We start from the raw sequence: 57,671 nt of genomic DNA, 5'->3' as shown, positions 1-57,671 counted from the left end.
ACGCCTTCCCGCGAGAAGGCTGTTTTGGAGGCTGTTGAGAAATCGGACATTCTCGTACCCACACCGATAATGAGATCGGCCTGTGCCGCCAGCCGGTTCGCCCCGAGCGTTCCCGTTACGCCTACACCACCAAAGCTGAGCGGATGCTGCCAAGAGATGGCGCTCTTCCCTGCCTGCGTTTCGGTTACCGGTATGTTGAACGATTCCGCAAACATTCTCAGCTCGTCGACGGCCAGAGAGTAATGTACACCGCCTCCCACTACGAGCAGCGGGCGCTTCTTGCTGCGGATCAGCTCTACTGCCCGGGCAACGGCACTCGGTGCCGCAGGCTTTCTATCGATGTGGTGAACCCGCTTCGCGAGGAATTGTTCAGGATAGTCATACGCCTCACACTGCACATCCTGCGGCAGGCACAGCGTAACGGCTCCCGTCTCTGCAGGATCGGTGAGAACCCTCATAGCGTTAATGGCTGCCGTCATCAGCTGCTCAGGACGGTTGATACGATCCCAATATTTGCTTACCGGCTTAAACGCGTCATTCGCTGTCATCGTATAATCCAGCGGGTATTCAATCTGCTGAAGCACTGGATCGGGCTGCCTGCTGGCAAATATATCGCCCGGCAAAAGCAGAAGCGGAATCCGGTTGACTGTAGCCACCCCGGCTGCTGTCACCATATTCAGTGCGCCTGGACCGATAGACGAGGTGCAAGCGAACATTTCCAGCCGGTTCTTCTGCTTCGCGTAAGCGATTGCAGCATGAGCCATCCCTTGCTCGTTTTTCCCTTGGATAAACAGCATTTCATCCTTGTACTGCTCCAGCGCCTGGCCGAGTCCCGTCACATTGCCGTGACCGAAGATTCCCATGACGCCCTTAAAGCATTTGTGCTCCACACCGTCGATTTCGATATACTGGTTGTTCAAAAAACGAAGCAACGCCTGGGCCATCGTTAATGTTACCGTTTTCATAAATCCTCCTCCACCTATTTGATTTAAGCGCTTCACCTAGAACAATATATTGCAAAAGTCAGTTAATAATACATTCATAGCGTCAAACCAACTCTAATATTGGTTAAGCGCTTTCCCTTACTTCAAATTTAACCCATACCTTCGTTGTTGTCAATGAGTAAAAAAGACACTTTCTCGCGAAAGTGTCTTCTATACAATTATTGTTTATTCCGAATCTCATCTGAAATTTGCTCAACAAACTGAGCAATGCTCATTACACCCTGATCTCCGTCTCCGCGGCGACGGACGGCTGCTTGACCGGCGTTCTTTTCACTTTCGCCCAGTACCAGCATATAAGGTACCTTCTCCAGCTGCGCTTCCCGGATTTTGTAACCGAGCTTCTCGCTGCGAATGTCTACTTCCACCCTAATGCCTGCATCCTCCAGTTGTTTCTTCACTTGAAGCGCATAGTCGATGTAGTTGTCGGACACAGGAAGCAGCTTCGCTTGTACCGGCGCGAGCCATACAGGGAAAGCACCACTGAAGTGCTCCGTCAAAATACCGATAAAGCGGTCGATCGAGCCGTAAATCGCACGGTGAATGACAACCGGTCTATGCTTCTGATTGTCTTCACCGATGTAACTCAGATCGAATTTTTCCGGCATTTGAAAGTCCAGCTGAATCGTTCCGCATTGCCAGCTCCGTCCAAGGGCATCGAGAATATGGAAGTCGATTTTCGGTCCGTAGAACGCTCCGTCCCCTTCGTTCAAGCGGTATTGGATGCCCCGGTGCTCAAGTACGTTCTGCAAGGACATTTCAGCCTGCTGCCATAGCTCCTCCGACCCCATCGAATCTTCCGGCCGAGTGGACAGCTCGATCTTGTATTCGAAGCCGAACACTTGGTACATTTGATCGATCAGCGCAATGACGCGGCCGATCTCTTCTTCGATCTGGTCTGGACGCACGAAGATGTGCGCATCATCCTGGCAAAATGTCCGTACCCGCATCATCCCGTTCAATGCGCCTGAAAACTCATGGCGATGCACTTGCCCGAATTCAGCAATCCGGATCGGAAGCTCTCGATAGGAGTGCAGGCTGTTTTTGAAAATCAGCATATGTCCGGGACAATTCATCGGCTTGAGCGCAAATTTCGTATCATCCACTTCCGTAAAGTACATATTCTCGTGGTAATGATCCCAGTGACCGGACTGTTCCCACATTCTCTGGTTCATCATGAAAGGTGTGCGGACTTCGTCATAGTCCTGCTTAAGCTGAAGCTCACGGGAATAGTTCTCCAGCTGCGTACGAATAGCCATGCCCTTAGGCAGGTAAAACGGCATTCCCGGCGCTTCCTCAGAAAACATGAACAGTTCAAGCTCTTTACCAAGCTTACGGTGATCCCGCTTCTTGGCTTCTTCCAGCAGATGAAGATGCTTCTCCAGATCGGCTTTATTAGGAAAAGCCGTTCCATAAATACGCTGCAGCATCTTGTTTTTGGAATCACCGCGCCAGTAGGCTCCCGCTACATTTTGAAGCTTGAACGCTTTGATCCGCCCTGTTGAAGGCAGATGTGGTCCGCGGCACAAATCGAAAAATTCTCCTTGGTCGTAGATCGAGATGACCGCATCCTCCGGCAAATCGCGAATAAGCTCCAGCTTCAGCGAGTCATCCAGCTTCTCGAACGTTTGAATCGCTTCCTGACGGCTCACTTCTCTGCGAACAATCGGCAAATTCTCCTGTACGATCTTCTCCATTTCATGCTCAATCGCGGCGAGATCGTCCGTAGACAATGGCTTCTCGATATCGATATCGTAGTAAAAACCATCCGCAATAACCGGCCCGATACCAAGCTTCACTGCCTGCTGTCCATAGATGCGTTTGATAGCCTGCGCCATCAAATGCGCCGTGCTATGCCGGTACACCTCCAAGCCTTCCTGACTGTCGAGCGTCACGATTTCAACCAGACCATCCTTTAGGAGCGGTCGGTTCAAATCCACAAGCTTGCCGTTCAGCTTGCCCGCTACGGCATTTTTCCTCAAGCTCGGGCTAATGGACTCAGCCACTTGCTCGATCGTGGTGCCCCGCTCAACCTCCTTGACTGCTCCATTCGGCAAAGTGACTTTAATCTCATTACTACCCATGGTGACGCCTCCATTCGTTTTGGTTTCGATTTATATGAACGCAAAAAAACGCTACTCTCCCAAGGGACGAGTGCGTTCAGCTCGTGGTTCCACCCTGATTCGAACCTACACCAATAAGCCAAGCAGCGGGCAAGCTGCCTTAACATACAATGCAAGTTCCTCAAGTATCCGGTAACGAGGATAAGACGGTGCTATCTACTATCGCAGCTTTAACAGCTGCAGGTTCGACATCACGGCTGCAAAGGGGTAATTTACGCTTCCGGTCTCTGAAGGAGCTCTCACCTAACCTCCTCTCTCTGACAGTCCTTGAAGGAAATCATGTCTTTGGTCATTGCCTGAATATGTTATTGGTTCATCATTATAATCATCGTTTTGCCAAAGGTCAAGTGGCCTTTAGAAAAATAGATCAGCGCGGAATCATAGTAACGCGGAGGTTAATTGGCTCTGAGAGAGCCTATACGCTTGAATCCAACACTGTCTCGCAGCTGATCACACAAGCTTATTTAGTTCTCTGGCAGCTGTGCTGTCGAGCCGCGAACAACAAGCTCCGGCATTAGCACAACCCGCTGCTTCATGGACTTCTGCCCTTTAATTTCCTGTACGAGCAGATCCATCGCTTGACGCCCGATTTCCTGAATCGGCTGCGCAACCGTCGTAAGAGGAGGATCAATAATTGTCGCCAAGATCGTGTTGTCGAAGCCAACGACAGATAACTGCTGAGGCAGCTGCAGACCTCGCTCGCGTGCACCTTGAATGGCCCCAATGGCAAGCAAATCATTGCAAGCGAACACAGCGGTTGGCGGTTCCTCCATATCGAGCAGTCGGCACATCGCTTCTTTCCCTCCGCTAACGGTAAAATCTCCCGAGGTCACCAGCCGCTCGTCCACCTCAATCCCCGCCGCAGTCATCGCCTGCTTGCAGCCTCGAATCCGCTCCCGGTTACTCATCGTGTTTACATCTTCCGCCAGAATGGCGATTCTACGATGCCCCTGCTCGACCAAATGACTGCCTGCCTGATAGCCTCCCAGAAAATCGTCCACCATAACCGTATCCACAGCCAATGTCGGCATTTCCCCGGTAATAAGCGCTATCGGAACATTTTGCTGGATAAGCTTTTTTAGAAACATATCTTTTTCCGTCCGGGTGGCTACAATAACCCCGTCTACTCTTTTTTGCGTAAGCAGCGAAAAATATTTAATTTCCCGATCAGGATCATTATCCGTGCTGCAAATAAAGACGTTAAAGCCGTATTCCTGTCCGCGATCCTCCACCGCACGTGCAATTTCAGCGAAGAATGGGTTCGCCAAATCCGGCAAAGTCAGCCCGACAGTAAAAGTACTTTTACCTGTCAAAGCAGATGCGACCATGCTCGGCTGGTATTTCAGCGCGTCCATAATACTCGTTACATGCTTTCTTGTTTTATCACTAATGCGGCCTGTACCGTTAATCACTTTCGAAACGGTCGCGATCGAAACCCCCGCAGCCTCGGCCACATCATAAATAGTCGGTTTCATCCCCTGCTCCTCTCAAGCTCTATCTGCGTTTTATTGTTTATCATACGATATCGACCTGCACCGTGTAAACTCGGAGGATTAGCGCTTAACCTGAAGTTGAGGATGTAAAGAGTGTAAGGCACCAGCTTTTAGCTTCTGATATAACTTAATGGAAAAATATGGTTTGATTATGAGATTTGGGAAGGAGCGCTTTATGAGAAAATTCATACTGGGTTTATTGTTTGGTTTATGTTTATCGCTTGGTTCCGTAGTATACGCATCAGACTCCATCCAGAGCATGCTGGTCAGCATGGCATCCTCGGTTAATTATGATGATTCAAGTAACAGGATTAGCATCAAACAAAGCAGTGCGAAATTCGATAAAGATTTGGCGAATCCAATTCCTTTTGTGTACTATGAAAGAAATTATGAAGGCGGCACAGTATGGATACAGGAAATCCTTCTTGTTCAAGGCAGCAGTTGTTGGTATGGCTGCGCCGATGCAGTTAAACCATACTCCGCTTTATTAAAAAAATTTGAATACCCTCCAGTGGAAGTGGTTCCGGGGTCGTCCATTTTGGTTCAATATCCCAAAGGGATGGAGCCCAAATCCATAAAGATAACAAGAGTCATTGCCGAAGGATCGCAAAATGATATAATGTACGATCGCGACGAGGATATGCTTTTTGAAAATGAAAAGATTCTATTACCTAAGGAAGCCGGTATTTATAACCTATGGATCAAATCTTGGTGGGATTCAGGGGATACTTCGTACTTTTTTGCTGTAGAGATTAAATAATAAAATACTTCTCTTGTTGCAGATAGGTTAGTAGCTTTCCTGAAGACTTGATAATTGGAGATTTAATAGTAAATATAAGGAACAATCAACTTATCCAAGTTCCATCTGCTTTTGTAACTTTCCATTTTTCGTTTTTGTATTCAACAACGACTTTTGTTCCTATTGCTCCGTTGCCAGCTCTGTACTTAGAGCCTTCAATCACAACTCGATCTTTTGAAATTTCAGTCTTCTCGACACGTAACAACACGCCATTAAGCACCATTGTCTTGGGGTCATATAGCCCCTTTTCTTTTAGTTGCTCGTATGTCGCTTCCATTACCACGACGTTGTATTTATCAAAATATTTTAGAATGTGTTTCTTGTCTGTTCCATCAATATTCTTAAAATTGCTCATGTCAATTGCAATATACTTCATACTACCATTTAGACCTTCATCAATTGGCATGTATGCATCTAATGCCAAACTATACAGTTCTCCCATAGCTTGTTTGGAATTGCTGTTCGAGCATGCGGTTGTTAATATTACGCAGATTAACGCCAACCCTAAAAACAGTTTGTTTAACCTCATTTTAATCCCCCCTTGCTTCTTCAAACGAAATATAATTTGTTATTGTTTCAAGGACTAATTTATTTAAATGATTCTTTACAGGTCTATTAATTGGATACGAGTGGTATAATTATTTTTACACTGTTCATCTCAAGCTAGAAAGAAAAGCGGCCCCCACGAAGCACAGCATACTTTTCAGTAAATTAGCCTTGTGATTAACATCAAAACAGAAACTCGGAGGATTGTAATGTTAAACAAAATTGTCCCGTATAGAGAAAAGGATCATGATAAATTGGTAGATATTTGGTATAGGGCTGTACGTTTAACCCATACTTTTTTGACAGAAGAGGACATTGAATTTTTCCACCATTTGGTGCAAACTGAAGCATTAACAGGTGTTGAGATATGGATGGAGATTAATGAAAATGAAGTTCCTACAGGGTTTATCGGACTTGATGAATCTAAAATAGAAATGTTATTTGTCGACCCTAATTACCACGGACAAGGTATAGGTACTCGACTTATAAAACATGCTGAAAATCTAAAAGGAAGCCATCTTAAAGTGGATGTCAACGAACAGAACGAGGGAGCACACGCTTTCTATCAACGTTACGGCTTTGTGCAAACAGGACGCTCAGAGCTAGATGGAACAGGACGCCCCTTTCCTATACTTCATCTAGAGCTTGAATAGATCAATAATATCAGAACGAGGCTGCCAACATGGTTGGCAGCCCCGTCCTGGTTAAAAATAAGATTATGTTGCAATACCTATTCATTCAAATGCACTATTTATTAGCTGTTTTAGATGATATGCTTCTTCAACCCTAGCTCTGTTCAAAATAAACCGGATTGGTAAGAGCCGCTACCAGCATCTGATCGACTTCAGCAAAGTGCCGCCAAATCTCCACACGGACAAACCTGAGCCCAATCCATTCAGGGCCTTGGATTTTCAAAGCGACCGTTTCCGTTACTTCAGTAGGATGAACCACTTCCCTAACAAGTCCCCTCTCTGAAATCCACCTTATCTGATCTCCCGGCAGCAATCCGCTGCTCATCAACGTTATGGCGATAATCTGCTCTTGCTCCTCTTTTGGAATCGAATCTCCTGTACGGTAAGTCCCAGCATGCAGCTCTACGAACGGCCCCTCGGGCGCATACGATATGCAGACATGCCCTTTGCCAACGCCGTCCAAAATCCCTTTCACCGTCTTGGTCTCAGCATAAACCCATGTGCAAGGCATTGCATGCTTGACGTAGGGGTCAGGCCGATGCACATCACTCCCACCAACGGCAACCAGCTGACGGCCGCTCACCAGCTGTTCCTGCCACCACTGCAGCGCCCGCGCATTGCGATCAGTCCAAGGGCCGTTCCATACCTCGATCCAATCGAATTCTACATTAAAATCCCATTCCCACGGACATAAGTCACAGTGAGGATGGTTCAGCACGATCCGCGCTCCCCGTTCGTGTGCCGTATGAATCCGCTCCTTCACATCCGTTTGATTCTCTACACGAAAATCGTTCAACGGCTCGGCTACGCCCAGGAAATTACTGTGTCCGTAATTGGTCGTGAACTCCATTCCTGGAATCATCACCATCGCTGTATTACGGGGATAAGCCTGATTTTGGCTGATTGCGTTATGATCCGTCATCGCAATGAAGTCACACCCCAACTGCTCCATGATGGCTGCGTTTTCCTCCAGTGAATAGAAGCCGTCGCTATGAACGCTGTGCGTATGCAAATCACCCTTTAACCAGCGGTAAGTTTTGAGAAAAACTTCCACGGTAACGGTGACCTGACCTCCTTCCTTCGGCACCCGATAAGCATTATGAAGTACCGCCCAAGAACCCGGAGTCATCTTGCCGGGAATATAGCCAGGTGTCGCGTTCTCAAGTCCGATCCTAAACTCCCTCCGTGCTCCTCCGCTCCAGCCACGCACCCTCTCAGTATCTCTCACCCCAAGATCAATGATCGCCCTTGCTTCGCCGAACGATTCCACCGAGTACGAAATCGTCAATTCCTCCGTATGCTCGGGTACATCAAAAGGAATCTCGATATATCTACCTTGCTCGCTGTGAGCAACGGTGCGTTGGAAGACTCTTCTTACGGATCGTCTTTCCGTTTTCTCCATATCTCCGTTCCCCCATCCGGTATATTCAGCTTATCTCCAAAAGAGCTACAATAGGGTAATGGTCCGAAGGATACGCTCCTCGAATCAGCCTGCGATCGACCTTCGTCTCCAGTATACTCACCCCGGGAGACACAAAAATATAATCGATCGGTTCCCCGTCTGTTCCGCCACAAAAACTGTGTGCCGTCCGCCCCACAGTCCCCTCATAAGCTGTATAAGCATCCTTGAGCCAGCCATTCGGTCCTTCTTCTCCCGTCTGCCCTTGCAAAAAGAGAATCGGTTGATCTGCGGGGGCGCTGTTCAAATCTCCCATCACGATCAGGGGAATATCATGGCTTCTATGACGGACAGCGTAGTTCCATATCACTTTAACCCCGTTGTCCCGTGCCTCTTGACTGTAGTGGTCCAAGTGAGTGTTGAATACGGTAAACGCCTTGTCACTATCTTGATCCCGAAATGCTGCCCAAGTGCACATTCTCGGGAAATAACTTCCCCAGCTTTTAGAGGCTGCTTCATCAGGCGTCTCTGAAAGCCAGAAATGCCCATGATCAACAACCTCCAGAACATTCTTTTTATAAAAAATGGCGTTGTGCTCATCCTCGTACCCGCCGAATCGGCCCATCCCGATCCAAGCGTACTCCTCAAGCTGCTCCTGCAGCTCGGTCAGCATGGAAAAATACCCTTCTTGCGTTCCGACAAGAATGGGATCATGCTCTTTAATCATATCAGCAGCTCGCTCTATGCGATTTGGCCATGCGTTATCCCCGTCGCTTGCAGTGTTGCACCGCAAATTAAACGTCATCATCGTATAGTTCATTTTTTTACCCTCCTCAGAGTTTTGCCGTAGGCAAAACTTTCTTCGTAAGCATCTGCTTAGAGCTATTAGCTGTCGAGAAATCTCTCATCTTCGTGAAATATTGCTATAAAGGAAGGTGGGGTTTGCCTTGGAAGAGTTTACGTCCGCCTTTGAAATTCGTGAAAATACCGCTAAATTCTAATCAGATTCACGGATTTCAACAGCGGCTGGAAAGGCAACCCCACCGATCTATACTAGCAATATTTCAAGCCTTCTAGGTTTCTCGACAGCCTCTACTCTCCCCCAAGCATACGCTATCACGTTTTGCCTTTAGAAAAACTCACTCCTTCACCGATCCGAGCATAATCCCATGAATAAAATATTTTTGCAAAAACGGATATACGATAAGAATCGGTACCATAGAGACAACGATTTTGGCGGCGTTCAACGTTTTATCCGATACCTTCATCAATAGCTCGGCTTGTGACGAGTCCAGCTCCACAATGTTCAGGTTCACGACAAGCTGCTGAATATAGGTTTGCAGCGGATAATTTTCCGCACTGCGCATGAAGATCATCCCGTCAAAGAAGGAGTTCCAGTGTCCTACAATGCTGAACAGCGTCACGGTAGCGAGAGAAGGCAGTGAGAGCGGAACAAACACCTTGAGCATCATGTACCAGGGTCCCGCTCCATCCATGTAGCCTGCCTCACTCAGCTCTTTGGGCATATTGCGGAAAAAATTCATAAGCAGAATGACATTGAAAACCGGTACTGCCCCCGGCAGCACTAGCGCCCATATCGTGTTGAACATCCCCAACGCCTTGACCGTCAAATAGAGCGGAATGATACCACCGCTAAACAGCATCGTGAACAGCATGAACCACATATAAAGGTTCCGGTGAGGAAACTCCTTAGTGCTTCTCGATAGCGGATAAGCCATCAGAACCGTCAACAAGAAGTTAATGGCACCTCCGAGGAGCACCCTTTTCACGGAGACGAAGAACGAATTGAGAAAGTGGGGCTCTTCCATAATCCGGCGATACGACTCTATATTGAAGCCCACCGGCCAGAACTTGACGAAGCCCCCAGACGCAGCCGCATTGTCACTGAACGATACAGAGAACGTATGCAGAACCGGCGCGAGCGAAATGATGGAGATCATGAGCATAATGAGCAGTAATGCAGCTTCAGCCAACCGGGCCGAGACGGTTTTATTCCGTACCAAACGTTTTCACCTGCTTTATTTAGAAAATTCGATAGTTTGCATATTTATAAGCAATCCGATAAGAAATGATGATTAGGACAAAGCCGATAACGGATTTCAACAGACTAACAGCAGTAGCGAACCCGTACTGCGATTGAACAAGCCCTACCCGGTACACATAAGTATCGATAATATCTCCGGATTCATAGACAAGAGGGTTATACAAATTGAATATTTGATCAAAGCCCGCATTCAGCACATTGCCGATACTAAGCGTTGCAAGCAGTACTACCGTAGGTACCAGACTCGGCAGCGTAATATAGAACAACTGCTGCAGACGGCTGGCCCCATCCATTTCCGCCGCTTCATACAATGAAGGATTAATGCCAGCGAGAGCAGCCAAATAAATAATGGCGGCAAAGCCGAACTCTTTCCAAATATCACTGCTAATCACAATGGTCGGGAACCATTTGTTGCTGGCCAGAAACAAGATCGGGTCGTGCCCCATCGCTTTGACGATTTGATTAAAAATCCCGTCCAACGACAGCATATCGATCACGACCCCAGCCAAGATAACCCAGGACAAAAAGTGGGGTAAATAGACAATCGTCTGCACCCATCGTTTGAACACCATAAAGCGGACTTCGTTAAGCAGTATTGCAAAAATAAGCGGAATCACCAGATGCGCGATGATTTTACAGACCGCTATGAAAACGGTGTTATAAAAGATCAACCCGCTGTCTCTGATTTGGAACATGTACGTGAAATTTTCCAAACCAATCCATGGTGAATCCCAGATGCCCAGTCCGATCTTGAAGTTTTGAAATGCGATGATGATGCCGAACATCGGCACAATATGAAAGATGATCAAAAACAAAATGCCTGGCAGCAGCATCAGGTGATAATGCTTATAATACGATTTAATGTTCATGTCTCACCTCGGGTGATCAGATGAAGAAAGCACCGCCTTTCACGGGAGGTGCTCTCACTCTATCTTTTCTGTATTATTTTTTGGCCTTGTTAATCTCATCTACAACTTCTTTGCTGATCTCGTCGCCGCCTTGCGATTTCCAATCGGTTACGAACTGGTCAAAGGAATCCAAAGGCTGCTCGCCCATGACAATTTTGAAGAAGGCCTCTTTCTCGAGCTTTTGCAGGTTGGCCCACTTGCGTTCCATCGTCTTCGTAACGGCTGTATACTCGCTGTATATTTTGTTCATATTCATTTTGAGCAAATCGGCAGGCACGGTGTAACCGTAGTAGCCCGACCAATCCTTCAGATCGGCTTTCGGATTCTTCTGATCCCTCATCGCCTTGTCATAGAGCTCTTTCATCTCCGGGCTGAGCTCTTCCGGCTTGGTTTGACCGTTCAGCGCTTTTTTTAGAACATCTGCCTTACGTTCCACGGCATCACTATAGTCGTAAGTGGCATTTCCGACCGGCCAATATTCGGCGCTTACGGAGAAATCCAGCTTCAGCGAATCCGGATCTGCTTTACGCTGTGCCGCAATAAAGGTATTGGCATAAACCATTGCCGCTTCCGGGTGCTTCATCCCTTTCTTGACGACAAGGAACGTATTGCTGACAGGAATCATCAGGTTGTTGACCACTCCTTTGGCATCAGGAATCAGGTAAGGAACAAAATCGACCTTCGGATCATTTTTTATTGCATCCGATATCAAGCCTCCCGACCACCATGGGCCAAAGAAAATGCCTGCTTTACCGCCGACAACGACCTGGTTCGGATCTTTGCGCAGAGCAAACTCCTTATCGATCAAGCCCGCCGAATACATCTCACGCAGCTTGCCGAGAGCCTGCTTCGTTTCGGGGAGGATGGAGGCGTAGACAATATTGCCCTTGCTGTCCTTGATCCAATTGCCTGGATACGCGCCGAAGGCCTGGAAGAAGCCTTTAAAATCGATCCGCTGCGCCTTACCCGGAACGCTAAGTGATCCTTCAGAGCCCGCCAGACCGATGGTGTCCGCCTTGCCGTTGCCATCAGGGTCTTTTTCAACAAAAGCTTTGGCAATGGAGATAACGTCATCGATCGTTTTGGGCGGCTGCAGCCCCAATTTGTCCATCCAGTCTTTGCGCAGCCACACCATACTGGCCGCATCCGCCTGAACGCTAATGTTCGGTATGCCCATCAGCTTGCCTTTATATGTCGCTTTCTCCAACGCTTTATTGCTTGTGGACGCATACAGCTCCTTTGTTAACGGGGACGCGTATTGCTCGTAAACCTTGCTCAGATCCTCGATCTGACCTGCATCTGCTAGTGCCAGGAACATCTGTTCATTAACTAGCATCATATCCGGCAGATCGTTGCTCGCGATGGCCAGCTTCATTTTCTGGTCGTAGTCCTGACCGGAGGCATACCATAGTATTTTAAAATTGATGTTGGCTTTTTCTGAGATGTATTTCATGTACTGATTGCTTTCTACCGTATCGCCTGCTGGCAGCTTGGCGCCTGGGCTCACGCTTTTGAAGGTCGTTACCTCGATAGGACTGGGCATCTTGAACGGATCGATCTTGGCGTTAGGCTGTCCTGAAGGTTTAGGAGTGTCTGCTGTCTTGCTTGCTTCGGGAGTATTGCTCGAACATGCCGTCATGAAGACAATGAATGCGGTTAACATCAGCCATGCTTTTTTCTTTTTCATACTTCCCCTCCTCAAAGTTTTCGTTAGAAAACTGTCTTCGTAAGCATTCTCTCAGAGTTTTCGTTAGAAAACTAACTTCGTAAGCATCATCTTAGAGTTTTCGTTAGAAAACTTACTTCACTTACATTGTAGGGAAAAAGAAAGACGACCAGGTCAGTTTGTGTCCTGAATTGCGGCACAAATCATCTCACGATCGTCCTATCTCACAGCTTTGTAGACGATATTGCACTTTATGGAAGACGATTTGCGACTTCGTGTTCCATTTTGCGAAACTCGCTAGGCAATACACCGGCAATTTCACGAAAAACTTTGCCAAAATATTTTTCATTCGGATATCCCGACTGAGTAGCCACCCAGCCGATGGTCCTCTCCGTACGGCTAAGCAGCTCCTTGGCATGATTGACCCGCACCTCCCGAATGTAGTCATTGAATGTCTTGCCCACGATATCCCGGAAGCAGCGGCTGAAATAACTGCGGCTCATATTCACTCTTCTGGCGACATCCGGCAGATGAAGCTCCTCCTGCAGCTCTTGATGAATAATATGTACCGCCTTGGCAACGCTGGCCTTCACTTCAGGGGAATAAGCTCCTTCTTCTTCCTCCTGCAAACCATCGGTTAGCTCCGTTCGCCAATTCACGTCAGGAGCCTGCTCCTTCATCTTGTCCACGATTCGCTTCAGCACTTCACCCATATGCTCATGTTCAAGCTCGACCTTCGTAATATAATCAAGCGCACCCAGACGCAGTGCTTCCTGAATGAATTCAAAATCCTGATGAAAGGTAAGCACAACCATCGCTACATTGCGATGCCGCTCCTTGACGGAGCGCATCAGATCAATTCCAGACATGACTGGCATAGCCAAATCCGTTATCAGCAGGTTGACCTGATGGTGCTCGAGAAACTCCAAAGCTTTACGGCCGTTTGAGGCTTCCCCCACGACTTCCAGGTTATAGTCTTCCCACGGCATCATGGAGATGAAGCCCTTGCGTACTAAATGATCATCATCTACCACCAGTACTTTCATCATCGTTGGCACCTCCCAATGAGTCCTCTGTCCTGTAAAATAATCCTTCCTTGCTATGGATGCTCTCTCGTAAGTCAGCTCATGAGCTCAGACTCCGCAACAGGAAGACGGAGCCGAATCGTTGTACCTGAACCTATCGTACTCTCGATATGAAAGCTTGCTTCCGAGCCAAACTGGAATTTGACCATACGATACACATACTGCAGCCCAATGCCAAGACCTACCCTTTTTCTTTCCGGATTATCTTCAAGGACAAGGCGATCAATCTCTTCCTGTGTCATTCCTTCTCCGTTGTCCCTCACTTCGATAATGACATGCGACTTCCCATCCTCCATGACAACTACCTCTATGGCGCCTTGATCCTCCATTCCGTGATAAAGCGCATTTTCAACCAAAGGCTGCAGGATAAATCTTGGTATCGGCAGCTCCAGCGCCTTAGGGTTCGCGTGAATATGGACGTCGAATTCAAAATGGTAACGTATTCCTTGCAGCTCCACATAATGCCGCAAAGCCTCGATCTCATCGCGTATGCGGGCCGGGCCTCCTTTGCCGAGATTATAATAAAGCACTTTATTAAGCATCGATACGAGACGATCAATGTCTCTTTGTCCATTAGCTCGGGCCAGCCAGCGTACTGTATCCAACGTATTATGGATAAAATGCGGATTAATCTGGGTCATCAGCTTTTCAACTTCAAGGAGAGCCTTGCCCTTCTCTTTTTGCTCGACCTCGTCAATCAGCTCGAATATGCGACTCCTCATCTCAGCGAATTCACGGTAAATGACGGCAAATTCCGATATGTGAGATTGCCTCGTTGGGAAGTGCTCATAATTATGCTTTACGCTGCGAATATCCGCATTCAGCACATTAAGCGGACGGTACACCGTACGCCATATGAGCCACGCGAGATAGCCGCTGGCCGCTAAAGTAAGCACCGCGAAAAATGCGAATTGTTTGATCCATCGATTAATTTCCTGCTTATATACGACTTGAGGAACGGCAGCCATCACTTTCCAAGACTGATTGCTCGTCTCCTCGAACATGTAGTACTCTCCTGAAGCCGTTTCCTTCATCTTTGCAGACGATGCAACGGATGCGATCGGAAAATCGGTCTTATTTTCGCTGTATACTACCTTGCCGTTATTGTCCACAATGAGATGGACCAGATGGCCGCCGAACTGGTCGTTGTCCTTAATAATGCTCTCCGCCAGCTTGAAGTTGGTCTCAATATAGACATAAACATCATCGCGATCCGGCAGCTCCACCTTGCGCAGTATCGATAGCACTTCATTCCCATCAATCGGATTTAACGAACGATGCGGTCCGAAATATGTTATTTTATCAAATCGGATCAGCACAGGAAGCTTCAGAATGTCATCATCACGCACATTAAAATTCTCAAACAGCTTCTGGTTATCCTTCGAAAAATAATAGAACATAAGGCCGAGCGTCGGGTTCGTAAAATGAATCAGACTGAGCTCGCTGCGAATGTCGTCATTCAGCCTTTTTTTCTCGTAATAATCAGCGGCCAAGTAGCTCTCCAAGTTTTTGCCCACTCTACCGTCAAAAGCAAGCTGCTGAGAGGTGTGGTTCAGTTGTCCTATCGTATCCTCTAACGAAATCCGTACCTGATGCAGGTTGCTCTGCACACCTCCTTCAGCCTTGTTTTGCAAAATGGCATACATGGAAAAATACGATATGCTTCCGATCAATATTAGCGGAGTCAACGAGCTTATGAATAAAATGACAATCAGTTGATATTTCAACGAGTACGGTCTCGAATAGTCTCTCCGCAGCATCGGTATGTTCAATAACCTTCACCTCGCTTGACGAAACATTAATAAAGCGCTTCCAAATTGAAATCTTCCGTTGTGACTCTTTGAATCGCCGTGTCCACGTAAACCGGTTTCCCCCCTCTTTATTGCTTATTATATAGAGCTAAAAATCGGCTTACAACCGCTTTTTGCATGGTAAAGGTTAAGTTTAGGTAAAGCGCTTAAGCGAATAGCCGATTCGGCACATCATGGGGTTGGATAGCATAAAAAGATATCGTTCTTGGCCATTTTGCCTTCCATCAATCGTTTCGATCTGGAGATGGCTTCATTCTTTTTTTATTTTTATTATTATGACAATAGCTGTCACTATCATCGTTTATTATAAATATCAAGACCAGCAGAACTTAGCAAAACTGGACTCCAAAAATTAATAACTAAAGGAGCTGTATACCATGATTTTACAAATGACCCCTTTTATCATGTTGGATGGGAATGCCAAAGAGGCTATCCAATTTTATGAAAAAGCACTACATGCAAAAGTCCTTTTTACACAAACCTTCGGCGAAGCGCCCATAAGCTCAGAATCCCCTGTACCGGAGAATATAAAAGAACGTCTGGCCCACTCCGTACTAAAAATCGGCGAAGCAGATCTGTTCGTTGCCGATAATACACCTGATCAACCGCACCAAGGAGGAAATGCAGTATACATCTGTATTACAACTAACGATATGGAAGAAGCACACCAATTGTATGACTCCTTACAGCAAGAAGGCCAAGTGAGCTTTCCTTTGCAGGAAACTCATTTTAGCCCCGCTTATGGTATTGTAACGGACAAGTTCGGAGTTACTTTTCAGATATTCACCAAAAAAAATGAGTAATGAGTAAGAGATTCGCTACGTTTTCTTTATTTATCTACTCCATACCTGCTACTATTACTATAGTCAAAAAACCGCCACGGATGGCGGTTTTTTGCAAGAAATGTATAACTTCTCTACACCCACTTACAACGACGCAGCGGCTTGACTTACTAGTGTCGAAAGTTGATCAAAATCGACCTTCTGGCCTTGACGCAGCTTTATGGTTTTTCTTTCGGGAGGCCCGTCGAACATTCCCTCCGGAAGGACAAGCTCATTTGCATTAAAGATCGTAAAGCTTACGGCATCTTTCGACGTGCTGATGACGGCGGCGTATTTGCCCTTGCTCAAAAAGTGGGGTTTCTTGTACTGAATGCGCTCTTGAATAGCCGGAACCGCCCTTCGAACTGCTTCACGAAGACTAAAGCTCAACTCTCTCTGCCATGGTTCCTTTACCGCCTCAATAAATTCCGTTACCTCTGGGTTCATCTCTCTCATTCTCCTTTTCATTCAATCAGCTTCTATTAACACGACGAACGGGAAATGCCCAAATCGACAGCTACTAAAAAATATTTTTAACTATTTTTCAGCATACCGATCTGGTCCAGCAAATCAGCCTCCATGACCCACTGTTTCGGCTCTCTTATTGGTTCCTGCTCAAAAAGTTGACGGAGCTCAATTTCCCCATTGCCATAGCCCTGGGGATCCGGCATTCGCATGGCCCATTGAATCGCTTCTTCCTCTGACTCCACTTCAATCAGAGTGTATCCCGCAACCAGCTGCTTCTCCCACGCAAAAGGACCTACCGTTACCTTCGGCTTCCCGCCGGGAATCGGATACGAAATCCGCAGCCCGCTAGTACTGGGCTGAAGCCCTTCTGCAGAGAGAAGCACGCCGGCTTTGTCCAAAGTCTTGTTATATGCCGCCATTGCCTCCATAAGCTCTCGACTTGGCTTCACGCCAGCCTCCGAGTGCCCACTCGCTTTAACAATCAACATAAATTTCATTGCATTTCCCTCCTCTACTTATACGACGAATGAGAAGTGGAATAATCGACAGAGTGTAAAAAAAAACGCAAATGGGCCTTATATCCATTTGCGTTTTCCCGGTTCAGACGGATGGTTTCCTCTCTGAACACCGATCCCTAACCTCATGATCTTCTTTAGCATAGGCCATTTGTGCATTCTGCGGCACGTTTTAGCAAAAGCTCTCTCTCCCTCTCGTTGCGCGTCAACGTTGCAGCTCGTTCGAACTCTTCACGCGCTTCAGCGAAGCGTTCCAATTTGACTAACAGATCGCCGCGAACGCTTGGTAGAAGGTGATACTCCTTCAACGACGGCTCAGCAGATAGCTCATCGACTATCTGCAGACCGAATACCGGACCGAAGGCCATGGCAATGGCCACCGCACGGTTAAGCTCCACGATAGGCGAAGGCATCGCGCGCGATAATGCTTCGTAGAGAGCAGCAATACGCACCCAGTCGGTTTCCGCGGCGGTTCGAGCTTGCGCGTGGCACGCGGAGATCGAGGCCTGTAGAGCATAAGGACCCAGCGGACGTCCGAGCTTTTGGACTCGTTCGAGCGAGGTTAATCCCCGGCGGATTAACAAATGATCCCATAACGCACGGTTTTGATCCATGAGAAGCACGGGTTCACCCGCTGGACCTACCCGGGTTTTGAACCGAGACGATTGAATCTCCATCAGAGCAACCAACCCATGAACCTCCGGTTCCATAGGAGAAATCTCCGCAAGAACGCGACCGAGTCGGAGAGCTTCCTGACTAAGCAAAGGGCGTATCCAAGTACTGCCCGATGTCGCCGCGTATCCCTCATTGAACATTAGATAAATAACTTCAAGTACGGTTGCTATCCGCTCCTTCAGCTCATCGCCCTCAGGAAGCTCGAAGGGAACTTGTGCTGTGCTCAATGTCTTCTTCGCCCGTACGATACGCTGTGCGATCGTCGATTCAGCAACGAGAAAAGCATGGGCGATTTCGTCGGTAGTAAGACCTCCGAGCAAACGGAGCGTCAGAGCTACCCGCGCATCCCGCGAAAGGATCGGGTGGCAAGTCGTAAAGATCAAACGTAGGAGATCGTCGCCGATCTCCCCGTCCATCACAATATCCAGGTCTTGCTCCGTGTATAAATCATTATCGCGACCAAACTCTTCATACTTTCGGTCGCGCAGCTTGTTCCTTCTTAACTGATCGATCGCACGCCGTTTTGCTGTTGCCATCAGCCAGGCACCCGGATTATCCGGTATGCCCTTGTCTGGCCATTTTTCCAATGCGATCACAAGCGCATCCTGCGCAAGATCCTCCGCAAGGCCGACGTCTCGCACCATTCGAGCTAAACCTGCGATAAGCTTGGCCGACTCGATTCGCCAGATGGCGTCAATCGTACGGTGAGCTGCGGTAGCTGTCACGATTTTCTGAGCCTCTCCAGTTCTTCACGAAGCGCAGCTTCCTTAGCCAGCGATTCAGGATTTTGAGTCAGCTCTGGCGCCTCGAACACTTGTCGGAGCTCAATTTGTCCTTCGCCATATCCATGGGGATCCGGCATGCGCATAGCCCATTCGATAGCTTCTTCTCTTGACTTGACTTCAATAAGCGTGTATCCGGCGATTAACTCTTTGGCCTCGGTGAAAGGACCATCTATAACCTTCGGCTTACCGCCAGGCTCGGGATAGGAGATTCGAATAGCATTCGAGCTTGCTTGCAGCCCATCGGCAGCAAGCAGAACACCTGCCTTTACCAGCTCCTCGTTATAGCGCTGCATTGCTTCGATCAGCTCTTGACTAGGCATAACGCCCGCCTCGGAATCTTTAGTCGCTTTGACAATCATCATGAATCGCATAATGGTTTTCCCTCCGAAATTATTATTGGCGAGTCCGCGTCTATCCTTTCTGAATGAAACGATAATCGGAAGCTCTATATGGACGACGAATACACTAGAGTTAAATCGACATAATCAAGAGAATTTTCAATAAAACTTTTACCATACCCCATTTTGGCAGCTGGATTTTTTGATCAAACGTTAGTTTCGCTTCCAATGGTTCTCATTTCCCCTGTTATCATGGCTATTTATTCATTCTCCACCATTAAACAAACTCCTTTTCGGCTTTGTACCCATCCGAGGACTTAATAGGATGCATGCTGCAGCTGCTCGATAAACTGCTTTTCCTCAGGATTTTTCTGAATCAGCTTCTCGTACAGCTCTTTGTCTTCCTTGCCCGATTTGGCAAGCGAGGCTAAATACCATCGAGCCATAATTTGCTGCACTTGCTCGTCCAACCGACCATTGATGCCCAGCTTTAAGGCTGCTGCAGCTTCATCATAGCGTCCTTCTATATACAGCATTTGACCCGCGGATATAGCCATTTCCGGAGTAACAGCGAACGGTGCTCCCAAATTGATCGTTTTAGGCATCGCATCGAGCTGCTTGCGCTTTTCCAGAAAATGATTGAACAACTGTATTCCTTCGCTGCGATGCATAGCTGCGGCCTTCGAGTCATGTGCAAGCTCCGCTTTTTGGCTTAGCTGGAACCGTACAGAAAGCGAGCGTTCATACAGCATTTGTTCCCACGGAAACTTGTCTAAAGCATCCTGCAGCACTGTCAAGGCCGCCTGATAATCCTGCTTTCTTATAGCTCTTATCCATTTTTCTTCCACAAGCTCTCTTGACCATGGCTCTACCTTCTGCAGCCGTTCCTCCAGCTTCAATGCTTCCTGATCGAAGCGTTCATCCTTTGTTTGGCTAAAGCCCGATCTCCAAAGGTTTATTAATAGCAGCATATAGCCGGGATTGTCCGGCTGCTTGTTCAACGCTTCCTGCATCCATCCGGTTGTTTCCTGGAGATCCACTTCTTGCTGCTCGTACATGGATTTCACCGCATTTTGCATCGTTCGTCCGCCTGAAACATATAATGCCCCTGTGATCATCAGGAAGATTGCTGCTGCGGATAGAAGCGTCCCATAAAGCGTAGCGGACTTGATGTTTACCAAGCTCCAGGAGCGCTTTTTGTTTATGTTGACAGGATTGCCCGTCTCGGCCACCCTCTCCGCTCCAACAGCCGCCATACCTCCCAAACAAAGATAGACGAGCGATGCCAAATAAACAAAGCTTAAATCAAAATCCATCAGACTGTGCATCAACAGAGCCCCAGCAACAATGACGTACAGCACATGAGGCTCCGACTTCACATTCGTCCGAACCAGGGCTCGAATATAACGGAAGGATACATAACCAAGCAGCACGATAAAAGAAAGGAGACCGACGGTTCCCTGTTCAATCCAAAGCTGCAATATAAAATTATGTGCCTGCCGACTTGTGTACGGATAGCTCTGATACGTTGGGTACAAGGATGACCACGCTCCACCGCCCGCCCCGAGTATCGGATAATCCTTAATCATTTTTAAAGAATCCAAGTAGAACACTCCGCGTTCCAGAACGCTGTGCTGCTCAAAGTTAATACTCCGAATTCTTTGCTCCAATGTTTGCGGCAGCAGAGTCAATAGCGGACTGTCCATAGCGACAATACCAAAGACAAGCAGACCGATAAGTACCAGACCAGATGGAAGGACCCAACGTCTTGTCCACAATCTCGATGTTCCCCTACGCGTTCCTGCGTCCTGACGCTCCTCTTTCCTATCACGCAGCAGAACAAAATGCTGAAGCGACCAACCAATCAGAGCAGCGCCCATAGAGACGGCAAGCAGCAGTCCCCAGCCTTCCCATATCGAAGCTGCCGCTTGATTCTTCTGCACAGCCAAAGCCGTTTCCGTCATTGGCGTCAATATCGCTAAAGTGCCCAATCCCGCCAGCAGCAGGTGAAGAAGAAGCATCCATTGTCTAGCCATCGTTACAAGCAGCATGAGCAATAGAACGATAAGCGGCAGCATCAATAGCGCTCCGCGTGACAAAGTAAGCAAGAGTGACAGCATAGCTGGAACAAGCATGAATGCATGAACAAGTGACACGGCCTTGTTTCTCGCAGTTACCGTACCATAGGCAGCGCAAGCGATAATGACCAGCAGAAATCCTGCATTGGCGTTCGGATACTGAAAGACGGAGTTTAACCGCAAACCATAGGATTCTACGACAACCGCCGATAAATAGTGCGCATTCCCGAATAAATTAAGAAGTCCGTACAAAGTCACGATATAAGCGCTCGCCACAATAAGCTGAGGCAGCAGCCTGCGTCCCGAAGGATGTAGCGTAATGAACATTCCCAATAAAAACATCATCGCGTAGAACAATTGAATCTGAATAAGCAAAAAGGCATAGTGTACGGATACAGCATGTATGTATGACAATATGGCACTGATAGGCATAAGCCAAACGAGCCCGAGCGTTATGCCGTGATCCCTCCACTGTTCGTGGTATTTCACAATATAAACTGCCATCATTAGAAGAAAAAAGGATGCAAGCAGAAGCATGCTTTGGATCGGCAGCTCATAAGAGATATTCGATCTTGGATCTCCATCGATCCTGGCAGACAAAAACAATCCCCTAAGGTAGGGAACTAAAAGCAAATACACCGTAACAAACAGAAAAAGTAACCCGTGCATCACCGCGCTTTGTTCCTTCTTGTCTTGCTTTAGTCCTACTCCTCTACTGCGGTACTTCGTTTGTGTTTGCATTGCGTTTACTCGTCCCTCCATTGATTTCACCCATCTATAGTAGCTTATTTATTACATAGACGAGAAAATTATGGAAAAAGTTCCTAAAAACATGAAAAATAATGTCAGAATATGTTTTTTACAATACAAAAAAAGCCGAAAGTTCTCAAAGGAACTCTCGGCTTCGTCATTTTGGTTTAAGGTTTTACGTCATAGATTTTGTACATGTCATCCAGCATGAGGTTTGCAGCTTTTACGCCACCAGCTGTATTCCAAGTCGTATCGTCTACTTTAATCAGCTTGTTGTTTTTAACTACTTTCAGGTTTTTCCACAATGGATCGTTCATCCATTCTTTTTCCTGCTGCGTTCCTTTGCCGTCTCCAGTTTCATAAGTAAAGTAGAAGACGCGGTCAGCGGCATCCAGTTCAGGCAGGCGTTCCTTGGTGATGTCTTCGAATGATTTCTCATCACTCTTAGGGTCGGAGCGAGGAATACCAATTTGTTGGAAAATAACCCCTGTAAACATGTTGCCATAATAGAATCTAGTTTTGCCGCCCATGAAACGAACAACGGCTACTTTCTCTTTCAGCTTGTCGCCAGCTTTACTTTTGAAGTCTTCAATACGCTTATCGAAGGCAGAGATAACTTGCTCTCCTTCTTTCTTTTTATTCAAAGCGTCAGCATACAATGTGAAGTTGCTTTTCCATTCTCCGCGCAAGGTTTCGGAATATACGGTTGGTGCGATAGCTTTTAGTTGATCATAAATTTTCTCATGACGCATTTTGTTACCAATGATCAAGTCAGGCTTCAAGGAAGCGATAATTTCAAGGTTAGGTTGGGATTCCGTTCCGACCGTTGTTACGCCGGCCATATCCGCTTTAATATGATCGAACCAAGGCTTTCCTGTGTATGATTCAACAGCGCCAACAGGTTTAACACCAAGGGCTAGCAAAGCTTCTGTTCCTTCGTTTGTCAAAATGATAACTTTTTGCGGATGAGCAGGTACTTCGGAATCGCCCATAGCATGCGTAACTTTACGTGGAGCATCTGCCGTAGCATTGCCTGCACTTGCTTTACTATCAGCAGCGCCCGGCTGTGCCTGTTGTTTCCCGCCGCAAGCAGCTAAAAACACTGTCAGCATTAATATGACAGCAAGCAAAGCCGCTGATCTTATTCGAAAGGATTCGTTCTTAAAATACATTTCTGTCTTGACCTCCCAAGTCCGTTACATATGATAATGATTCTCATTCACATCGATAATAGTACTTGAACCGTACAAAGTTGTCAATGTCTTTTTGTATGACCATCTTGTGAATAAAATAAAAAACACCCTTTTCAGGGTGCCTTTCATTTCTAGTCAAACAACGGTGTCGATAAGTAACGCTCGCCGTTATCCGGCATAATCACAACGATATTCTTACCTTTATTCTCAGGACGCTTGGCAAGCTGGACAGCTGCAAATGCAGCAGCACCAGAAGAAATTCCCACCAGTAAGCCTTCCGTTTTCGCCAACTCGCGCGTCGTTTGGAAAGCTTGGTCATTTTTCACCTTAAAGATTTCATCAACAATGTCTCGATTGAACACACTAGGTACAAACCCTGCACCAAGACCTTGCAGTTGGTGAGCGCCGCGCTTGCCTCCCGATAAAACCGCTGAATCGAAAGGTTCTACCGCGACAATCTGTACAGAAGGTTTTTTCTGCTTCAACACTTCGCCAACGCCTGTTACCGTTCCGCCTGTTCCAACGCCAGCAACGAAGATGTCTACGCCGCCATCTGTGTCACGCCAGATTTCCTCAGCCGTAGTTACTCTGTGTATCTGTGGATTCGCAGGGTTATCGAACTGCTGAGGGATAAATGAATGGGGGATCTCCGCGGCTAATTCCTCCGCTTTACGCATCGCCCCTGGCATCCCTTCCGCTGCAGGAGTAAGAACAAGCTCTGCTCCAAGTGCTTGTAAAATTTTTCTACGCTCGATACTGAAAGATTCGGGCAATGTAATGATAAGCTTATATCCTAATGCCACGGCAGCGAAAGCAAGTCCGATCCCGGTATTCCCGCTAGTTGGCTCAATAATGACGGAATCCTTTTGCAGTAGTCCTCGTTCCTCTGCATCCTTGATCATCGCATATCCAATACGATCCTTCACGCTTCCAGCCGGGTTGAAGTATTCCAGCTTAGCAATCACTGTCGCTTCTAGTTGATGCGTTTGGCCGAATTTGGCAAGCTGGAGCAATGGTGTATTTCCTATAAGATCAGTCAAGTTGTTAGCTATATTTGGCATATAAACCCCTCCTGTGAAACAATAATGATATGATTCCCTATCACTTAGTATTCAAATCTTATCACCAAAAAAATAGAAAGTAAAATAACGCAGCTAAGACACAAACGGATGATATAGCTATTTTCGCCATTTTTAAAGCAATCAGGGACACATTGGGTAAGCTCTGCTAGATTCGAGTTACATACAGCCCCCATCTTTTTACCGTTCACACAAAAACTTCTGTCATATAATGTTATATGATAAAAATCTCGATGTCCTTCCTAGATGCGAGACCACGCTTAGCAGCCAATAGAAAGTTCTTCTCTACGATCATGTTTTAGTGAAGTTATTCTTTCCAATGTAGCAAAAAAAAGCCCTGCTATGACTTTGAGCCATAACAGGGCCTGCTTGGTTTCTCTTGCTTATTGAGGCATTAAGCGGGTCGCTACGCCGATTCGGTTCCATGCATTGATCGTTACGATCTGCATAATGATTTCGGCGATTTGTTTCTCATTAAAGAAGTTCTCCAATTCATCGTACACCTCGTCTGGGACATGAGTCTCAGCAAGCAAGGTGATCGATTCCGTGAGAGCTAGCACTGCGCGCTCCGCATCCGTAAAGAATGGTGTCTCTCTCCAAGCGCTCAAAGCATAAATCCGCTGCTCCGTTTCACCCAGCTTGCGGGCTTCCTTGGTGTGCATATCGATACAAAATGCGCATGAGTTCACTTGGGAAGCGCGAATTTTGATGAGTTCCTTCAGTTTTTTATCAATACTTGTGCCCACCACATATTGTTCGAGCCCTAGCATCGCTTGATAACCCTCTGGAGCGGCTTGGTTCATAAATAATCTTGTTTTCATCTAAATGGCCTCCTCATATCCCGTTCGTACAGGATTGTTTTGTCTTTACACTAATTAAGACAATTGAGAAGCCGTTTTGTGACATCAAATCATAAATGATGAAAAAAACTTTTTACGCACTGGCTGAATAGACCGCAGAAGCTTTCTTACGCCGTATCATCAATAGATAACATACGACAGCACCGACATCCGCTACCGCAATAACGATTCCCATGGGTACAGCCGTTCCACTACCGCCAAGGCCGACAAGCGGAGCTACAACGCCACCGGCAATGAAGGATAACAATCCGAGAAGAGCTGATGCGCTTCCCGCTGCCTGCGCTTGATTCTGCATCGCCAGAGCGAACGATGTTGCACTGACGATCCCTACGCTCGATACGACAAAGAACAGCGGCACCAGAATCGCGTACAGCCCAGCACCGACAAGAATCATGGCAAGCAGGGTAACGCCCCCAAGCATAGCCAGGACAAGACCGCTGACGAGCAGCTTCTTCTCGCCAAGTTTGCCAGCCAGTCTACCCGTAACTTGGCCTGCAATAATAATGCCAAGTCCGTTAATGGCAAAAAACATACTATACATTTGCGGCGAAGCGCCGAAAATATTTTGAATGACAAATGGAGAGCCAGATATATACGCGAACATGGCTGCAATAACCAAGCCTTGTGATAGCGCATAGCCCATGAACATTCGGTCGCTCGCCAAGCTTCGGAACGTTTTTAACGTATTGGCAATGCCTCCCTTGGAGCGTCGTTGGACAGGCAACGTTTCTGGCAGGCCGAATAGGACCGCAATCAGCATGAGTACTCCGAATATACTTAATACGACGAAAACGCCAGGCCAAGCCGTGGCACGAAGCAGCTGTCCTCCGGCAATAGGAGCGAAAATAGGTGCAACCCCGTTAACAAGCATTAATAGGGAGAAAAATTTCGTCAATTCCGTTCCCGAGTACATATCGCGTACGACCGCGCGAGAGATTACAATACCAGCTGCGCCGGCAAAGCCTTGAATAAATCGAAGCACAATCAATGCCCAGATGGACGGACTAAAAGCACACAAAAGCGAAGCAACTGTATAGACTAGCAATCCGGCAATAAGCGGCATGCGACGACCTCTAACATCACTTAAGGGACCAGCCAGCAGCTGTCCGAGCGAAAGCCCAAGCAAGCAAAAGGTGAGACTAAGCTGAGCTAGTGAAGTCGTTGTATGAAGATCGTCCGCGAGTGTAGGTAACGCCGGTAAATACATATCGATGGACAGCGGGCCGAAGGATGCCAGCGCTCCCAGCACCAGTGCCATCCACAACCGCCGCGAAGGAGCGGTCGACGGTAAGGCATCATTATGATGATCTGTCATGGGATCAATCCTTTCTTTATTTTTATTAGCTAGCTAATCACATTACTGCAGTGCCTCCAAATCGCTATGCATTTGCAGCAGTAATCGACGAAATAGCATCTTTTCCTCCAAACTAAAATGCTGAAAGCATTGTTCTTCAATGATACTCAGTGCTTCCTTTACTTTCTCCGCGGCAAAGCGCCCCTTATCCGTAAGATACACTCTGGATATGCGCTGATCGGCTGAATCAGCTCTTCTTTCGACCAACCCTACCTTTTCCATGCGTGTTATCATGACGGTAAGTGTCGCCGGTTGAATATGAATATTCGAGGCAAGCTCCTTCTGGATTTGGCCATCCTGCTCTGCCAGTCTTAGCAGCAGCGGGGGTTGACCTGGATACACTTCATATTCTTGGATCAGCTTATCGACACTCTGTCTATGAAGCTTCAACACATGCTTCATAAGACGCGTCAGAGCATCCGTATGTTGGAAATTCATTACCGACCCCACCTTTTAATTAGTCAACTAACCAAATGCTAGTGTAGAGGAATTTGCCCCTTTCGTCAACCCTTTTGAAGTAGTAATCTCGTTAGTTTTCGCGAAAATAATGTGAGTTTTAGCTATGTTGGGACTAGATTAATTTCGCTAAGCTTAGAAGTAACGCTCGCAATATCATCTACGCATGGCGGGCGTCTTAATTACAGAACGGGAGGTGAAAGTCTGGCGCTCAGCGTAGTGCGGCAGTCATTGATTTGCTGCACCAGCAACATAAAATGAAGGAGGATGCTTGATGAAGAAAAGCTCAAGAACACCATTCGGTTGGCTAAGAAGTCGCACCATGTCCGTATCGGTATTATTTCTACTATGCTTCACGTTGGTTCCTTTTTTTGCTGTCTCCACAGCCTTTGCTGCAACTAAAACCGTGCCCGCCGGAGATGTTGCAACGCTTCGCAGTTACTTAGCCAGCGCACAACCAGGAGATATTATTGAAGTTTCCGGAACCTATAATGTTTCCGACGGTACGATAAGCACTTCTGTAAGCGGTTCCAGCGGTAACTATATTACGATTCGCGGAACGGGTAGCGGCGCTACTTTTAACTTCACGGCTTCGGCCGGTAATTCCTCTGTGTATATTAAACATAACTATTACAAGCTGGAGAACCTGACGATCAACTCCAATTCGAATTCCAATAAAGGGCTCTTAATCGAAGCATCCCATGGCTACGTAACGAATGTCACCGTAAAAAACACGTTAGCTGAAGGCTTCAAAATCCGTAAAAACAGCCAATACTGGCTGCTGCAGAATTGCTCTGCCCAATATACGGGACAAAGCGGCAAGTTTGGCGAAGGTTTCTATGTTGGGGATGCAGATCAAAATTGGACTACCGCGCCGAATGCCGACCAAAGCGGTTATATTACGTTCCTTAACTGCAGCGCCATTCAAACGAAAAATGACGGCTTCGATTTCAAGGAAGGCACCCATGACATTAAAGTGATCGGCGCCAACATCGATTTCCAAAATACTGTACCTGAGGAGACCGTGGGCAATAATGGGTTGTTCATCCGCGCTAACAACGTGCAGGTCATCAACACAACGATCAAAAATAACGCTGGCCCAGGGCAAGGAGTCCGTGCCAACAAAATGACAGCCTCGGATAACAACTCCTACGGCAGCAATTTGGAATTGAAAGCTTTAACAGGGAACAATTTAACTGGCTCCCTGATTTACAGCAGCTTCACCAACAATACATTATATTCTGATTATACTTCCACCAACGTAGCAGGCGGGCTGTATGCGTCCGGCTCCAAAACAGCCACATCTGCAAGTCCATCGTCTTTTGTTGAAAAAACTTGGAGCGGTGAGGGCGGAGATACTTACAGCGGTGGCACTACACCTACCCCCACCAATCTGGCGCTGAATAAAACGGCTACCGCATCGACCGAATGGAGCGCCACTTATGCAGCCGGTAAAGCATTTGACGGTACGACGAGCACTCGCTGGGCTTCCGCTTCCGGAACGAATGCTGGGCAATGGCTGAGAGTCGACCTCGGCTCCAGCCAAACTTACAGCAAAGTCGTTATCCAAGAGACGAACTTTGCTAATATCACATCGTTCAAGCTGCAATCTTCCAATGACGGCTCCACGTTCACTGACATTACAAGCGGCACAACAATTGGTGCTTCGAAAACGATCACGTTCTCTCCTGTGACATCACGCTACATCCGCTTGAATGTCGTATCCGCTTCCGATGAAGCGAACGTCAACGAATTTGAAGTCTACGCCAATTAATCGGTTGTAACACGAAATAAGGCCTATCTCCTGAAGGGTATTCCCCTGACGAAGATAGGCTTTTTAAAATTTGTACGGTAAAAAGGGAATTACACTTTATTATTCAGTTCATTGTAAGTACTTAGTATTCAAAGCTCGTGTTATTAATGCTGTTATATTCTCTTACTAACTTGTTTATAACTCTCCTCGTCTTTTCGCAACATCCATTCAAATAAGGTCCTCAAATAGATAAACATTAACCCAAGGAAGTCGTATCAAACAGACAATCTTGTGAGGCCTTTAAATAGGAGGTTATTAACATTGTTCTTGGAGAAGAATTGCACTTGAATTGTTTTATGATCTAAGGTTCCAGTTTATTCAGAGAGATGATTCAATCTATTCTTTATTAATCTTTTTAAGAGAAAGGCTTGTCAAAGCCCATAGAAATAGTGATTTAAGAGAAAGAGAGCAAGATAAGATTTATAATTATGCTGAGTGGTGTTACAACCAGCACCCTAGATGTCATGTATATAAGAATATTAAATTAGCTCTTCTACTCTATTAAAAATTAAAGTTTGATTGTTTGGCAATTTAATATCATTATGAAAATGACCGAAATACCAGCATTTGTAGTTTAATCGTTCTTTAATATTGTCTAAATATGTATTCAACTCATCTATTTCAATGTTTAAGCTTAAGTCTTGCCTAAGTAACTCAATTGTAGATGCTGGGCAAGTATGAGTTACAACAAAATCTACATTCCAATCGTGCTTTTCTAGATTCCTTAGTCCTTCTAAATATTCTTCATTACTTGGCATTTCTCTTGCCCACCAGTTGATGTTCTCTTTCCTAAATTCTTTATCATGAGATCGAGCCCCTCCAAATGTGAAGAACTTAAATCCATTGATTGTAAATACCTGCCCTCTCATCAAATGCATAATACTCTCGTTAATTACGTGTACTTTCCCACCATTCCAGTTGTCCACCGGATAGCTTTCAAGCAAATCAAAATTCTCATGGTTTCCATCAATGAAAAGAGTTGTAAAATTCTTATTTAGTAACCATTTACGCCAGTATATCTCGTCATTTTGATTATCCCATACCAGTCCAAAGTCTCCTGCAATTAACACAAAATCCTCTTTAGTTAAGTTTCTGCTCTGACGAAATTGTTTGGAATTTAATTTACTTATATCACCGTACCCATGTATGTCCCCTGTGATATACATAATATCCACCTCCAAAGCTTTCCTCCAACTTAGAATAATAAAAAACATCAAGTTCACTTAAACCTGATGTCTTAATATCCTTTGTTCGATAAATCTTGTATGAATTTCTCCTCTAGACTCATTACCTTCACTCCAATTAGTTTTATCTTCTAGTATACACTAAAGTTAATTGATATTTAACATTTATTTCCTGAACGGCTTTCACTTATCAAAAAACCTTCAATTCAGTTCACATCCACCCAAACCATACAGCAGCACGTTACTGCGTCCATAGACCCAATCTAAGAAATAGGCCTTGGAAAAATGCAACATTTCGCATAGGCATGAGTCTAATAACATGTACTCTGTCGAAAAGGGGGTTATAGTGTCTACATATTTACTGGTTTTTGCGGAGAGCGCTGACAACGAAGGAAATGCTGTCCCCCTCCCAACGGGTTCCTTACAACGATTATTTTTTAGAGGTGAACAATGAAGTTAAGGTTAGTTACTACATTATTATCGCTGCTGCTTATCGCCCTGCTGATCCCTGCCTTCGCATCTGCCGCTCCTCAAGGTTCGGCCGTAGGCATACCTTTATATTTTAATGGGAAGCAATTGAATCCCGAGGTTGCACCACGAATTATTAAAGATGTGACCATGGTTCCCGTACGCATCATTGCTGAGGAGCTGGGCTCCAAGGTAACGTGGAATCAAGCACAACAACAAGTTACAATTACCAAGGATTCGATGAACATACAAATGGTTATCGACAAGCCTTCAGCAACTGTGAATGGCACTAAGCTTCCTTTGGATTCTGCTCCATTGTTGATTGATGGAAATACGTTGCTCCCTGTTCGCTTTATTGCCGAGAATATGGGCATTGAGGTCAACTGGAACGATGTAGCCCGTGCAGTATATTTGAAAGACAAGACAGGAACAACGGAAACGGTGCTGCCTCCAACGGGACAACCTGATAAAACGGACAAGCCTGCTACCGACGCCAACGGAAATCCGCTGCCTGTCATTCAATCGATTGAAATGACTCCTACCCAGCTGCTTATTAAAGCAGATTCCGGAGCGCTTCAGCCTACTATGTTTTCACTGCGTGATCCTAATCGAATTGTTATCGATATTCCTAATGCCGTTTTGAACCCGTCCTTATACAAAAATGAAGCGTCTAAGAGCGGTGATACTGTATCTAACAGCGTTTATGTATCAAGTGTTCGCTATTCTTTATTTAACAACAATCCCTATTCTGTCCGCGTCGTATTGGATATGAAGGACTCTATCGACCTGAAGTGGGAATCCGGACTGAACACATCCTCGCTTGTCGGTGTGCTCAATAAAGCCAAGTATAAGGTTGTCATCGATCCAGGCCACGGAGACCAAGATCCAGGGGCAAAAGCGGCGAATGGCCGCACTGAGAAAGAATTCAATCTTATGATGGGGACAAAAGTGTACAACCTGCTCCAAAAAGAGCCGCAAATCCAGCCCTTGATGACGCGCAATGACGACACGTTTATTCCGCTCGATGACCGCGGCAAGTTCGCCAATGACCTGAACGCCGACATTTTCGTTTCCATTCATGGCAACAGCTATATAGCAACTTCAACAGGAACGGAAACGTATTATTACAAGTCGGACAGTGTTGAGTTTGCTAATATCATGCACAATCATTTGGCCGCTGCAACCGGATTGCCGGACCGTGGAGTGCGTCAAGAAGCGTTCCGCGTGGTAAAAATAACAAACATGCCCGCTTTGCTGTTGGAAATCGGTTACCTGTCGAATCCGAAGGAAAGCGCGACTCTGTTTGATGAAGCATTCCAAAACCGGGTTGCCGAAGCCATCGTGGCAGGAATCAAAGAGCAGCTCAACATTCAGTAAGGGTAAAAGGCGGTGATTTTTAAAATGAAAAAACATATCGTACGCGGTTTGATTCTTACGGGTGCCGTTGCATTGGTTTTGTCCGGATGCGGTCAAAAGCCGTTAAGCAATGGAGGAGCCTCTCAAGGCTCCGAGAACTCTGCTGTCAACAGCCAGGCAACTCCAACTCCTACACCTTCGGAAGCTCCGCAAAATGCTAAGAAGGAGCCCCTAACCAAACAAATCAAAGCTTATTACGGGGATGATCAGGCAGAGAAGCTGGTTGAGAAGGAAGTCACTATCAACTACAACGAGGATAAGGACAAGTATACCGCTTCTCTTTGGACTTTGAAGAAAGCTCCCGAGAACAGCAATCTTATTCCTCTGGCTCAAGCGCTTGGATTTAAATCCGCTGTCCTTAAGGAAGGTAAGCTCACACTGGACATGACAATGTCCAACGAAGGGCGTCTCGGCGCTCCAGGGGAGTCTATGCTGCTGCAAGCGATTCAGAAAACGTTATTTCAATTCCCGGAAGTGGAATCCATCGATATCTTGGTTGACGGCAAGGCTGTTGACTCGCTAATGGGTCATATGGATCTACCTCATCCTATTAAGCGTTAATAGCACCACGAAAGAAGCAGATTGCTACGGCATTCTGCTTTTTTTGTTGCATCCATCCTGTGGATGAAAAAGTTGGGGATAACCCACACTGTGGATATGTTTATAAGTAAACTCCGATTTATGCACAGCTTAGCTTTGGATGCTGTTGATAATGTGGATAATATTGTTGATAACCATCTTTTCCTCGATACAGACGAGGTATCATTATATTACAAAACCACCTCATTTGAAAAGCTAAATTTTGCTGTACACAGGCATCGGAGATGATGTCGAAAAAACGCGAATGACATCGCTATTTATGTTAAAATAGGTGTACTTCCTCACGAGGGTGATTGTATGACTATTCTACTTATTGTGCTCATGATTGCTGCGATCGTTCTGTTTATTACCAAGTCGCATAATCCTTCTGCATACTGGATGGGCTTTGTTCTGGTCGGCTGGTTTCTTAGTATGGCTGGATTGATCCTGTTCATAGCTAAATACGGCGGATTTTATTATAAGGTTAATATTGTGCTGTTCTTCAATGACAGTATCCGTAATTTTTTGCTGGTTTTGCCTATCAAGATCGAAGGCATCAGCCGCATGATCACAATAGGCAGGTCTTTGTTTGTCTTCAGTCTAATCGGGCTTTCCGTTTCGCTTTTCTACTACCGCCCCTTTAAGCAGTTATGGAAAATTTTTGCCCTTAACACCCTGCTTCCCATTGCTAACATTATCTTTTATGATCCGATTATTTATAAATGGGCTCTTTCCGTCCTTGATCGCAACGTTACGTATATTATTGGTTGGATCACCCGTGGTTGGCTCGTAGTCTCACTTCTTGTAGCCTTGGCGCTTATGATCGGCAAGTATCGTAAAATGACGATCCCCTGGGTCAAAAAGCAAAGCAAGCATATTTTGTATGGCGTTGTTTCCCTGGTGCTATTTTATTTTTACCTCGGGTTTATGGGACCGCTGCAGGTATTCGACGTACGAACCTACTATGTGCTTTATTCAGACTTTTCCAATTTCAATCCCCCTCTCTCGTTATTCGGTTGGTATGCCAGCATTGGTTTTACCGGTATTTTGTCGCTTGTAAGTATCCTTTCGATTTGGCGATATACCGAAGTGGAGAAAATGATGGGCAAAAGCGATCTGCAGCTTCAGCGCAAGCTGAACACAGCCAACATGGGAGCGCGAGTATTTACGCATGCCATCAAGAATCAACTGCTCATGATCCAACTGCTTATTCAGCAGGCCAAAGAGCAAGGTGCGGCTCAAGGAGCGCTTCAACCTAACGATCCTATGCAACCGCTTACCAAAGCGGGCGATATTGTAACCCAGACGCTCGGGAGACTGGATCAGCTCTACGATTCATTCAAGACCAATCAGCTTCATCTAAGACCCGTTGCCGTTCAGACCCTTGTAGAACTGACATTGGAACGATTGAAGGTGATCCCCGAGCATGTTGATCTACAGGCCGACATTCCTGACAGCGACTGTATGGTACTGGCGGATTTGGAGCATTTGTCGGAAGCTTTGTACAACTTATTGATTAACGCTATCGAAGCCATTAACGAAGATATTGGAGGCGTCGTGCTGCTTAATAGCTATGTAGAGGAAAACTGGGTCATTATCCAAATCATCGACGAAGGTCCCGGTATCGAACCAGAGCTTCAAGAAACGATCTTTGATCCCTTCTATACGAACAAGAATACGACCAGAAACTGGGGCGTCGGACTTTCCTTCAGCAAGCATATCGTGTTAGGTCATTATGGCCGCATCCATCTCGATAGTAAACCAGGCGAGGGAAGCACATTTCAAATCATTGTTCCGCTATACGTGTTGAAATCCTAATTGAAAGTTGGTGTCCGTATGAACCCGATACGAATTATTGTGGCGGAGGATTTGGATGTGTTGCGTGAGCATTTCTGCCTGTTGATCGGCCGTGAGGATGATATGATTGTTGTCGCACAAGCCTCAAGCGGGAAACAAGTATTACAGCATTTGCAGGAGCATCAGGCCGATATCGTCGTCATGGATATTGAAATGGATATGAAGAACGACGGGATTATTACGGCTGAGAAGGTGCTTATGCAGTACCCTCATATGAAAATTATTTTTCTGACGGTGCATGAGGATGACGAAACCGTATTTAACGCTTTTGAAACTGGTGCTGTCGATTATGTGCTCAAAACCAGCTCTCCCGAGGTCATCATCTCCAGCATACGCAATTCGTACAACGGGATTGTTCAAATTAGACCGGAGTTCTCATACAAAATTAAAAATGAATTTTCACGTATTCGCCGCAATGAAGAAAGCCTGCTCCAAGCCACCATCATATTGTCCCAAATGACGCCGACCGAACTAGAAATATTAGAGCTTCTATTGAAAGATATGAAAATTGCCGAAGTCGCCAAGCACCGCCAAGTCGAGCTGTCCACCATCAAAACGCAGATCAATATGATTCTGAAAAAGTTTAACAAAAAAAGGTCCAAAGAAGTCACCGCTATGCTTCGCGATTTGAATGTGCAGCATCTCATTCATAAAGTAAGAGGCAATAATTAGCTACCTCTAGCAGCGCTTAAACAGCCGGAATCGGCTTTGAGATTGTCAAGGAACCGTTTCTTCGTGAAATTTGCTATATTGGTAAGTGGGGTATGCATCGGAGGAGTTTACGTCCGCCTTTGAAATCCGTGAATATACCACTAATTCTAATCACATTCACGGGTTTCAACAGCGGCTGGAGGGGCATACCCCACTGGAGTATACTAGCAATATTTCAAGTTTTATAGGTTTCTTAACATTATACACAGCCGAAAACGGCTGTTTTCTTTTTTTACAAAAAATTTATTGACCCAAAATGCGGTTCAGTGATAAGATTGAAAAAATTTACCTACAGCTTTCAATATCTTATACAAACCAAGGAGGAATGAATGAAGTGGCCACGTATTACCTGGAACCATCCCGCACCTTCAGTGAATTTTTGTTAATTCCTAATCTGACGACCAAGGAATGCACACCGGCAAATGTTCGTTTGAAAACACCGCTCGTGAAGTTTAAGGAAGGTGAAGAGCCGGCAATATCGCTCAATATTCCATTCTCATCAGCCGTCATGCAGGCCGTATCCGATCATGGGATGGCGATCGCTCTAGCCCGGTGCGGAGGCATTTCATTCATCTTCGGCTCCCAATCCATAGAGGAACAAACGCAAATGGTTCGCAAAGTCAAAGGATACAAAGCTGGCTTTGTCGTTAGCCGCTCCAATTTGACTCCCCAACACACCCTTCAGGATGTGCTAGATTTAAAAGAAAAAACCTCTCATTCCACTGTGGCTATTACAGAGGATGGTACAGCCAGCGGCAAGCTGCTAGGTATTGTCACCAGCCGTGATTACCGTATCAGCCGCGACCCCCTGACGAAGCCAATCCACGAATTTATGACGCCTTTCTCCACGCTGATTTATGGTCAATCCGGCATTTCGCTATCGGAAGCGAACAATTTGATCTGGGAGCATAAGCTGAACTGCTTGCCGATTGTGAATGATCAGCAGAACCTGGAATATCTCGTATTCCGCAAAGACTATGACGCCCATAAAGAGAATCCTCTTGAGCTGCTGGACGGAAACAAAAGCTATATTGTAGGCGCAGGGATCAATACAAAGGACTACATGGAACGCGTTCCTGCTCTTGTAGAGGCCGGTGTGGATGCTCTCGTTATCGACTCTTCTGATGGATACAGCGAGTGGCAGCGAGAAACAGTGCAATACGTTAAAGCGAATTTTGACGTCAAAATTGGCGCAGGCAATGTCGTCGACCGTGAAGGGTTCCTATACCTGGTTGAATCCGGAGCTGATTTCGTTAAAGTTGGCATTGGTGGAGGCTCTATTTGTATTACCAGGGAACAAAAAGGAATCGGCCGCGGACAAGCCTCAGCGATCATGGAGGTCGTGGAAGCGAGAGATCAATACTTCAAGGAAACGGGCATTTATGTACCTATATGCTCGGATGGCGGTATCGTTCACGACTATCACATCACGCTGGCTTTAGCTATGGGGGCCGACTTTGTCATGATGGGAAGGTATTTTGCCCGCTTCGATGAAAGCCCTACGCGCAAGCTGAGAGTAGGCAACAATTTTGTTAAAGAATTCTGGGGCGAAGGCTCCAATCGTGCTCGCAATTGGCAGCGGTATGACACTGGCGGGAAAAGCAACCTTTTGTTCGAGGAAGGCGTTGATTCGTACGTGCCTTATGCCGGCAGCCTGCAGGAAAACTTGGATAAAACGATTGGCAAAATCAAATCCACCATGTGCAACTGCGGTGCCACGAGTATCGAGGAGCTGCAGCGTGTAGCGAGAATTACTCTCGTCTCGGCGACAAGTCTCGTTGAGGGCGGAGCGCACGATGTTATCCTGAAGGAAAGCAGCCTGTCGGAAGAAAGTCATTAATTTATATAGAACTGGTACAACAAAAAGGAGGGGAACGCCCCTCCTTTTTCAACTATCCTTATTGTCCTGTAGCTTTAAGAAATGGAGCCGTCATCAAAAACTTGTCGGCCGGTGTAATTTCCTTCAAGCTGCCATTTTGTACAAACAGCTTTTCCAGGTTTTCGTACCATTTTTTCGCTGAGCCGTCTTTGAATGCATCCGCTACCCGCTTGTTGTCGAGCCACTCCAGAGCATCCAGCTGCATTTTTAATGACTCCTCAGGTACCTGTGTATAAGCCGCCGTCATTTTAACCGCTTCATCTTTATTTTTAATTTTATAGTCGGTGGTTTTGGCAATCGCTTTCAGGAAGCTCTCTACTAACTCAGGCTTCTCCTGCAAAAACTTCGGATTAACAACCCAGCTCGCTGGGAAAATGTAATCTGGGAAGAAATCGCTGTTATCCCCAAGCTTCACCATGTTTTCCTTGCCGACCTGCTTCTCGATTTCAAGCGTATACGGAGACCAGATGGCAACAGCATCTACTTTACCAGCAACATAAGCAGATACGGCTCCTGCTACATCCATATTGACAATGTTTACGTCCCCAGGCTTAAGGCCACCTTTTTCCAGACCTAGATTCAACACCATTTCGCCAGAGGTTCCTTTAGGTACACCAACGGTTTTGCCTTTCAAGTCCTTCCATTCCTTGATTCCGGACTTTTTCGTTGCGAACACCATATCACTTTTGCCAAGGCTAACAATATCAATGATGTGTCCTTTGCCTTGTGCAGCTAGAAAGGTTGCGCCTGGACCAATGTAAGCAATATCGATATCGCCCGAGGCCATAGCTTGAAATTCCGGAGGACCGCTCAGAAATTTAACCGCATTGACGTTAATGCCTGCTTCCTTAAAGAAGCCTTTCTCCTCCCCGATCACGATAGGCGTTGCACCATTCATATCGGGCATATAAGCAACGTTGATCGTCGGTGTTTTACCACTTGGCTTGTTAGGCTCAGGAGCTTGAGCCGGAGAAGTGCTGCCTGCACCACCTGAAGAACATGCAGCGAGCAAGAGGGTTAAGCCGAGCACAGCGGACAGAACAGGAATTGATGATTTCCGTTTCAGAAACATAGGAACCTCTCCTTTATACAATTATTTTGCCACTTCCAGGTATTCGCGATACACTTTGGACCATATCTCGTTCTTGATCTGAACAAATCGTTCGTCGAGCTTCGTTGCTTGATCTCTTGGGTAGGGAATATCCACATCGATAATTTCCTTGATCCGACCCGGACGTGCGCTCATAATAATGACCTTTTGAGCAAGTATGACCGCTTCCTCTACGTCATGAGTGATGAAGAAGCAGGTCTTTTTCTCCGTTTGCCATGTTTTGAGCAGCTCTTCCTGAAGCTGTGCTCTTGTCTGTGCATCCAATGCGCCGAACGGTTCATCCATCAATAATACTTCCGGCTGTACCGCATAAGCTCTCGCGATAGCTACCCTCTGCTTCATCCCTCCGGATAACTCCTTAGGGTAAGCGTGTGCAAAATCTTTGAGCCCGACGATTTCTAAATATCTTTCCGCCGTCTCTCTTCGTTCCACTTTGTTAAGGCCGCGAAGCTTCAAGCCGAACTCTACATTTTTCAGTACGGTCTTCCAAGGGAACAGCGCATACTGCTGGAATACGACACCGCGCTCCTTACCAGGTCCTTTGACTTCCACTCCATCCACCTTCACAGAACCGGACGTAGCATCCTCAAGTCCCGCGATAATATTGAGCAAAGTCGTTTTGCCGCAGCCACTTGGACCTACTACGCAGACGAACTCATTTTGCCCGATCGTCAGATCGGTATTTTGTAATGCCGTGACATCCCCCGTTCGCCCCTTATATATTTTCGATAGTTGGCTAATCTCGATTTTGGGGCGCGCTGTCGATATTCCATGGCTCTGCTTGTCTAGGTGTTGCGTACTTCCTGCCATCCGGTTAGCCTCCTTTCTAAAAAGAGCACCAATTTATCCATTGCCAAGCCGATAATTCCGATAACGATAATTCCGAGAATAACGACCTCCATACGGAAATACAGACTCGCTTCCATAATCATATTGCCAAGCCCCTTGTTCGCACCTGTCAGCTCGGCCGCTACGAGAGTCGTCCAGGCAGCTGCAAGACCGAGCCGGACGCCGACCAGAATGTAAGGAAACGAAGCAGGTACGATAACCTCAAAGAAAATATCCCTGTCTCTCGCTCCCAATACCCGGGAAGCTCGGATCAACGTTGGATCAACGTTGCGGACACCTTGAAAGATCGAGATAACCATGACCAGAAACGTCGAAACGAAAATAACGGTGATTTTGGCTGATTCGCCTACCCCTTGAGCTACAATGACCAACGGAATAAGAGCGATAGGCGGGATCGTGCGGAAGAATTGAATCCACGGCTCCACGACTGATCGGATGACACTGTACCAGCCCATCAAAAAGGCAACAGGAATCGCTACGATCAGGCCGAGAGAGAAGCCGCCCAATACCCGGAACAAGCTCGCTCCTATGTTTGTCCACATTCTTCCGCTAGCCGCTTCAGACAGGAACGTTTTGATGACGATGGTCGGGTTAGTAATAATTGCGCCTACCGCCGGTATCGCAGACAGTAGATACCATAGAGCTATCCCAATCACTATGGAGATAAAAGTAAGCATCCAGTGTGGTAATTTTTTCATGATGTAACCTCCTAAGAGCTTTCGTGAGAAAGCTCAACTTCGTTAAAAACGGTGAATAGCTCGCCGTTGCACGAGCGGATCATTCTTCCGATCACTGTTGTCCACGGATTTCTTGAATTTCTCCACCTTATTAGTTGAAATCCGTGGACAAAGGCGAACGCTAACGCTTCTCCAGAACGATCCCGCCGCTCCACTGCTTATTCACAGCACATTGCAGAGCTTTGCAACAGAAAGCCTTGCTACGTTGTCTCTATAACCTTATCCATCGTAAGCCGGCTGAACGGCTTCCCGGCAGTAAGTCGTACGAAGCTGGTTAGCCGCCTCGCTCCAGCCCTTCTGATTCAGCCTACGAATCCAATCGTCGACGCTTAAATATTTCCAAGGACCTGTCTCTATTACTTTTTGAAGCGGATCGACCTTGTAGCCAGGCTTGCGGGCTTGCTCATGCTGCCACTCGGATAGTCGGTGATCCATCTCCTTGACGATATCGGGATACTGCTCGGCCACATTCGTTGTTTGGTTCGGATCGTTAACCATATCGTACAGTGTGACTTCATCGAAATGAAGGTATAAGCCCGGATGGTATGTGCGAATGAAGTACCACTTATCATCGCGTACAGCTCTTTGACATACATATAGCGCATGATCCATCACTAGGTAATCTCGTCCCTGCCAATGCTCACCTTGCAGTGCAGGAAGGAATGAATTCCCGTCCCAACCGGACGGCACCTTCAATCCCGCCATATCAGCAATGGTCGCGATGACATCCACATTGTAGACAAAACCGTCGATTGCCGTTCCTTGATTCGGCATTCCAGGAACCTTGATGATCAGCGGCAGATGGTGAACCGCTTCGGTAGCGCTTGCATGTTCGAGATAAATGCCCTGCTCACCCATGGATTCGGCATGATCCGCACTAATGATGAAGCAGACCTGGTCTTCGATGCCTAATTCGCGAAGTGTATCCAGCAGTTGTCCAACGTGTTTATCCATATAGCTAATCCCGCCGTCATAACCGTCTACCGCATGTTTGAAATCGCTGCGGTTCGAGATTTGACCAGGCATGGTTGCCGGGTATTTGTCTCCCCAGTGCAAGAAGGAGGCTGAGCGAGGGAAGCTGTGCTCCTGCTGCGAAGCTATCGTAGCCTCATCAGGGAAAGCCTTAACCGGTGCATCTTTCCACTGCTCCATATATTCGATAGGGTACGTATAGAACGTATGCGGGTCCCAGTACTGGATGTGTAAGAAATAATTGTCTTCTGTACCGTGCTGTTTCAACCAAGGAATGACGGAGGCATTGACCTCATCGGCATTTTCATTGCCTTCTCTCAAGGTATGAGTATGGACCTCGTTCCACCCTGCAAAATACCACCAGGCGTGATGGCGATCTCCAAAGGATGAGAACGTAACCGTTTTCATTCCTGCTTCACGTAAATACCGGGTAAAAAAGGGAATCTCCTTGCTGTGTCCGTCTCCTTCCGGGTACTGGAATTCTCCGCCTGGTCCCCAATGCGTCAAGGCTCCATGATGAATGCCAAAGCGCCCAGATACAAAGCTTCCGCGCGAAGGTACACAAGGGGATGATGCGCAGTAGCAGTCGTTGAACCTTACACCCTCCGAGGCAATTTTATCAATGTTAGGGGTTGTGTTCCGGTTGTAGCCGTAGCAGCCCATATGATCCGGTCTAAGCGAATCGATGTCCAAATAGATGATTCTCATGAATGCGCTTACCTCCTGTCTAATCATTCGTTTGCGAGATAATGTTATTATAGGGGAGTGGCGCCGCTCTCAAAAGGTTGAACTATTTTCAACCTTTTTCTAACAAAAAATAAAATAGGCTAACCGAACACTGCTTCGGTTAGCCTAAAATCAGCGCTGCCCACAGCCATATGCTGTGGGCAGCAATCTATATTAAGGGGGTCACTTATAATATTAGATGAGGAATATTAAAGCCAGATGAAAGCAATGTTATTTCAACCTTAATTTTGTCGACTTACCTCTCTTTTTCACTTTAATGAATGAACATCTCCCACAATCGGGCATTGTGGTATAGAAGAAAATATAAAATGATATCATTTTACTCACTGAATAGCTCCGCCAAAACCGCTTTTTTATTTTCCAGAAAGCGTCGGGTAACGATATAATGCAGCGTATCCTCATACCGGATGGATTCAATAGGAGACTGGTCGAAATTCAATATTTGAGCATCGGGATAGCCGAGTAAAATCGGAGAGTGAGTAGCCACAATGAATTGTGCTTCTCTCTCCAAATCCTTCATAATCCTCAGCAGCGCGAGCTGCCGGGCAGGCGATAACGCAGCCTCGGGCTCATCGAGAAGATAGATAGCTTTTTTGCCGAATCGGTGTTGAAACAAAGATAAGAACGCTTCTCCGTGGGATTGCGCATGCAAGGAGCGTCCTCCATAATATTGGAGGCTTTCCGGCATCTCGTCAATATGGCTGGCAAACTGATAGAACGTTTCTGCCCTCAGGAAGAAACCGTTCGTAAGTTTGGGCATCCACGACAGCCTTATATAATTGCCTAAAGAGGAACTGGATGCATCAACCTCAAAATAGTTGTTCCTTCCCCCTCCCGCCGTATTAAAACCGCATTGGTATGCGATAGCTTCCAAAATGGTGGATTTACCTGAACCATTCTCACCGACAAAGAAGGTAACATTGCCTTGGAGGTTGATCGATTCTACTCCATTTAACGCGGATATTGAAAACGGATAAGCCGTTTGATTAGGAAATTGCTGCTTCATGATCTGCACACTTCGCAAGAACATAGTCCTCATCCTCCCTTCACCATCACAAACCAGACCAAATAAGAACGTATGTTTCTATATTATAACGTGATTATCTTTTTTTTGCAAAGTGATCAGAGTTTCTTCAGCAGCTTCACGGTCGATTTCGGAGACCTTCTTTCATCCAACAAAAAGAGGTACCCTCTCATGGAAGGTACCTCCTTACATCTCAGCGAAGCTGCTTCAGCTGAGGGTCAAGCTTCTGCCTTGCGGCATATCGGGAAGCTCGTTAACAGATATTATAGTATCCGATCTTTTCGTCGGTTGTTTCCAATGTTGTTCACTTCCAGGCAAATCATCGAACCAAGCCGCATCCTTCGGGCAATCCATAATCATAAATTTGCCATAATGATCCTCACGGGATTGATGATATTTCAAATAAGCTTTGCCATTCTCGATCGCCAGAATCTCGATTTTCCCCGACGTATGGCTCATAGATAAACGGATTCTTTTGCCTAAGCCGGAGGTTCTCGCCTTGGCCTGCTCTACAATACGGTACACTTCCGATAATGGAAGGACAAAATCACGGTTCCCCGCAACGGGACGATTAATAAAGAAATAATAAGGAGTAACCCCCGCCCAAGATAGCTTGTCGAGCAGCTCGGCCAATATGGTTGGATTGTCGTTGATACCTCTGAGAATCGGGGTTTGATTGACTACAATGGCACCCGCCTGATGCAGCGCCTCGAAGCCTCGCTTCGCTTCCTCTGTTATTTCGCGCGGGTGGTTAATGTGGGCCATGACATAAATGCGCTTGTCAGCGGTGGAATATTTACGCATGGTTTCGAGCAGCTGCTCATCTTCATAAATTCGCATCGGATTAAACACAGGGATCTTTGAACCTAGTCGGATAATTTTCACATGCTCAATTGCTCTTAGTCTTTCCAATATGGAGGCAAGCTTGGATGTTGCAAGAATCAAGCTATCTCCGCCCGTCAACAACACATTATTGATTTCAGAGTGCTCTGCAATATACTCTAGCCCCGGGTTGACATCCGACATCGCTTCTTTGACATCATTCCGAAATAAGCGTTTGCGGAAGCAGTAACGACAATAGGCGCCGCACACTTCTGATACAATAAGTAGCGCCGTCGTCTTATATTTATGCTGGCATCCAGGCACTACGTAGTTCGTATCTTCGTCAGACGCATCCCATCGGCCGTATTCAGATAGCTCACCTTCGTTCGGAATGACCAGCTTCTTGATAGGATCGTTGGGATCGTTCCAATCTATCAGCTTCAGGTAATAATCGTTCACGCGAAACACGAACTTATCCGTTATTTGCTGCAGCTTTATTCTGTCCTGCTCAGGTATTTCCTGGATTTTATTAATATCGGTAATATATTTCGGTTGCGGCATTGATGATCCTCCTTGGAATGACAGATTTTTTTGACTACAACGTTCACCTTACTTTTCCCACGAGCTATACTTCATCGTCGAACTGCTCATCATAGGCCCTCAAAGGGGTTGCCACATCACTCCTTCATCTTTAGTATGATGATTCAAATTACAAAAAAAGTAATAAATTATAATTATTGGTTATTACGACAACAAAAAGACCCGTTCAGCAACAGGGCCATAACACCGCGACCGTAATACACAGTCCAGCGTAGGCGTCCAATTGCTATCAACCGGGTCCGTCCAACAATATAAAAAAAGACCCGGAATACGGGTCAATGAATGCAATAATGATGCATAAAAAAACGTTGACCCATCCACTGCTGACGAGGTTAGCTGCCGGGCTCGGGAAAGATGGTTCCCTACATATACTTCATGATTCGCCCCAAAAAGTGGTTCCCCCGCTTTCCGATAAATAAACCGGAAATTAAGCGTATTATTATCATACACTACGGTCAGGGATGCGTCAATTTGTATCAAGAAATTATTTATTTAGATTGATCTAACGATTATTCATCTCGCGATGCGATAAATTCCGGTCTAGGCTGCTGGCCTGAATAAGGCGATTGCAGTTTGTTTTCAACACTGTTATATACTAAAAACACATTGCTTCTCGGCATTGGCGAGATGTTGCTGCTCGACCCGTGCATAATGTTGCAATCGAATAAGACGATGGAACCTGCTTTGCCCACAGGAGTCTCAATCCCATATTGTTTCACTAATGCAGTGAGACTGTCCTGATCAGGTACGCCGTATTGCTGACGCCGAAGCGAATCTTTGTAATGATCATCCGGTGTCTGACCGACGCAAGCGACGAAATCCTTATGGGAACCAGGGACTACCATGAGCGGCCCGTTAAACGGATAATTATCTTCCAGCGCAATCGAACAACTCAGAGCCCTCATTCGGGGCATCCCGTCCTCGACGTGCCATGTTTCAAAATCAGAATGCCAGTAAAATTCCTTGCCTGTAAAACCCGGTTTAAAGTTTATTCGAGATTGATGGATATAGGTTGGACTTCCAAGGATATAATCGACAATGTTTTTGAGCTTCGAATGAGTTGATAAAGCCTGAAACACATCGTTGCTACGATGAACGTTGAATATGGATCTAACTTCTTCGCTATCCGGTTCCCGAATGACCTCGCTCGCATCGGATTGACGACTCGTTGCCCATAGTTGCTTCAGCTCATCTCGATACTCTTTTACCTCAGAAGGCGTAAAAAAGGATTCAATAAATAAATAACCCTGCTGATGATAAAAATCCGACTGTTCTTGGCTGATGCCACTCGCCGGGCTCCACTTAGAATACACGACGGGGTCTTTACGTTCAATAATGACAGGTCGTTCAGAAATTCGTGAAGGGTAGAGGTCCTGTCTTTGATTCGTATCACTTACAGCATTCATGCTCTTCATTTGATTTCCTCCCTTAGTCCTTGATTAATGGGTACGTTCCGCTTTCATCATGTACTTCCTGCCCGACTAGCGGTGGATTGAATACGCAGATCATTCTCATTTGGGATTTCGCTCGTAAAAAATGCCTCTCATGTCCGTCAAGTGCGTACAGCATACCCGGCTTAATCTCGTATGTTTCCCCGCCGATAACCTCAATCTCTCCTTCACCTTCTACACAATAGACTGCCTCCACATGATTTTGATACCAAATCAGCGTTTCCGTACCCGCTTTAATTAATGTATCATTCATCGAAAACCCCATGCCATCCTTGCGCAGCAGCAGTCTCCTTGAGTTCCAGGTTGTTGTATCCACATCGTCTCTTGTATTGACCAATTGATCCAAATGTTTAACAATCATAGGTTATCCGCTCCTTGTTATCCAAGATTATGGTTCACTTATTCTCATCAACAACCGGCAATTGAGACATTACTTCAGCAAGTATGCGCAGCCCCTTATCCAGCTCTTCTCCCCCGATCGTCAATGGAGGCATGAGCTTCGCCACTTCACTGCGGGGACCGGACGTTTCCATGATTAATCCTCTGGCAAATACGCGTTCACACAACCGTTCCGCCATACCGTCCTGTCGAAAAGCGATTCCTTGAATCATCCCTTTACCACGAATTTCCCCTTGCAGCTCAGGGCGACTTGCCAGCATGTTCTCCAAGGATGTACGTATAAGCCTGCTTTTCATCGCGATCTCTTGGTTAAGCCTATCATCTTCCCAATACCGAAGCGCCTCAGTGGCAGCCACGAATCCAAGGTTGTTCCCACGAAAGGTACCGTTGTGTTCGCCAGGACTCCACTGATCGATATCCGGTTTTAGCAGCGTCAGTGCCATAGGCAGCCCATATCCTCCTATCGATTTTGACAGACACACGATATCCGGCTCCAGACCCGATCCATCAAAGCTGAAGAAAGTCCCTGTACGTCCGCATCCCATTTGAACGTCATCCACGATGAGTAAAATCCCTCTTTTTCTGCACAGCGCTTCTATACTTCTAAGCCACTTTTGACTTGCAACGTTTAGTCCGCCTTCTCCTTGCACCGTTTCGAGTATGACCGCAGCAGGCAAGCTAATTCCGCTCCCCGGATCGTCCAGCAGCTTCTCTATGTAACGAGAGGTGTCCATCCCTTCGCCAAAGTAGCCATCATACGGCATGAATACAGCATTCCCTAGCTCCACGCCAGCACCTTTACGTTTGAACGAGTTGCCTGTTATCGCAAGCGATCCTAGCGACATCCCGTGAAACGCGTTAGTAAAACAAATTACGCTTGTTCGTCCTGTCACCTTACGAGCGATTTTGAGCGCACTCTCTACTGCATTCGTACCTGTCGGTCCTGGAAACATCACCTTATAGCTTAACTTTCTTGGCTTAAGAATCACCTCGTTAAACCGGGTTAAAAAATGCTCCTTGGCGCTTGTCGCCATATCCAGACTGTGCGTAACTCCATCCTTCAGTAAGTAGTCGAGCAGCTTCTCACGGATCCGATCATTGTTATGCCCGTAATTCAATGCTCCTGCGCCAGCAAAAAAATCAATGTATTCATTTCCGTTTTTATCCCATAGCTTGGCATTTTTAGCTTTTTCGAAAACCGTTGTAAAGCTGCGACAGTAACTGCGAACCTCGGATTCCATTTCATCAAAAACTTTCATTGAGGGCATTTCCAGCGTAGGCATTTTCATCGGTTTCCTCCCAGAATCCATGTATTTTTTCGTTCACATCTGTTCTACGATATCGGTCCTATACAAAACAAAATTTCTTCCTCATGGTGGTGCTCCTGTGGAAATGAGGATGCCGGATATCCTTGAGATAAGCGGCATTCGAGCCCGCGTTGTTGGGCCAGCTCCAGAAATAATCCCCTTGAAGCTAGGTTCGACGGGCTGATTGTCGTTTCCAAATAACGAATTCCTCTGCAGCATTCCGCTAACAGCAGCTCGCTGAGCAGCTTCTTGCCTATCCCTCTTCTTTGCTTATCCGGAGCAACCGCAATCTGCCAAATAAACAGAAGCTCGGGCTTCTCCGGTGTTCGGAAAGCAGACACAAAGCCTACGATACCGTCCTCATCCTCAGCTACGATACAGCTATCCTTGAAATAATCACACAGCAGGATATAACAATAGACTGAATTAACGTCGAGTGTTTCCGTTTGCTTTACAAGCTTCCACACGTGTCTCCCGTCCTCTTGGACAGGCTTGCGATAACGAATCTCCGCTTCTGTACTCATCGAACAGGACACTCCTTTCTGCTCGTTTTTTTAAGATGAACGGAATCTTTTGAGAAAAGATTGCAGCCTCTCGCTTTGCGGATTTTCGAAAATAGCCTCAGGAGGGCCCTGTTCAACGATACGTCCTTCCGCTCCGAAGACGACTCGATCAGCTATCTCCTTGGCAAAATCCATCTCATGGGTGATCAGCATCATCGCCATGTCGCCCTCTTCTGCAATCTCACGAATGACCTCAAGCACTTCACCGACCAGCTCCGGGTCCAGAGCCGAGGTGACTTCGTCGAACACCATGACCATAGGACGCATGACTAGAGCTCGCGCTATAGCAACCCGCTGCTTTTGGCCGCCGGATAGCTGAGCGGGATACACATGAAGCTTATCTTGAAGCCCCACCTTGCCAAGCATCGTCACAGCCCTGTCTTCTGCTTCTTCCTTGGACAACCCCAGCACCTTACGCGGAGCCTCCGTCACATTGCGCAGTACATTCATATGAGGAAATAAATTAAAATGCTGAAACACCATCCCCACTTTTCCCCTCATACGATGCAGGTGCTTTTCGTTGGCTCGGATCAGCTGATCACGGATCTGCATATGCCAGAGCATTTCTCCATCCAATTCAATCGTTCCAGAAGTCGGTTCCTCCAAGGTCATGAGCATTCTTCCCAGTGTTGTTTTCCCTGAACCGCTTGGACCGATCATGGCAAGCTTCTCTCCTGGCGCGATTTCCAAATCAATTTGTTTCAATACTTCCAAATCCCCGAATGACTTGCTTACTTCGGAATATTTCACTATAGGCTTCAAGCTCCCACCTCCTTCTTAGAGCTTAAGCTTTCTTGTGCTTGCTTACCTGTAGAACGTTGACCCGGTTGAAGATTCAAACGTTTTTCCAATACACGAATAAGGACAGATGCAGGATAACTAATAATTAAGAATAGAATACCTACCATGGTATAAGGCTCGAATACCCGGTATGATTCGGATACGATATTTTTAGCGGTGAGTAGCATTTCAACCAAGGTAATGGCAGATAGAACAGGGGTCTCTTTGAACATGACCAGCAAGTAGTTTCCCATCACGGGAATAATAGGCGGAATGGCTTGAGGTAAAATAATCGTTACCCATGTTTTTACTTTCGGAAAATTCAAGGCCACTGCCGCTTCCCATTGTCCCTTAGGTACGGCTTCGATTCCGGAGCGATATACCTCTGACATATAAGTGCTGTAATGCAGTCCCAATCCTATGATCCCCACAGCAAAAGCAGGTAAAGAAATATTCGCAATTTTAGGGAGGGTATAATACAAGAAAAAGATTTGTACCAGTAACGGTGTGCTGCGAATAAATTCCACTAGCCAACGCGATACGGTCGACAGCAAAAACCATCTTGAAGCTGCAGCCAGAGCAAGAAGCAATCCTCCGATACAAGCAATAGCAAAGCCGCAGCAAGTAGCAAGTAGCGTGACCTGTAATGCTTTTAGAAGCTCAGGCAAGATTTGAAGCGCATAATTCCAGTTCCACATACGATTTTACATCCTCCCTGCAGCGATTTTTCGTTCTGCAAAACGCATCACGAAGGATACCAGAGAGGCAATAATAAAATAAATCAAAAGCAGAAGCACCAAAATTTGTGGTGACCAGGAGATGTAATTATTTCTTAGCACCATAGCTTGATACGTTAAGTCCGCTAGCGTAATAAAATAAACAAGCGATGTTCCTTTAATCAGTTCTATAAGCAGATTGCCGAACGGGGGCAGCATTCTAACGAAGGCTTGAGGTAATACGATGTGGACCAACGTTTGCCGATATTTCATGTTCAGAGCTTTACCGGCCTCCCATTGACCACCAGGAATTGCATCGATGGAGCTGCGCACAATTTCCGATCCGTAAGCCCCGTAATTCAATCCAAACGCAATAACCGCAGCAATCAGCTTAGGGAGCTCAATCCCGATGAACGGAAGTGCAAAATACATCCAAAATAATTGAATAAGCAGCGAACTTCCCCGAAAAAACTCGACGTACACCGATGCAAGAAATCGTATGATCTTCAGCTTGGATAACCTGCATAAACCGGTGACAAGCGAAACAACTACAGCAGCTACCGAAGAAAGGAAAGCTATTTCTACCGTTATCTTAGCCCCCTGCATCAGCAGAGGGATAAATTCCATCCAAGAAGTAATCATATTACTCCTTGCATAAAGCTTCAGAGGTCAAATCCCCAGGAAGCTCCTGCTCGGTAAATCCGAATTTCTTCAGTATCGTAAGAAGCTCCCCTGAGTCCTTAAGCTTCTTAAGCTCTGCATTAAAAGCTTCCTGAAACGACTTATCCTCAGGACGAAATGCCGTTGCACCATACCCTCTTACGCTCTTCGAGTCTATAACGGGCTGTTCAAAATCTGCGACCCTCTCCAGACTGCTATCTTTAGCGGAGTCCAGCATCGCTTGAAGTGCAGGCCCCGTCATCGTAACGGCTTGTGCCCGGTTAGCCTGTAAAGCGTTTAATGCAGAAGCTTGATCCGGCACAAGCACCATTTGCTCCTTCGCAACTCCTGACTTCTCCAAATATCCGATTTCAATAGCGCCGGTCATGACGGCGACTTTCATATCCTTCTTATCTGCAATGTCCTTGTAGCTGCGAAGTCCTTGAGGATTCCCTGTGGGAACCGCAATGGCTTCGCCAATACTGTACTCTGGATTAGCGAAGAGAACCGCCTGACAGCGTTGAGCGTTGATGAACATCCCTGCCGTAACCATGTCAAATCGCTTGGCTTGAAGGCCGCCGACCAACGATCCGAATTCTGTCAGCTCACCCTTCATTTCTTTGATACCCAGTTTGTCGAGAACAATCCGGGCAATTTCTACTGCTTCTCCTGTCAATTCACCGTCGGATGTCTTGTAAGCATATGGCTTCTCGTTGGCAAAGCCTACCGTAACGAAGCCTTGCTGCTTCACCTTAGCTAAGGTGTCGTTACCCGCCCCAGACTCCTGTTTGCTCGTATTTCCGCCTCCGGTATTGGCCTCGTGGACTTCCCCGCAACCGACGACTGATGTGAGAAGCGTTAGAAACAGCACTATCGCTAAACTCCTTCTCAAGCAGCATCACAACCTCTCTTAAGAATACGTTCGCGCGAACAGTTATAATGCTAACATAGTTTTTCCAGTGCTGTCATTTAGGCCCTCCTTGCATATTTCCAGTAAATCCCTTGTAACCTAGAGTGAGGGGACCTCACCATCCCTAAGCTCCTAATTCCTCCACAATCATGCCATATCGTATCAAACTCGCTGGTTTCACTTGAGATCGAACTATGTTATTGGGAATGATAAATCATTTCCAGAGTCGTTTAACGAACTCTTACAAGGCAATTTGAAGCCTACAGATACACAAAAAAAAGACCGAACGACATCTTTCAACTATTTTCACATAAAGAAGGTTCGGTAGGTCCCCAAATTCCCTATTTCGCAATTATTCGACATCGAGGTCAGACCAATTGATTTTCCTCGCATTTCGATTTAATTAACCAAAGGTTATTAACTGATATCGATGATTAGCAATGACGTTCAACCCGTAGGATGGGGCCGTGTCGCCCAATTACTATAAAAAAAGAAGCAGCCTCTCTTAGTAGAGACTGCCTCTTGCGACTCGTATTAATTCAGTGTTTTTAAGAACCGTTTGGCTTGACCATTAGGCGTTTCGAACAGTTCGTATACGTTCACCGAAATCGGGAACTCAAATTGTTCGCTCTGGATATTATTGGTTACTATGGTCTGAGTACCGCTTACCAGTCTCTGCGCTCCGGTAAAGCTTCCATCGGCCGTTCCCAATACGCGGCCCAGCTTGTCCACGACTTCAAAATGCAGCTTCGAGAAGCTTTGATCCACAACCACATTGTCCGCCTGCTTGATGTCCAGCTCCAGCTTCATCTTATAGGAATAGGCGCTGTTAGTAGCTGCATAGTTTGTGCCTACTGTTGAGTTCACAAGCTTGATGTCGAAAGGATACAGTTGTAACGTATCGGAATCCGTTTCCTTCTGGAGCACTGTTGGTACGGAAGCGACAGCGACTTTGTATGGAGCTGCCATTTGGCTATCGAGCAGCCTTAAGAAGAGTCCCTCACCAGTTTCGGTTTGAGGCACGTTAAACACGTAGCTCACAACATAGCTGAGTCCCGGGTTCAGCGAAGCCGATACATTCGTTTGTCGTACACCTGAATAGGTCGCTCCACCACTGCCCACAAGCTCCGTATCAAAGGCAGGAGTAGGGATAGGCTTGTCGCCCTTATTGGTAAGAATGAACTTTCCTATGGCCGTTTTATAGCCCTCACCCGGATTTTGGCTCATATGAAGCTCCACAAGGGCTACTTGGGTATTGTCCATTATTTTTGAGAGAGGATCCACTGCGATTGGGGTGCCCATGGAATAACCGGACATAGCCGCAGGATCAGCCTGATTGGCGTTAGGCAGCGCAACGGCTACTCTGCCTACGTCAATAGCAACACCCGCTTTGCCGCTTGCTGCTGAAGCTGTTGTTCCTCCAGCCTGAGAGCTGCCGGACAAGAATGTGTCGCTGGTCATTACCAGCAAACGACTCGGTACAACATTATTTTCGAGCGGAATCGCAAAATGAATATATTTCTTCTCGCCAGCTTCAAGCGAAATGGTATCCTTTTCCGTCCGAGCACCGATATATGTCTTCTGCTCAGCACGGGCATCGATACGGAAATCAGGAATCGTTTCCCTGCCGCTTGCAGGATTATAGGCCAACAGAGTCACGACTCCAATCGGACCTTTATCCGTGTTCTGCTTCTCATACCCGATCGGCGTGTAGGTCAGATCTGAGTTTATGCCAGGAATGGTGAAAGCTTCCGCCCATGCCACTTCCTTGCTCGGAAGCGCGGTTCCACTAGAAGCGTACCAAACCTCCGAACCGAGCGGAAGGCCTAGCAATACCGTCTCCGTCTTCGGGTAAGCGTATGGATCGACCTTAACGAAGGTCAATCCGGCCAGCTTCATCGAAGTCTTGCTATCGACCGTGCTCATATAAACCAATTCGCCGATTTCCATAGGCTTGAGTGCCTTCTTATTGTCGGAGCTGGCATCTAGAGCATATTCCACACCATCCTGAGTCTGTACGCGCAGCTCATAGTCCGGTATACGCTGCTTCATGGAGCTGCCGTTGTACAGCCGCACGGTAACAGCAACCCGGCTTCCATCCGGGGTTGATTCCACTGAAACGCCTTTAATGGCGGCTTGGATCGCCTCCGTCAAATGATTGCTCACCGCCTCCTCAACCGAAGCAGCGGAATCCGCCGCAGCAGCAGGAAGACTGATGCCTCCCTGCATGATGATAGCTGTTCCCAGCACAACAGACGTCAGCGTCGTTTTCCATCGTTTGCTCATCTTGTCTTTTCCTCGCCTTCGGATTATTTCTCTTTCTTCTGATCAGCAGGAGTCGCACCTGCAGGTGCCGGTGAGGCCGAAGACGCCGCTTCGACTTTTTGACCATCCTTAAGCTGATGCTGACCTGTGGTGACGAGCTTCTCGCCTTCCTTCACTCCATCAAGCACTTCCTGATAAGAACCATTGATTCTGCCGAGCTTAATTTTACGCTTCTGGTATGTATCCCCTTGAAGAACGAAGACATAGGTTCCGCCTTCTTCCCTGATAATGCTTAAGGTAGGTACAACGACAACCTTAGCTTCCTCTTCCGAGGTCAGCTGAACCATTGCACGAGTGCCGGGAGTGATTCGATGATCCGGGTTAGCTACCTCCAGCTCCAGCGTATACGTTTTGGTCTGAGCGCTCATGACCGGCGCCAAATAACTGATTTGGGCCGTCCCTTTATGATCGGGATCGTCCGTGCTGTAATACACAAGCTCTTTTTTATTTTTCACGAGCTGCATATTCGTCTCGCTCAGCTCGGTTTTGATCTTAACTGGGTCGACCTGAAGCACTTGTCCGAGCTTGGAGGACGAGCTTATGGTTTGCCCTGCTTCCGGTGTGAAATCCGTCAAAATACCGCTGACCGGAGCTTTGACATTGTAATTATCTAAGGATCGGATCGAGTCCTCCAGAGCCAACTGATTCGTTTCGGCCTGCGTTTGGACTGAGGCTATCGTGTTGTTATTATCGTTGGCGGCAAGCTTGTTCTTCGCCGACTCCAGGCTCATGCGCGCATTATCCACCTGCTGCTGTGCTTGCTCCAGCTGATGATCTGTTGCGGAACCGGAATCATAATCATTGTGCATCTTGTTATAGTCCTGCTCTGCATTTTTCAACGCTACCTCCGCCTTCTGCACGGCGTCAGCCAAATCCTTACGGTTATTAACCTGATCGTCCTTCGCCTTTTGCAGTGATTCCTGAGAGCTTCTTACAGAAAGCTCATTTTTCCGTCTGGTTGATTCCGCATCCCGGCTGTCAATCCGGAATAAAATGTCTCCCTTCTCCACGTAATCACCGCGCTTCTTCAATACCTCGATAACTTCTCCATTCGCTTTCGTGACGATATCGATGGCGGTTCCTGCAGAAATGTCCGCAACCTGCTCGGTCGGATCTGCGATGCGCTGCTTCGTGATTGCCTCCGTCTTCAGCGCTCTGACTTTGAGCTGTGCCTCAGCCATTCCCTTGGGTCCACCGGGAGCCGAACAGCCGGCAGCCATGGCCGCCACAACCGCTGCCAGAGTCATAACAGCCAATATGCGTACAGGGCGAATGGTTATTTTTCTATTGCCCGTGCTCATCCTTTTCATTGTTTTGCCTCCTCCATGCTTTTGCATATCTCTAATCTATTAGAACCACATTATTGGACTTAGTATGATAGCCTATCCCTCAAGAGTACCTTCGTGATTCATTGGGGGATTCTTTCTATGGATCTTCCGGGAAATATAAGCCTTCACTTCCTCTATAAGCTCATAAATGATCGGCACGACAATCAGTGTGAGAATCGTCGATGTCGTCAATCCGCCGATAACCACAACGCCAAGGCCTTTACCGATCAAAGCTCCTTCACCGGACAAGCCTAGAGCCAGCGGAAACAGTGCCATGATGGTTGCACCCGCCGTCATGATGATAGGTCTGAAACGGACTTTACCTGCCTCAATCAAGGCATGGCGAACCGTATAACCTTCCTCACGCAGCTGCTGGGCACGGTCGATCAACACGATGGCATTCGTGACAACAATACCAATAAGCATCATAAAGCCAATCATGGAGGTGACATTAAGAGCTTGCCTTGTAATGACCAGCCCGATTAAACCGCCGATCGCCGCTAACGGAAGCGAGAACAAGATGGCGAATGGTGCAGCTGCATTACCGAAGGCAAGCACCATGACGAGATATACCATGAAGACGGCAACGCCCATAGCCATGAATAATTGCGAGAAGCTTTCATTAATATCCTGATTAACCCCTCTGACCTCGCGAGTTACGCCATCTGGAAGCTCAACCGTTCGCAGTGCAGCAGAAACCTTGGCACTAACCGCGTTCTTGTTTTCCGCTTTAATCTTTGCAGTTACCCTTACGAGCTGCTTCTGATCGTCACGCCCCAAGGATACGGCACCCGCAACAAGGCTGATCTTGGCTACCTCTTTTAAATACACGACAGAACCGTTCGTACCGCTCAAAGGAATATTGCCGAGCTTCTCAAGCGAGTTTTTATCTGACTTATCCATAGATACCGTCGTCGTATACGTGACTCCATCCAGCTTTAAGTCGCCGAGCTTTTGCTTTTGAACCCAGTTGCTCGCCGCTTCACGGACAGTGGATGCAGTCAACCCGAAGGCGCGAGCCTTTTTCTGATCAACGGCAATTTCAACCTCTGTTTTCCCGTCGCTCAAGCTATCCTCTATCTCGCTTAACTCCTCGAACTCCTGCAGCTTCGTTTTGACAATGGCTGCAGCCTGTTCCAAGCGATCTTGATCCTCACCCTTCAGATTGTAGGAGAAGTCCGTGCTCGACACCCCGTTACCGCCGCCTACACCTCTCGGCTGTACTTCAGAGCCTGCAGGAAGCTCAGAGAGGATAAACTGCTTCACCTGCTCCTTCACTTTATCGGGATCTACTTGCTCATTGACCTCAACATAGATTTGGGAAGCGTAGGTTACCCGATCGGTACCGTTGCCGTTATACCCAGCCAAGCCTTCTACATAGGTGAACAGCGGATTGCCTTGGCTATCCTTCTCGTTCATCAGCAGCTGCTCCAGCTCCTGAGTCTTCGCAGTCGTAGCTTCGAATGCTGTTTCATTAGGCAGCTTCATCACGAAATACATCGTTCGGGAGGGCTTACCATCCGGAAGAAAGGATACACTTAACGCTGGGATTGTAGCAGCCAAGGTGACTACAAACAATAGTCCAGCCAATAGCAGTGATTTGATCCGGTGTTTCAACGACCAATGTAAAATATTCTCGTAGGTTTGCATAAATTTGCCCTGAGGCGCATCCTCATGTGACGAGTGGCCTTTGCCGGGCTTTCCTTTGAGCACCAGCAGCTTGGCCAACATCGGAATAACGGTAAGGGCTACCAGCAAGGAAGACAACAATGCGCATGCCAATGTAATGGCAAACGGCTTGAAGAACCCGCCTACCACACCGCTTACCATACCAATCGGCGCAAAAACGCCTACTGTAGCCAGCGTTGATGAGGTGATCGCCATGGATACTTGCTTGGTCGCCAGCATAATGACGGATTCATTACGCTTTTGCGCCTTCTCGAGCGTCGTATATATATTTTCAATAACAACGATGGAATCATCCACTACACGTCCGACGGCTATGAACATCCCGCCGAGCGTCATCGTATTCAACGTTAACCCAAGCTCCCACATCAGCAGCAGCGTGATGAGAATCGAAAGCGGAATCGATACGAGTACGATCAAGGTCATCCGCACATTGCGAAGGAACAGCAAAATCATAAACGAAGCCAGCAGCGCACCAACCACGCCTTCGCGCAGCATGCCGTTAATGGATTCTCTGATTTCGTCCGCACTATCGTAGGTCGTTTTGAAAACCGCATTCGGCATCGTCGTTTTCCATTGTTCCTTTAATTTCTCAACGGAATCCGAAAAATCAACCGCATTGGCGTTACCCGTTTTGTACAAAATCATTGAGATCGCCGGTTTGCCGTTAAAGCGCCCGACAAAATCGGATTCCGTAATCGATTTGACCTTGGCAACACGGTCCAGCGTAATGATGTTTCCTTTGCCGCCCGTTAGTTCAATTTGTTCGATATCGTATACGCTTTTAATATCGCCAGTAACGCGAGCGCTCTTATCGTTGCCGCTGACCTGCACGGTTCCGATCGGACTTTTGGTCACAGCAGCACGTATTGCCGAGGTGACTTGGGTCGGAGTCAAGCTGTACGCATTCAAGGCGTCAGCATCCAATTCGATATCCAAGCTAGTATCCCGAACACCGATGGAATCCAAATGGTCAATCCCTTTGACCGATTCCAAATCCGGTTTAATCGTATCTTCATAGAGCTTGTCCAGCTCTGTCTGACTCATCCCATTCTCTGCGTTAGCTACCAAATAAATAGAAGGCATTGAAGCCGCTCCGAAGGTCGAAGCCTTAGGAGTACCTGCTGAATCCGGAAGCATGACTTCCTGCAGCAGGCTCTCGACGTCCTGTTTCTTTTTCTCGGTATCTACGTTTTGCTTAAACTGCAGCATAATTCTGGCATTATTTTCACTCGAAGTTGATCTCATGGAATCGAGATCCTCGATATTGGCCAGCTTCTTCTCCAATGGCTCTGTCACTTGTTCCATGACGTCCTTCGGCGAACCCGTATAGGTCGCACTTACCATTACAACAGGGAACGATACGTTCGGCATGTTCTCTACCTTGAGCTTGCTCGTCGCAAAAACGCCGCTTCCGAACAAAAGAATCATGATAATGAACAAGGCCGACACATTTTTCATGGAAAACTGGGTTATTCGGTTCATTTCAGCACTCCCCTCGGTCCTTTCCTGATTTGTCTTTCGGCTATTTTTTTATGTACAAAATCTAGCATAATATGGCAATATGAACTCAATATGAATAATACGAAAAAAAGCCGGCACCCTATCATCGGATACCCGCTCCCTTAATTATTCCTTATGAATTTAACGCTTTTTTCTTCATCACACCAGGGAGCAGCACTTTAAACACTGACCCTTTACCCAGCTTGCTATCCACCGTAATAACGCCTTGATGCAGCTCCACAATCTTTCTTACTATAGAAAGCCCCAAACCGTTGCCGCCTATCTCTCGCTGCCTGGAATGATCTGCTTTATAG

General features: G+C 46.7%; 50 protein-coding genes and 1 riboswitch (2 of these 51 cut by a window edge). Of the genes, 10 read left to right on the top strand and 40 right to left on the bottom strand.

Annotation, left to right across the window (positions count from 1 at the left end):
• Together iolD and thrS are read right to left on the bottom strand one after the other, a co-directional pair.
• Window positions 1–965 carry the 5' portion of a 3D-(3,5/4)-trihydroxycyclohexane-1,2-dione acylhydrolase (decyclizing) gene (gene iolD, locus QMA13_RS05470; RefSeq protein WP_282940029.1) on the bottom strand. Its footprint begins 901 nt before the window's first position, so the window shows 965 of its 1,866 coding nt (coding positions 1–965); its start codon is at window positions 963–965; its stop codon lies off the left edge, out of view.
• 197 nt (window positions 966–1,162) lie between these two features.
• Window positions 1,163–3,085 carry a threonine--tRNA ligase gene (gene thrS, locus QMA13_RS05465; protein ID WP_282940028.1) on the bottom strand — a complete coding sequence of 641 codons (1,923 nt, stop codon included), beginning with the start codon at window positions 3,083–3,085 and terminating at the stop codon, window positions 1,163–1,165.
• A 149-nt stretch (window positions 3,086–3,234) separates the two neighbouring features.
• Here thrS and QMA13_RS05460 point away from each other — a divergent pair, with 149 nt between their 5' ends.
• Window positions 3,235–3,642 carry a hypothetical protein gene (locus QMA13_RS05460; protein WP_282940027.1) on the top strand — a complete coding sequence of 136 codons (408 nt, stop codon included), beginning with the start codon at window positions 3,235–3,237 and terminating at the stop codon, window positions 3,640–3,642.
• On the opposite strand, the gene QMA13_RS05455 is transcribed toward QMA13_RS05460, so the two are convergent.
• Entirely contained in the window at window positions 3,589–4,599 is a 1,011-nt protein-coding gene (locus tag QMA13_RS05455; protein ID WP_282940026.1) for a LacI family DNA-binding transcriptional regulator, read from the bottom strand. The two genes, QMA13_RS05460 and QMA13_RS05455, sit on opposite strands and share 54 nt — an antisense overlap.
• A 193-nt stretch (window positions 4,600–4,792) precedes the next feature.
• On the opposite strand from QMA13_RS05455, the gene QMA13_RS05450 reads away from it, so the two are divergent.
• Window positions 4,793–5,377: a hypothetical protein gene (locus tag QMA13_RS05450; RefSeq protein WP_282940025.1), complete on the top strand. Its 585-nt coding sequence runs from the start codon at window positions 4,793–4,795 to the stop codon at window positions 5,375–5,377.
• 85 nt (window positions 5,378–5,462) lie between these two features.
• Here QMA13_RS05450 and QMA13_RS05445 read toward each other — a convergent pair whose 3' ends face one another.
• On the bottom strand, window positions 5,463–5,945 hold the full coding sequence (locus tag QMA13_RS05445; RefSeq protein WP_282940024.1) for a peptide ABC transporter substrate-binding protein: 483 nt from the start codon (window positions 5,943–5,945) through the stop codon (window positions 5,463–5,465).
• 226 nt (window positions 5,946–6,171) lie between these two features.
• On the opposite strand from QMA13_RS05445, the gene QMA13_RS05440 reads away from it, so the two are divergent.
• Entirely contained in the window at window positions 6,172–6,615 is a 444-nt protein-coding gene (locus QMA13_RS05440; protein WP_282940023.1) for an acetyltransferase, read from the top strand.
• Between the two features lie 133 nt (window positions 6,616–6,748).
• Here the strand turns inward: QMA13_RS05440 and QMA13_RS05435 are convergent, their stop codons facing one another.
• The 7 genes from QMA13_RS05435 to QMA13_RS05405 all read right to left on the bottom strand — a co-directional run bounded on the left by QMA13_RS05435 (window position 6,749) and on the right by QMA13_RS05405 (window position 15,549).
• Complete coding sequence (locus QMA13_RS05435; protein WP_282940022.1) at window positions 6,749–8,056, bottom strand: CehA/McbA family metallohydrolase; 1,308 nt, start codon at window positions 8,054–8,056, stop codon at window positions 6,749–6,751.
• Window positions 8,057–8,081: 25 nt separating this feature from the next.
• Window positions 8,082–8,873, bottom strand: coding sequence for an endonuclease/exonuclease/phosphatase family protein (locus QMA13_RS05430; RefSeq protein ID WP_282940021.1), 792 nt, complete (start codon window positions 8,871–8,873; stop codon window positions 8,082–8,084).
• Between the two features lie 319 nt (window positions 8,874–9,192).
• Window positions 9,193–10,077 carry a carbohydrate ABC transporter permease gene (locus QMA13_RS05425; RefSeq protein WP_282940020.1) on the bottom strand — a complete coding sequence of 295 codons (885 nt, stop codon included), beginning with the start codon at window positions 10,075–10,077 and terminating at the stop codon, window positions 9,193–9,195.
• A 19-nt stretch (window positions 10,078–10,096) separates the two neighbouring features.
• On the bottom strand, window positions 10,097–10,987 hold the full coding sequence (locus QMA13_RS05420) for an ABC transporter permease (RefSeq protein ID WP_282940018.1): 891 nt from the start codon (window positions 10,985–10,987) through the stop codon (window positions 10,097–10,099).
• A 73-nt stretch (window positions 10,988–11,060) separates the two neighbouring features.
• Window positions 11,061–12,713 carry an extracellular solute-binding protein gene (locus QMA13_RS05415; RefSeq protein WP_282940017.1) on the bottom strand — a complete coding sequence of 551 codons (1,653 nt, stop codon included), beginning with the start codon at window positions 12,711–12,713 and terminating at the stop codon, window positions 11,061–11,063.
• A gap of 230 nt (window positions 12,714–12,943) precedes the next feature.
• Complete coding sequence (locus tag QMA13_RS05410; RefSeq protein WP_282940016.1) at window positions 12,944–13,741, bottom strand: response regulator transcription factor; 798 nt, start codon at window positions 13,739–13,741, stop codon at window positions 12,944–12,946.
• A gap of 71 nt (window positions 13,742–13,812) precedes the next feature.
• Window positions 13,813–15,549 carry a sensor histidine kinase gene (locus QMA13_RS05405; RefSeq protein ID WP_282940015.1) on the bottom strand — a complete coding sequence of 579 codons (1,737 nt, stop codon included), beginning with the start codon at window positions 15,547–15,549 and terminating at the stop codon, window positions 13,813–13,815.
• A 416-nt stretch (window positions 15,550–15,965) separates the two neighbouring features.
• Between QMA13_RS05405 and QMA13_RS05400 the strand changes: the two genes are divergently transcribed.
• Complete coding sequence (locus tag QMA13_RS05400) at window positions 15,966–16,391, top strand: VOC family protein (RefSeq protein ID WP_282940014.1); 426 nt, start codon at window positions 15,966–15,968, stop codon at window positions 16,389–16,391.
• Window positions 16,392–16,514: 123 nt separating this feature from the next.
• Here QMA13_RS05400 and QMA13_RS05395 read toward each other — a convergent pair whose 3' ends face one another.
• The 10 genes from QMA13_RS05395 to QMA13_RS05350 all read right to left on the bottom strand — a co-directional run bounded on the left by QMA13_RS05395 (window position 16,515) and on the right by QMA13_RS05350 (window position 26,942).
• The gene (locus QMA13_RS05395; protein WP_282940013.1) at window positions 16,515–16,856 is read right to left on the bottom strand and encodes a DUF1801 domain-containing protein; all 342 of its coding nucleotides are present in this window, start codon (window positions 16,854–16,856) and stop codon (window positions 16,515–16,517) included.
• Between the two features lie 86 nt (window positions 16,857–16,942).
• Complete coding sequence (locus QMA13_RS05390) at window positions 16,943–17,374, bottom strand: YciI family protein (protein WP_282940012.1); 432 nt, start codon at window positions 17,372–17,374, stop codon at window positions 16,943–16,945.
• Between the two features lie 155 nt (window positions 17,375–17,529).
• A complete protein-coding gene (locus QMA13_RS05385; RefSeq protein ID WP_282940011.1) occupies window positions 17,530–18,792 on the bottom strand; it encodes an RNA polymerase sigma factor in 1,263 nt (420 codons plus the stop codon).
• Complete coding sequence (locus QMA13_RS05380; protein WP_282940010.1) at window positions 18,789–19,223, bottom strand: YciI family protein; 435 nt, start codon at window positions 19,221–19,223, stop codon at window positions 18,789–18,791. The genes QMA13_RS05385 and QMA13_RS05380 overlap by 4 nt, the downstream gene beginning before the upstream one ends.
• Before the next feature lie 284 nt (window positions 19,224–19,507).
• Window positions 19,508–22,009 carry an O-antigen ligase family protein gene (locus QMA13_RS05375; protein ID WP_282940009.1) on the bottom strand — a complete coding sequence of 834 codons (2,502 nt, stop codon included), beginning with the start codon at window positions 22,007–22,009 and terminating at the stop codon, window positions 19,508–19,510.
• 176 nt (window positions 22,010–22,185) lie between these two features.
• On the bottom strand, window positions 22,186–23,190 hold the full coding sequence (locus tag QMA13_RS05370) for an ABC transporter substrate-binding protein (RefSeq protein WP_282940008.1): 1,005 nt from the start codon (window positions 23,188–23,190) through the stop codon (window positions 22,186–22,188).
• Window positions 23,191–23,342: 152 nt separating this feature from the next.
• Window positions 23,343–24,272 carry a cysteine synthase A gene (gene cysK, locus QMA13_RS05365; RefSeq protein ID WP_282940007.1) on the bottom strand — a complete coding sequence of 310 codons (930 nt, stop codon included), beginning with the start codon at window positions 24,270–24,272 and terminating at the stop codon, window positions 23,343–23,345.
• A gap of 401 nt (window positions 24,273–24,673) precedes the next feature.
• Window positions 24,674–25,111: a carboxymuconolactone decarboxylase family protein gene (locus QMA13_RS05360; protein WP_282940006.1), complete on the bottom strand. Its 438-nt coding sequence runs from the start codon at window positions 25,109–25,111 to the stop codon at window positions 24,674–24,676.
• Window positions 25,112–25,223: 112 nt separating this feature from the next.
• Complete coding sequence (locus tag QMA13_RS05355) at window positions 25,224–26,465, bottom strand: multidrug effflux MFS transporter (protein ID WP_282940005.1); 1,242 nt, start codon at window positions 26,463–26,465, stop codon at window positions 25,224–25,226.
• A 42-nt stretch (window positions 26,466–26,507) separates the two neighbouring features.
• A complete protein-coding gene (locus QMA13_RS05350; protein ID WP_282940004.1) occupies window positions 26,508–26,942 on the bottom strand; it encodes a MarR family winged helix-turn-helix transcriptional regulator in 435 nt (144 codons plus the stop codon).
• 292 nt (window positions 26,943–27,234) lie between these two features.
• Between QMA13_RS05350 and QMA13_RS05345 the strand changes: the two genes are divergently transcribed.
• Window positions 27,235–28,734, top strand: a complete 1,500-nt coding sequence (locus QMA13_RS05345) for a discoidin domain-containing protein (RefSeq protein ID WP_282940003.1) — start codon at window positions 27,235–27,237, stop codon at window positions 28,732–28,734.
• 518 nt (window positions 28,735–29,252) lie between these two features.
• Here the strand turns inward: QMA13_RS05345 and QMA13_RS05340 are convergent.
• Complete coding sequence (locus QMA13_RS05340; protein WP_282943268.1) at window positions 29,253–29,948, bottom strand: metallophosphoesterase; 696 nt, start codon at window positions 29,946–29,948, stop codon at window positions 29,253–29,255.
• Between the two features lie 459 nt (window positions 29,949–30,407).
• On the opposite strand from QMA13_RS05340, the gene QMA13_RS05335 reads away from it, so the two are divergent.
• The 5 genes from QMA13_RS05335 (at window position 30,408) to QMA13_RS05315 (ending at window position 36,828) form a co-directional block, all read left to right on the top strand.
• Entirely contained in the window at window positions 30,408–31,802 is a 1,395-nt protein-coding gene (locus QMA13_RS05335; RefSeq protein ID WP_282940002.1) for an N-acetylmuramoyl-L-alanine amidase family protein, read from the top strand.
• Between the two features lie 24 nt (window positions 31,803–31,826).
• Complete coding sequence (locus tag QMA13_RS05330; RefSeq protein WP_282940001.1) at window positions 31,827–32,402, top strand: GerMN domain-containing protein; 576 nt, start codon at window positions 31,827–31,829, stop codon at window positions 32,400–32,402.
• Between the two features lie 336 nt (window positions 32,403–32,738).
• Window positions 32,739–34,238, top strand: a complete 1,500-nt coding sequence (locus tag QMA13_RS05325) for a sensor histidine kinase (protein ID WP_282939999.1) — start codon at window positions 32,739–32,741, stop codon at window positions 34,236–34,238.
• 18 nt (window positions 34,239–34,256) lie between these two features.
• Window positions 34,257–34,949 carry a response regulator gene (locus tag QMA13_RS05320; protein WP_282939997.1) on the top strand — a complete coding sequence of 231 codons (693 nt, stop codon included), beginning with the start codon at window positions 34,257–34,259 and terminating at the stop codon, window positions 34,947–34,949.
• A gap of 373 nt (window positions 34,950–35,322) precedes the next feature.
• The gene (locus QMA13_RS05315) at window positions 35,323–36,828 is read left to right on the top strand and encodes an IMP dehydrogenase (RefSeq protein ID WP_282939995.1); all 1,506 of its coding nucleotides are present in this window, start codon (window positions 35,323–35,325) and stop codon (window positions 36,826–36,828) included.
• A gap of 58 nt (window positions 36,829–36,886) precedes the next feature.
• Here QMA13_RS05315 and QMA13_RS05310 read toward each other — a convergent pair whose 3' ends face one another.
• The 18 genes from QMA13_RS05310 to QMA13_RS05225 all read right to left on the bottom strand — a co-directional run.
• The gene (locus tag QMA13_RS05310; RefSeq protein ID WP_282939994.1) at window positions 36,887–37,939 is read right to left on the bottom strand and encodes an ABC transporter substrate-binding protein; all 1,053 of its coding nucleotides are present in this window, start codon (window positions 37,937–37,939) and stop codon (window positions 36,887–36,889) included.
• A gap of 21 nt (window positions 37,940–37,960) precedes the next feature.
• Window positions 37,961–38,788: an ABC transporter ATP-binding protein gene (locus QMA13_RS05305; RefSeq protein ID WP_282939992.1), complete on the bottom strand. Its 828-nt coding sequence runs from the start codon at window positions 38,786–38,788 to the stop codon at window positions 37,961–37,963.
• The gene (locus tag QMA13_RS05300; RefSeq protein WP_282939991.1) at window positions 38,764–39,525 is read right to left on the bottom strand and encodes an ABC transporter permease; all 762 of its coding nucleotides are present in this window, start codon (window positions 39,523–39,525) and stop codon (window positions 38,764–38,766) included. Before QMA13_RS05300 ends, QMA13_RS05305 begins: the two co-directional genes overlap by 25 nt.
• Before the next feature lie 258 nt (window positions 39,526–39,783).
• Window positions 39,784–41,244, bottom strand: a complete 1,461-nt coding sequence (locus tag QMA13_RS05295) for a sulfatase family protein (protein WP_282939990.1) — start codon at window positions 41,242–41,244, stop codon at window positions 39,784–39,786.
• A gap of 358 nt (window positions 41,245–41,602) precedes the next feature.
• Window positions 41,603–42,313: an AAA family ATPase gene (locus QMA13_RS05290; RefSeq protein WP_282939989.1), complete on the bottom strand. Its 711-nt coding sequence runs from the start codon at window positions 42,311–42,313 to the stop codon at window positions 41,603–41,605.
• 201 nt (window positions 42,314–42,514) lie between these two features.
• Window positions 42,515–43,690, bottom strand: a complete 1,176-nt coding sequence (locus QMA13_RS05285; protein ID WP_282939987.1) for a KamA family radical SAM protein — start codon at window positions 43,688–43,690, stop codon at window positions 42,515–42,517.
• Window positions 43,691–44,035: 345 nt separating this feature from the next.
• A riboswitch (cyclic di-AMP (ydaO/yuaA leader) is annotated at window positions 44,036–44,173 on the bottom strand.
• Between the two features lie 65 nt (window positions 44,174–44,238).
• Window positions 44,239–45,144, bottom strand: a complete 906-nt coding sequence (thpD, locus tag QMA13_RS05280) for an ectoine hydroxylase (RefSeq protein WP_282939986.1) — start codon at window positions 45,142–45,144, stop codon at window positions 44,239–44,241.
• A 13-nt stretch (window positions 45,145–45,157) separates the two neighbouring features.
• A complete protein-coding gene (locus QMA13_RS05275) occupies window positions 45,158–45,541 on the bottom strand; it encodes an ectoine synthase (protein ID WP_282939985.1) in 384 nt (127 codons plus the stop codon).
• Window positions 45,542–45,575: 34 nt separating this feature from the next.
• On the bottom strand, window positions 45,576–46,868 hold the full coding sequence (ectB, locus tag QMA13_RS05270) for a diaminobutyrate--2-oxoglutarate transaminase (RefSeq protein ID WP_282939984.1): 1,293 nt from the start codon (window positions 46,866–46,868) through the stop codon (window positions 45,576–45,578).
• Window positions 46,869–46,912: 44 nt separating this feature from the next.
• Entirely contained in the window at window positions 46,913–47,410 is a 498-nt protein-coding gene (gene ectA / locus QMA13_RS05265) for a diaminobutyrate acetyltransferase (protein ID WP_282939983.1), read from the bottom strand.
• A 30-nt stretch (window positions 47,411–47,440) separates the two neighbouring features.
• On the bottom strand, window positions 47,441–48,211 hold the full coding sequence (gene ehuA, locus QMA13_RS05260; protein WP_282939982.1) for an ectoine/hydroxyectoine ABC transporter ATP-binding protein EhuA: 771 nt from the start codon (window positions 48,209–48,211) through the stop codon (window positions 47,441–47,443).
• A complete protein-coding gene (gene ehuD / locus QMA13_RS05255) occupies window positions 48,208–48,927 on the bottom strand; it encodes an ectoine/hydroxyectoine ABC transporter permease subunit EhuD (protein ID WP_282939981.1) in 720 nt (239 codons plus the stop codon). Before ehuD ends, ehuA begins: the two co-directional genes overlap by 4 nt.
• Before the next feature lie 6 nt (window positions 48,928–48,933).
• On the bottom strand, window positions 48,934–49,587 hold the full coding sequence (gene ehuC, locus QMA13_RS05250) for an ectoine/hydroxyectoine ABC transporter permease subunit EhuC (RefSeq protein ID WP_282939980.1): 654 nt from the start codon (window positions 49,585–49,587) through the stop codon (window positions 48,934–48,936).
• A gap of 1 nt (window position 49,588) precedes the next feature.
• Complete coding sequence (gene ehuB, locus QMA13_RS05245; protein WP_481858133.1) at window positions 49,589–50,476, bottom strand: ectoine/hydroxyectoine ABC transporter substrate-binding protein EhuB; 888 nt, start codon at window positions 50,474–50,476, stop codon at window positions 49,589–49,591.
• Window positions 50,477–51,049: 573 nt separating this feature from the next.
• Entirely contained in the window at window positions 51,050–52,801 is a 1,752-nt protein-coding gene (locus QMA13_RS05240; RefSeq protein ID WP_282939978.1) for a hypothetical protein, read from the bottom strand.
• Between the two features lie 23 nt (window positions 52,802–52,824).
• Window positions 52,825–54,150, bottom strand: a complete 1,326-nt coding sequence (locus QMA13_RS05235; RefSeq protein WP_282939976.1) for an efflux RND transporter periplasmic adaptor subunit — start codon at window positions 54,148–54,150, stop codon at window positions 52,825–52,827.
• Window positions 54,151–54,222: 72 nt separating this feature from the next.
• Window positions 54,223–57,339 (bottom strand): efflux RND transporter permease subunit, encoded by a 3,117-nt coding sequence (locus tag QMA13_RS05230; RefSeq protein ID WP_282939974.1) that lies wholly within the window; start codon window positions 57,337–57,339, stop codon window positions 54,223–54,225.
• A gap of 151 nt (window positions 57,340–57,490) precedes the next feature.
• Window positions 57,491–57,671, bottom strand: partial view of a sensor histidine kinase gene (locus QMA13_RS05225; protein ID WP_282939972.1) — the 3' portion only. Its footprint extends 1,193 nt past the window's final position; 181 of the gene's 1,374 nt are visible here — the last part of the coding sequence; the start codon falls outside the window, past its right edge; the stop codon is at window positions 57,491–57,493.

This window comes from Paenibacillus sp. RC67 (assembly GCF_030020805.1).
Classification (GTDB): domain Bacteria; phylum Bacillota; class Bacilli; order Paenibacillales; family NBRC-103111; genus Paenibacillus_S.
This window is presented reverse-complemented; position numbering and strand designations above follow the sequence as displayed.

Bases quoted from the DNA above. Each gene is read 5' to 3' on its own strand.
- thrS (WP_282940028.1), bottom strand. From the start codon at position 3,085: ATGGGTAGTAATGAGATTAAAGTCACTTTGCCGAATGGAGCAGTCAAG.
- QMA13_RS05460 (WP_282940027.1), top strand. From the start codon at position 3,235: ATGCAAGTTCCTCAAGTATCCGGTAACGAGGATAAGACGGTGCTATCT.
- QMA13_RS05455 (WP_282940026.1), bottom strand. From the start codon at position 4,599: ATGAAACCGACTATTTATGATGTGGCCGAGGCTGCGGGGGTTTCGATC.
- QMA13_RS05450 (WP_282940025.1), top strand. From the start codon at position 4,793: ATGAGAAAATTCATACTGGGTTTATTGTTTGGTTTATGTTTATCGCTT.
- QMA13_RS05445 (WP_282940024.1), bottom strand. From the start codon at position 5,945: ATGAGGTTAAACAAACTGTTTTTAGGGTTGGCGTTAATCTGCGTAATA.
- QMA13_RS05440 (WP_282940023.1), top strand. From the start codon at position 6,172: ATGTTAAACAAAATTGTCCCGTATAGAGAAAAGGATCATGATAAATTG.
- QMA13_RS05435 (WP_282940022.1), bottom strand. From the start codon at position 8,056: ATGGAGAAAACGGAAAGACGATCCGTAAGAAGAGTCTTCCAACGCACC.
- QMA13_RS05430 (WP_282940021.1), bottom strand. From the start codon at position 8,873: ATGAACTATACGATGATGACGTTTAATTTGCGGTGCAACACTGCAAGC.
- QMA13_RS05420 (WP_282940018.1), bottom strand. From the start codon at position 10,987: ATGAACATTAAATCGTATTATAAGCATTATCACCTGATGCTGCTGCCA.
- QMA13_RS05415 (WP_282940017.1), bottom strand. From the start codon at position 12,713: ATGAAAAAGAAAAAAGCATGGCTGATGTTAACCGCATTCATTGTCTTC.
- QMA13_RS05410 (WP_282940016.1), bottom strand. From the start codon at position 13,741: ATGATGAAAGTACTGGTGGTAGATGATGATCATTTAGTACGCAAGGGC.
- QMA13_RS05400 (WP_282940014.1), top strand. From the start codon at position 15,966: ATGATTTTACAAATGACCCCTTTTATCATGTTGGATGGGAATGCCAAA.
- QMA13_RS05395 (WP_282940013.1), bottom strand. From the start codon at position 16,856: ATGAACCCAGAGGTAACGGAATTTATTGAGGCGGTAAAGGAACCATGG.
- QMA13_RS05390 (WP_282940012.1), bottom strand. From the start codon at position 17,374: ATGAAATTTATGTTGATTGTTAAAGCGAGTGGGCACTCGGAGGCTGGC.
- QMA13_RS05380 (WP_282940010.1), bottom strand. From the start codon at position 19,223: ATGCGATTCATGATGATTGTCAAAGCGACTAAAGATTCCGAGGCGGGC.
- QMA13_RS05375 (WP_282940009.1), bottom strand. From the start codon at position 22,009: ATGCAAACACAAACGAAGTACCGCAGTAGAGGAGTAGGACTAAAGCAA.
- QMA13_RS05370 (WP_282940008.1), bottom strand. From the start codon at position 23,190: ATGTATTTTAAGAACGAATCCTTTCGAATAAGATCAGCGGCTTTGCTT.
- cysK (WP_282940007.1), bottom strand. From the start codon at position 24,272: ATGCCAAATATAGCTAACAACTTGACTGATCTTATAGGAAATACACCA.
- QMA13_RS05360 (WP_282940006.1), bottom strand. From the start codon at position 25,111: ATGAAAACAAGATTATTTATGAACCAAGCCGCTCCAGAGGGTTATCAA.
- QMA13_RS05355 (WP_282940005.1), bottom strand. From the start codon at position 26,465: ATGACAGATCATCATAATGATGCCTTACCGTCGACCGCTCCTTCGCGG.
- QMA13_RS05350 (WP_282940004.1), bottom strand. From the start codon at position 26,942: ATGAATTTCCAACATACGGATGCTCTGACGCGTCTTATGAAGCATGTG.
- QMA13_RS05345 (WP_282940003.1), top strand. From the start codon at position 27,235: ATGAAGAAAAGCTCAAGAACACCATTCGGTTGGCTAAGAAGTCGCACC.
- QMA13_RS05335 (WP_282940002.1), top strand. From the start codon at position 30,408: ATGAAGTTAAGGTTAGTTACTACATTATTATCGCTGCTGCTTATCGCC.
- QMA13_RS05330 (WP_282940001.1), top strand. From the start codon at position 31,827: ATGAAAAAACATATCGTACGCGGTTTGATTCTTACGGGTGCCGTTGCA.
- QMA13_RS05325 (WP_282939999.1), top strand. From the start codon at position 32,739: ATGACTATTCTACTTATTGTGCTCATGATTGCTGCGATCGTTCTGTTT.
- QMA13_RS05320 (WP_282939997.1), top strand. From the start codon at position 34,257: ATGAACCCGATACGAATTATTGTGGCGGAGGATTTGGATGTGTTGCGT.
- QMA13_RS05310 (WP_282939994.1), bottom strand. From the start codon at position 37,939: ATGTTTCTGAAACGGAAATCATCAATTCCTGTTCTGTCCGCTGTGCTC.
- QMA13_RS05305 (WP_282939992.1), bottom strand. From the start codon at position 38,788: ATGGCAGGAAGTACGCAACACCTAGACAAGCAGAGCCATGGAATATCG.
- QMA13_RS05300 (WP_282939991.1), bottom strand. From the start codon at position 39,525: ATGAAAAAATTACCACACTGGATGCTTACTTTTATCTCCATAGTGATT.
- QMA13_RS05295 (WP_282939990.1), bottom strand. From the start codon at position 41,244: ATGAGAATCATCTATTTGGACATCGATTCGCTTAGACCGGATCATATG.
- QMA13_RS05290 (WP_282939989.1), bottom strand. From the start codon at position 42,313: ATGTTCTTGCGAAGTGTGCAGATCATGAAGCAGCAATTTCCTAATCAA.
- QMA13_RS05285 (WP_282939987.1), bottom strand. From the start codon at position 43,690: ATGCCGCAACCGAAATATATTACCGATATTAATAAAATCCAGGAAATA.
- thpD (WP_282939986.1), bottom strand. From the start codon at position 45,144: ATGAAGAGCATGAATGCTGTAAGTGATACGAATCAAAGACAGGACCTC.
- QMA13_RS05275 (WP_282939985.1), bottom strand. From the start codon at position 45,541: ATGATTGTTAAACATTTGGATCAATTGGTCAATACAAGAGACGATGTG.
- ectB (WP_282939984.1), bottom strand. From the start codon at position 46,868: ATGAAAATGCCTACGCTGGAAATGCCCTCAATGAAAGTTTTTGATGAA.
- ectA (WP_282939983.1), bottom strand. From the start codon at position 47,410: ATGAGTACAGAAGCGGAGATTCGTTATCGCAAGCCTGTCCAAGAGGAC.
- ehuD (WP_282939981.1), bottom strand. From the start codon at position 48,927: ATGTGGAACTGGAATTATGCGCTTCAAATCTTGCCTGAGCTTCTAAAA.
- ehuC (WP_282939980.1), bottom strand. From the start codon at position 49,587: ATGATTACTTCTTGGATGGAATTTATCCCTCTGCTGATGCAGGGGGCT.
- QMA13_RS05240 (WP_282939978.1), bottom strand. From the start codon at position 52,801: ATGAGCAAACGATGGAAAACGACGCTGACGTCTGTTGTGCTGGGAACA.
- QMA13_RS05235 (WP_282939976.1), bottom strand. From the start codon at position 54,150: ATGAAAAGGATGAGCACGGGCAATAGAAAAATAACCATTCGCCCTGTA.
- QMA13_RS05230 (WP_282939974.1), bottom strand. From the start codon at position 57,339: ATGAACCGAATAACCCAGTTTTCCATGAAAAATGTGTCGGCCTTGTTC.